The organism is Brevibacillus humidisoli (assembly GCF_020923435.1).
GTDB lineage: Bacteria > Bacillota > Bacilli > Brevibacillales > Brevibacillaceae > Brevibacillus_E > Brevibacillus_E humidisoli.
The window spans coordinates 4,260,105-4,317,775 of record NZ_CP087263.1 but is presented as its reverse complement, the minus strand read 5'-3'; the positions used below and the strand labels follow the sequence as shown (position 1 = coordinate 4,317,775).

The window sequence follows — 57,671 nt, the reverse complement described above, 5'->3', positions numbered from 1 at the left end:
CGTTCTTTTGCCTGCAGCGGTTGATCCCCCTCAGACTTGATTTTGTGCGGCAGTCTGTGCAGCCAGGGAATGATCCTGACAGCGACAATAGCTGCAGATGGGAGAAGAAAAGGAAACAAACCAACCACCCCTGTAACGGCAAACCACCATCCGAAGGAAGACCATAACTGCCAAATCATATAGACCTTGCTGAATACCGCCAATTCTGCTGCGTACAGCAGAACCAAACAGACAACAATCCGGATGAGAAGCTGTTTTCGCGATTTGCTGCGAGCTAATCGCCCAGTTGCAAAGGCCGCACTTGCCCATAAGATGAACAAAACCATAGTAAGTATCGTATCAATCCCAAATAACGCCTCAAACATCTAACCTCCCCTTTCCCTACGACGGGTTGGTATTCTCACCAATCCTTTTGTTATACTTTCATTAGATCGCTAAACTTTTAACTTCTTACGTTGTCATTTACTTACTAACTAAGATAACTGGAATCGAAATAGAGGTGTGTCGCCATGTCAAGCAAGGAAAAACTGTTGTCCTCCCTGCTCGTGCATTCCCGTAAGCTTAGCACGGGAACTGTGTTGTTTCATCAAGTGATCGCCGACTGCCTCGGCCTCAATCCGACTGACCACAAGTGTCTCGACATTATCCTTCGGACTGGTGCACTCACGGCAGGTGAACTGGCTGAACAAAGCAATCTCACGACCGGCGGGATTACGGGAGTGATTGACCGGTTGGAGAAGGCAGGGTACGTGGTTCGTACGAAAGATCCCGCTGACCGCAGGCGCGTCATCGTTCAACCTGTTGAGGACAAGATACGAGAAGTTTCCATGTTGTTCTCCTCCCTTACGGAAGCGTCCACCTCCCTATTTTCACAATACAAAGTGGAGGAACTCCGTCTGATCCTCGATTTTCTGCAGAAAAGCCAGCTCGTGCTTGAGCAGGAAACCCGCAAGTTAAAAGAAACTCACTTGTTGTGATTACTTGCCGTATCTTCAAATGTGAGGGCCTGCATGCAAGACCAGTTGCAAAAAACTAGGCTACAAGCCAGAATCGCCTCTTGCTCTGTTACCTAGCGTAAACAATCCGTCATTTCGCTACTACCGTCTTAAGCTTGATTCCAGCTCCATCCGAAGACGGAGCAGTCAGATATTGCTTTGACAGCCGAAGGATGAACCAAACCCCTGGCACGAAAAAACTCCCCTGACTACGATGCCAGGGGAGCTTACCTATTTGGTACCGATGATTGGTACGATGTCATTAGTATCCATATATAGGTGATCATTATAGATATAGGCGTTGCTGTTTCAGCAGAAAGAGCCTTCACATGGAATGCATCACACCTGCTGACAACTTGAAAATCACTTTTTGGCGCTTCGTCTGCCCTGCTATCTAGCCGAGATCCGCTCGATTCCTCCCATGTAAGGCCGCAACGCTTCGGGAATCAAGACACCCCCGTCAGCTTGCTGGTAGTTCTCCAAAATCGCAGCAACGGTCCGGCCAATGGCCAAAGCAGAGCCATTTAGCGTGTGAACAAACTCTGGCTTGGACTTGGTATCACGGCGGAAGCGGATATTGGCCCGGCGCGCCTGGAAATCCTCAAAGTTGGAGCAGGACGAGATTTCCCGATAGGTATCATAGCTTGGCAGCCATACTTCCAAATCGTACTTTTTGGCCGCTGTAAAACCGAGATCTCCCGTACACATGCTCATGACCCGATAGGGCAAGCCCAACAGCTGCAAAACCTTCTCCGCCTGAGCAACCAGCTTCTCTAATTCTTCGTACGAATCTTCCGGTTTGACGAACTTGACCAATTCCACCTTGTTGAACTGATGCTGTCGAATCAATCCGCGTGTGTCGCGACCTGCCGAACCGGCCTCCGAACGGAAACACGCGCTGTATGCGGCAAAGTTTCGCGGCAGCATCGCGCCATCCAGAATCTCATCGCGGAATAGATTGGTCACCGGCACCTCCGCAGTCGGGATCAAAAAGTAATCGGGTCCCTCCAGCTTGAACGCGTCTTCTTCAAACTTGGGCAGTTGGCCTGTACCCGTCATACTGGCTCGATTGACAATGTAGGGGGGCAGCAGTTCTTCATACCCATCCTGGTCAACGTGCAGATCAAGCATAAAGTTCATCAAGGCACGCTCCAGCCGCGCACCCAATCCGCGGTAAAAGACAAAGCGGCTTCCCGTCACCTTGGCTGCTGCCTCAAAATCGACTATACCTAACTGCTGTGCCAGCTCCCAGTGCGGCTTCGGCTCGAAATCGAACTTCTGCGCTTCACCCCATGTACGGGCCACGACGTTATCCTCTTCCGATTCGCCGACCGGTGTACTTTCATGTGGCAGGTTAGGCAGACTAAGCAGGATCTCATGCAGCTGCTCATCCAGCTCACGCAGTTGTTCATCCAGTGCCTTGATCCGCTCGTTTACTTCTTTCATCTCGGCAATCAGATGATCTGCATCCTGCTTGTTCCGCTTTAGTGCAGCCACCTGATCGGAGACCGTATTGCGCTTGTTTTTCAACACTTCTGCTTCCTGAATCACCTGACGGCGATTTGCATCCACTTCGGCAAACTGGTCCAGAGCGGAAATGTCTTCGTTTCTGTGGGCAAGACGTCGTCTCACCTCATCCAAATCATGTCGCAATACCTTTACGTCCAACATCGTATCATCCCTCCCATGCTACACATACACAAAATCTTCATGGACAAAAATAAAAACACCCATCCCCGGTAAGGGACGAGTGTGTAAACCCGCGTTGCCACCCTTTTTGACAAATGAATGCTTTTTTTAGAACATCATAAAAAGCATGCATCTGCCCTCTTGTCGTGTTAACGGCACGTTGCCGGGTGAAGTTGTCTCCCTCACCACTCCGAGATGGATTCCTCTGCCCGCAGGGACGGTTTCCACCAGCCACCGACTCTCTTGACCAACGAATGCAGAGTACTTGTTCTCGTCTTCGCTTTGACAATCTTCTTTTCTCTTATTATTTAACTATACTACTTATCTTATGCGGGTGTAAAGGTGAAGAAGATTACGCTTTCGGGGGGCAGGTTGCTAACATGGAGTCTACGAACATGGTGTCATCTCATCTCTGACCATCCTTGGGCAACATTTCCGTTCCCAGCAACAGAAACGTGTTGTTTGGACAAGCAGGGCACCCCTGTCGCTTCAGTTCCTCAATCGTCGCGTACATGCCCTGTGCTCCTACGAATATCGAGATACCGCATTGTTTGCATTGGTAGGTGCGCATGGTTCTTTTCAGTTCCCCGGTATACAGAGCATCATCGTAGTCAGCTATTACATGAGGAGACGTCTCTTCTGTCGTTTTCAAGATGATCATCTGCCCTCTATTGCCGATCATCTCTGCTCCTTCGTACTGGTTAAACTGCGGGATAATCTCACTGACCATCAACCCCATCTGCACCAACGAACGCTGCATGGTCAGACTGAAGCCAGGAGACTTGTGAGCAAAAGAGAAAAAGATGGGCAGACCTGTTTGGTGCTTGAGAGCGCTGATCCCGCGTGACAAAAACAGCATCATCCCTTGCAGCGTATAAGGAGGATCGGTAAAAAAGGCGTCAAACTGTCCCTGCATTCCACTGGGGAGAGGACGCCGCAAATCTGCGCGGATGCATCTGATCGGCAATTGTTCTACTTCTGCGATCTCTTCGATGTGCCGCAGAATCCGCTTATCCACATCGACAACTGTAATCGTCGTTTTCTGACGTTGGACACGGGGAAACAGTTGTTTCAGCAGAAAGCCAAGCGAGACGCAGACGAGATCATCATCTCCGAGACACAACACGTTTTTGCCGATTAGCGCGTCATGCTGCAAGCAGAGAAGAGCGCGGCGCAAACTGGTATCCACCGTGCATTTTGACTGATCGATCCGTACGTCAACGGAAGGCCGAGCGGAAAAATAGGGAGTCAAACGAGATTGCATCTCTTTTATTATGGGAGAGGTTCCAGTTTGATCGGCCATCAGCTCACGATACAAACGATGATTCATCCCCATAAAGCCCCATTCAGTATCCAGGTATGCTTTGCATGTGACCGTACAGTGGACACCACGCTTTTGTTCCAGCAGGCCTGCTTTGATAAGCTCTTTTTTCACGGCAGCTGTTACCGGAACCGGCAGCCGTAATGTCCGGGCCAGTTCTTTTGTAGAGATACCGGGTCGAATATAGCAGGCAATAATAAGCTGTTCGAGAGCTCCCGGCCCTTCCTGCAGCGAAACACGGGAACTGATTTCTTCTAAATATTGTTTCATGGTGATCAATCCTTTCATGATCGGACAATCTCAGCCAACGTTGGCAGGCTGGTCTTGCCCGGTTGATTGATCCCACCATCTTCCTAACGGATGCAAAACAAAAACAGGCAAAGAATGGCGTACAACGTCGCCATTCCCTGCCTGTTATCACATCGAAAAGCGCCTTGCCCATCCTTTCGTTGTCTATCGCAATCGCAAACAGATCCGTTCCGAAAGAATAAAAAAACGTGCTGAACCAGCACGGATGGCGCCAAAGAGGCAATCATATCGGGAGAAATGGTGAGATATCCGCTGTTCCTATAACGAACGAGATGAGGCATTTTTTCCATCACAAACAGACTGCTCTACAGCAGCATGCTTCCCTGCAATGGAACGGGTCGCCTCCTCTATGCAATTCCTGCTTCGTTAAGAACAATCGCCGACATCAACATCTCTCCAGTCTGGAAGGATAAGGATATTGTAAAAAAACAAGCGCCGTCTGTCAAGGCTCCTTTGCCATAACCAATGTAAAACGTGTTATATGCGAGCATAACTAGCTCGATTTCTGCAATTCCACTGGTTTCATTGTTAGTATTTCTGTATCTTTCAAAAAGATTTTGGAGAGGTAAGGCTTTTTGTAAGTCACCTCAATACTCTCTCCGACCTGATACTGCCTATAGGATACGTGAGAAGCTCGAGCTGTTAAGTTTTCGTAGTTCATTAACTCGTCATTATTGTCACGCTGCTCCTCCATTTTATCAACAATGACTGCTGTGCTGGCTAATATGGGATCAAAATACCCATCCCTAATTACATAACCTGCGGCAAGGAATAAAGCTATAAAAAGCCACCAAATAGCTCTCCGAATGCTTTGTTTATCAAAGGTCACAAAACAAACCTCCCTCATGCACTGGGGAAAACAGCTACTCTCCCCCGCGCCACTCACCTTGTCTATCTTCCGCCAATTCCCGTCCTGCAGAATGAGGAAGATGAGCTTGACGAAGGCAGAGCTGAAAAAGTATGGTAATCGTAAAGCTTGGGAAGCAAAAAGGAAGCCCGCGATTGTATGGTCACGGGCTTAAAGTCATCTAGAGTGAAAAACATCTTTGCTATGCGCGGTATTCTTTTACCATCTCAAGGAAATACCTGTGGAAACGGTAATCCTCCGTCAATTCCGGATGAAACGCACAGGCCAGACACAATCCCTGCCGGGCCGCAACAATTTTCTGATCGTACTTGGCCAGAACCTGTACCGATTCCCCAACTTCCATGATATACGGTGCCCGGATGAAAACGGCTGGAAAGTCTGGTCCCACATCAGCGATCGGCAGGATGGCTTCAAAACTATCCTTCTGCCGCCCAAAACCGTTCCTCTCCACTTTGATATCCATTACACCGAGGTGTGCTTCTGCCTGTCCACTGATCCGATTGGCCAAAAGGATCGCACCGGCACACGTGCCGAACAGCGGCTTCTGTTCCGCCGGAAACTGGCGCACGTCCTCCATGAACCCATATTTGTGCATCAGTTTGCTGATCGTGGTGCTCTCCCCGCCGGGGATGATCAGCCCGTCCACTTCTTGTAACTGCTCTCGTTTTTTGACGGCGACGGCTTCCGCTCCCGCTTGCTCCAGCATGCGCAGATGCTCGATCACCGCTCCTTGCAGGGCAAGTACGCCAATCTTCATCTTGTTCACCTTACCAGCCGCGCTCTTGCATGCGGTCCGCTTCGCGAAGCTGGGAAATCTCGATCCCCGTCATCGCGGCGCCAAGGCCTTTGGAGACGCTCGCAATCAATTCGTAATCGGTATAGTGAGTGGTTGCTTCTACAATCGCACGGGCGAACTTCTCCGGATTCTCCGATTTGAAAATGCCAGAGCCGACAAAGACTCCGTCTGCACCCAGCTGCATCATCAGAGCAGCGTCAGACGGTGTGGCCACACCACCGGCGGCGAAGTTGACCACAGGCAGCTTTCCGTTCTTGTGCACATACTCCAACAGGTCGTACGGTGCGCCAAGATTCTTTGCCTCCGCCATCAATTCATCGTAAGACATGCTCTGCACGCGGCGGATCTGAGCCTGTACCGTACGCATGTGACGTACCGCTTCCACGATGTTGCCCGTACCTGGCTCCCCTTTGGTACGGATCATCGAAGCCCCTTCCCCGATACGGCGCAGTGCTTCGCCCAGATCGCGCGCACCGCAGACAAACGGTACGGTGAAATCTTTTTTGTTGATATGATATAACTCGTCCGCTGGGGTCAGCACTTCACTCTCGTCAATATAGTCCACACCCATCGATTCCAATACACGAGCCTCGACGAAATGACCGATCCGCGCTTTGGCCATGACCGGAATCGATACGGCGTTCAATACTTCTTCCACAATACCCAGGTCTGCCATGCGGGCTACACCACCGGCAGCACGGATGTCAGACGGGACGCGCTCCAGTGCCATTACGGCTACCGCACCCGCTGCTTCTGCAATTTTTGCTTGTTCGGCGTTAACCACGTCCATGATGACGCCGCCTTTTTGCATTTCTGCCATACCCCGTTTGACACGTTGTGTACCTGTTTCAGCCATCTTGATATGCCTCCCACCGGAATGTTCTATACTCTCTTCCAGATCAATTGAGATGATCCCTCTGAATATGTCTATTGTAAACCATCTGCTGTCGTAATGACAACCAACGTACTAGGAATTGATACCATTCCAATCTTTAGTCTTAACCAATCACATCGTTAATAATATTGGCGAGAAACTGGATAATACTCCTGAACAGCAAGCGGATCCAGCTCGCTTCTTCTACATCCTGCGCTGCTACCAGATCGGTACCCAGGTTCGCAAAGTCATCTGCTTGCAGGTAATCTGCCTCGGTCACGCCTTGTTCCGCGTACACCACTTTGCCAATCGCTTGTCCTTTTTTGATCGGCGCCGTCAGATCGCTTCGGTATGTGACAGTGGGAGTCAGTTTGCCTTCCTCACCAATCTTGGCCAGAACAGTTACTTGGTCACCGGTCACGGCGGGTACGGTCAGCTCAACACCTTTCTTTACTTCGGCTGTCTCATGCCCTTTAATCGCCTGCTCTTTGTCATGCTTTTTGACCAGCTTGTAGTTGCTGAATCCGTAATCATACAGCTTTTTGGTCTCGGCAAAGCGCTTCATATCACTGCTCGTTCCCATCACGACGCTGATCAATCGTATCCCGTCTCGGCTAGCCGTACCGGTAAAACAGTATTTCGCTTCATCGGTGTAGCCCGTTTTAAGCCCGTCTGCACCCGGGTACTCGCTAGGAAGTCCCGGCAACATCCAGTTGTAGTTGGCTTTCTCAAAATTCTCGCGAAACTTTAGCCGTGGAATCTTGGAATATTCCAGCGCTTCCGGGAAATCGCGAATCAACGCTCGGGCAAGTATGGCTGCATCACGAGCCGACATCACGTTATCCTGGTCCGTATCCGGCGAATACGGCCCCAATTCATCAGCCGGCAGCCCGGTCGATGTTACAAAGCGGGAATTGGACATTCCCAGTTCTTTTGCCTTCTGATTCATCATGTCGACGAAGTTTCGCTCACTGCCGGCTACCTTTTCTGCCAGCAAAGCCGTCGCGTCATTTGCGGAGACGACCGCCATCGCTTTGTACAGTTCCTTGACCGAGTGCTCTTCTCCCATGTTCAGATACACACCGGCAGAGTCTGGTATCCGTGCGATAAAAAAGGCATACTCACTGACAGGGACCATTTCTTCCCAATCGATTTTCCCTTCCTTAATTGCTTCCAGCACCAAGTATTCCGTCATCATCTTGGTCATGCTGGCCGGCGGCAGCGGAAGGTTTTCATTATTCTTATACAAGATCTTGCCTGTAGAAGCCTCCACAAGAATTGCCGACTTTACCTCGAGCTGCAGGTTAGGCTGCGCCTCAGCAGCCTCAACATCAGGCATCCCCGACAACAGCGAAGAAGAAAACAGGGCGACGGCCAGAACAAATAGGGCGAGTCGCTTTGTGCATCTTTGCCACATCATGGTATCACTCTCCCGGTCGTTCGCTTTCTACTTTGATATCTTTTTGGACTTTCGCGTTAACACAACCATAAGTTTACCACAAATGATTGTCCGATCAGAGCCTTTCTCGGAAAGGGATTTTTTTACATAAAACAACTCCCTTTCCATGGTTGGAAAAGGAGCTGCTGATAAATTAAGAAATCGAGTAGTTGGGTGCTTCCTTGGTGATTTGCACATCGTGAGGATGGCTTTCCCGCAGTCCTGCACCCGTGATGCGGATAAACCGCGAGTTGTTTTTTAGTTCTTCAATCGTTTTGGTTCCGCAGTAACCCATGCCGGAGCGCAGCCCTCCTACCATCTGATAGACCACGTCCGCGAGCGGCCCTTTGTAGGGAACGCGTCCCTCGATCCCTTCTGGAACCAGTTTCTGTTCGTTTTCCTGGAAGTAGCGATCCTTGCTTCCCGCCTTCATCGCGCCAATCGATCCCATGCCGCGGTAAACTTTGAAACGACGGCCTTGGAAGATCTCAAACTCCCCAGGGCTTTCTTCCGTCCCGGCAAACAAGCTGCCGATCATCACAGCAGAAGCACCTGCTCCGATCGCTTTGGCCAGGTCACCGGAAAATTTTATCCCGCCATCGGCAATGATCGGTACGTTGTACTCACGTGCTACGGTCGCACAATCATAGATCGCAGTAATCTGCGGCACACCGATACCGGCCACCACCCGGGTCGTACAGATCGAACCTGGACCGATCCCCACTTTGATCACGGAGGCTCCTGCCTCAATCAGATCACGAGTTGCTTCACCGGTTGCCACGTTGCCGGCGACAATCGTTAGATCAGGGTATTGTTTGCGAAGTTCTTTCACCGTCTCAATCACACCACGGGAGTGACCGTGGGCTGTATCGACGACCAGCATGTCCACGCCCGCTTTCACCAGTGCTGCTGCACGGTCAAACGTATCGGCTGACACGCCAATGGCTGCTGCGCATAAGAGACGCCCCTGCTTGTCCTTCGCAGCATGAGGATACTGGATTGCTTTCTCAATGTCCTTGATCGTAATCAATCCCTTTAGGACATTGTTTTCGTCAACCAACGGCAGCTTCTCGATTTTATGCTGTTGCAAAATCAACTCAGCCTGCTGCAATGTGGTGCCAACAGGTGCTGTCACCAGATTTTCTTTCGTCATCACTTGAGAAATAGGTGTGCTGAAATCGTGGATAAAACGAAGATCGCGATTGGTGAGGATGCCGACAAGGTGATTCTGTTCATCGACAATCGGGACGCCGGAAATCCGATACTTGCCCATCAAAGCGTCAGCGTCGGATACGGTATGTTCAGGAGTCAGGGAAAATGGATTGGTAATGACGCCGCTTTCAGAGCGTTTTACCCGGTCAACTTCACTTGCCTGCTGTTCGATCGACATATTTTTATGAATGACACCGATTCCACCCTGTCTTGCCATGGCGATAGCCAGCTTCGATTCCGTAACGGTATCCATTCCTGCACTGATCAGCGGAATGTTTAACTTGACCGCATCACTTAACGTGGTCGTCACGTCAACGTCCCGCGGTAGTATTTCTGATCTGGCCGGGACTAGCAATACATCGTCAAACGTTAACCCTTCTTTGACGAATTTATTTTCCCACACAGTAATGATCTCCTTTCGCCCCAAAAATGTTTTATCGCAAGTTTAGCAAACGGCTTAATTTACTGTCAAGGAACGCTTATATTATTCGGATCTGAGGGGAAAATATGCATACCCAAACGCGAAATAAAGATGATTTCTCTCATAATCACGAATATTCTGTCATAATAGGGGTGATCTTCTTGTGCTCTGCTTGGGATCCGTTTCGCTATCTGGAGACAGAGCCGACTGCGCGTCATTTTTTGGCTGAGCGATACGCTGCGGCAGGACTGGACAATCCCGAGCGCCTGGCCTATCAGCAGAGTCATCGCTTTATGTACACCTGTATCCAGGCACGCACCTATTATTTGGCCTCGGCAGAGGGCGACCTGCTGATTCAACCGCTGCTGCTCTTTTATGGGTGTGTGAACCTGTTGAAGGCGCTCTTGATCACGAGGGAGCCCGATTATCCGCAGAACAGCCGCATGCTGCAGCACGGGGTGACGACTCGCAAACGGAAAAAAAGCACCTATCAACTGCTGCAAGATGAAGTGCGTCCACAAAAGGAGGGACTGTTTCCCCAGTTAGCCCACTCTCTGCGACTGACGATCGTGCAGGATCGCTATACGCTTGACTACTTGTTCGCCTCATTGCCTGAACTGGTGAGTGACTACAGTCAATCAGGTTTTACGAGTGCGTGGAAACCGATACAAGCCATCTTTTCATCACCTGGAATGCAGCTGTTGTTTCCACATGATAGCAGTGGGCCGCTTGCTTATTCGACGGACACGCTAGCTGCTTACTTGAACCGGGTATCGCCACCCAACGTGCATTTTTACCCGGCCCAAGAGGATCTGAAGTCCGACAAGACTGATTCGTTGACCCAGCCTGACCGCCAAGCGACCAGAGCGATCCACGCTCAAGGTCCGGAGGGGGTCCGCTTACAACAGCACCCCCTCCTTGCAGCCCATTCGGCAGATCGTTATCTTTTCTGGAACGGTTCGACAGATCAACTGCCCCTTCCCGGATGGGCAGCCCATTACTTGCTATTGTATGTCTTGAGCATGCTCTGTCGATATGAGACAGAGTGGTGGGGTGAATTGGTCTTATCACGGACGATGGCAGAAGTGTATCAGGTGCATCGTTTTCTCGCCATACACCGCCAATTGTTTCCCTTGTACGTGTACGAGAGATTGACCGGGGAGGAGCGTTATTTCCTCCAGGCGCCTTCGCTGTAGCTGTTTCCGGCGTCCCAGATCAGATACTGATCCACTCCCAACTCTTGACCGGCGCGAATCTGGGCCAAAACCTCGCGGGGACCATAAGGGATATGGCCGCGTACCCAGGTTGCCGTAAAATCCTGATACCAAGGGCGTATGATGGCTGTTGGCTGATTGTTGGCTCTCAGTTTTGCATCTTTCTCTTGAGCGTCAAGCAATCCCTCACGGATCGTTTCGTACGGCTTCGCATCGGGGACAGGCAGTCCGTATGTCCCGTTAGCGTAGTGAGATGGATACATCATCGGGCTGATATAATCGACGATCGGTGTCACCAGTTCCCATTTCTGCCCGATTGCCATGTCATCGGTTACAGATGGCACCAGTCCAAAAATGTCGGCGGAGACGTACACATTGTACGGCTCCAGTTCTTTTTTGGCATAGGCAAGAAAATCGGCAATTACCTGCTGTTTGGGTTTGCCGTTCTGATTGTAAAACGCCACTTCCCGGTCAACTTGTTTCCCACTTGTAGGAAACCGGACGTAATCGAACTGAATCTCTTTAAAGCCTTTTTTAGCTGCTTCTTTGGCAATCGCGATGTTGTAATCCCACACATCTTTACGGTACGGATCGATCCACATCACACCCTGCTTGTCACGCCAAATGCCACCGGTCTTTTTTTGCATCGCCCATTCCGTTTTTTTGCCTGCAAGGAAAGGGTCCTTAAAGCAGACGATGCGGGCAATGGAGTAGACATTATTCTGGTGGACCGTATGAATCAGTTTATCGACATCCTGGATAAACGTCGTCCCGTCAGCACCAGTCTCATTCACCATGGGAACCTCTGATTGGTACGTGATCCGCCCCTCATCTTCCTTCATATCGATCACCATGGCATTCAATTCGGTATCATTCACCAGATTCAGCAATTTTTGAAAATTGCTGTTGCCGGCCGACCACCCTGTTAAGTAGATTCCTTTTGCCTTAACCGGAATTTTCATCCTTTCCACCTGTTGAGGCGAGTACAGCAGACTGCTTTCATTCCAATCCGCGGCTGGCAGCGCTGTTTCCAGCTTGTTTGGCTGGGTAGTCTTTTCCGCTGCAGCACCACTCTCATTTGTTGGTCCGCTTTGTTCTGTGGCGGTCGGGATGAGGGAGCATCCCGCCAATCCTACCATAAGCAACAGGGAGATTGTGGTTGTTGTTAACTTGATGGTTCTGTTACTATACCCGGTCATCCCGTCCCAGTCCCCCTACAGATGATGATCAATCGTAATGGTTCGCCGAAATCTGACGTCCTCCGACATCTTTAGTATATCATGATATCCCGTGGTTGTTGTCCACCACTGAGTACCTCTTTTTGCAAACAGAAAAACCGCCAAGAATATGGCGGTTTCCCTCACATCACTTGTCTGATAAACAAGTCCTTCGCTTCCATCAAGTTGACGATGCCGCTACTCGTCTCGATCAGCGGTCGGGTGGGATGATTCTGATCTGTAAAGACAATCTTGCCGACTCTTCCATCGCTTAACTTTACGACGGTTCCAACAGAGAACCGGGTAATTCCGTTAACAAACGTATGCACGATCCTTGGATCCAGTTTGCCAAAACTGTCCCGCAGCAGTTGTTCCACCACCAGATAAGGGGAGGTTGCCTCCTGATGAATCCGATTGGAGCACATCGCATGGTATACGTCAGCCACCGCCACAACTTTGCTGTACAGGTGAAGTTTTTGCCCGGTCAAGCCAAGCGGATAGCCGCTGCCATCCTCTCGTTCGTGATGCTGCAGGGCGGCAAGGGCTACTCCTTCATTCAACCCTGTTGCTTCCCGAATCATCTGATAACCGTATACGGTGTGGCGTTTCATCTCTTCAAACTCTTCTGCGGTCAGTTTTCCCGGTTTCCACAAAATCTGAGGATCTATCTTGGTCTTGCCGATATCAACCAGGGTACCGGCCAGCGCCACCTGCATCCATTCTTTCTCTGGCATCTGCAGCCATTGGGCCAGGATAAAAGAAAGGAGCCCAACTGCGATGGAATGTTCATACAAATACTGTTCAGCATTGGTTACCTTACGCAGCGTAATAGTAATGTCCGGATGTTCCTTTCCACTTTCCAGCAACGGGGTGATGGCCTTTCGTACCTCGAGCACCGGAATGGGCGAGCCGCTCTCGATGTTGCGCATCAGATGGCGAAAAGTCTTCACCGTTTGGTCGTAGATGGTTTCCAGGTCTTGTTTCTTTGTCGGTTTGTCGGCACTCGGCTGTGACGTCTTCTCTTGGCCGTCTGCGCTTTTTTTCCCCTCAACAGCCCCTGTCTCATTTGTCTCTTCAATCACGATCTCATAAATCTGAAAAGCTTCCAAAAACTGACGTTCGTGCTCCTCGATCACAGTTCCTTTCGCAAAAAGCAGTCCGCCAAGTGGAGTGTGCACATCTTCCGCCAACCTTGCCCTTGGGGAAATCTTCTTAACAGAGACAATGGGCATCGGACAAACCTCCCGAGACATTCTTGTTTTAATAGTACTCTTTTACCAATCATGTGACAATCGTTCAATTTATCTGCTAAAAAATAGGAGCGGGGTCCTAGTAAGGATCACCCGCTCCCTGTTCACCTACGCCTCATCTTCCGGATCAACTTCGTCGGGCTGCTGTTCATCCTTGGCTGCTACCTCTTCCTCCGGCTCAAGATCGTCATCCTCACTGGCGGCAACCTTGGCCACGGAGCCTACTTCTTCGTTTTCCGCAAGACGGATCAACTTGACGCCCTGTGTATAGCGTCCCATCGTTGATATTCCTTTTACTTCCAGACGGATAATAATCCCGGTTGTGGTGACGATCATCAGGTCCTCGTCTGACTCGACCACTTTGAGTCCAACCACCTGACCGCTCCGTTCGGTCACATTGTGCGTCTTAATTCCTTTTCCACCCCGGCTCTGCAGGCGATACTCGGCAATCGGCGTTCGCTTGCCGTATCCTTTAGCCGTAACAATCAGAACGTCGGCATTCTCCTTGACCACATCCATGTCGATGACGTCATCATCTGGATCAAGCGTAATCCCTTTGACCCCGGTTGCGCCGCGTCCCATGGTGCGGACATCTTCCTCCCGGAACCGGACTGACATGCCCTTCTTCGTACCCATGATAATCTCTTGATCTCCGTCGGTAAACCGAACGCCGATCAATTCGTCATCCTCGCGCAAATTGATCGCAAACAAGCCCACTTTGCGGACGTTCTCATATGCGGAGAGTTCGGTCTTCTTCACCACACCTTTCTTGGTAGCGAAGAACAGGTACCGATCTTTGCGGAATTCCTTGACCGGGATCACCGTGCTGACGTGTTCGCCCTTCTCGATCTGAATCAAGTTGATGATCGGGGTACCTTTGGCAGTTCGGCTGAGATCCGGGATCTCATATCCTTTCAGACGGTATACTTTCCCTTTGTTGGTGAAGAACATGATGTAATCATGGGAATTGGTGATGTGCAGGTGTTCGACAAAGTCGTCTTCTCGCGTACCGATTCCCTGTACGCCTCGCCCGCCTCGCTTCTGGCTGCGGTAGGTGGAGACCGGCAGACGCTTGATATAACCGCTGTGCGTCAGCGTGATGACGACGTCTTCTTCTGGGATCAGATCAGCGTCTTCGATGCTGTCTTCATTGATCGTGATCCTGGTCCGGCGCTCGTCTGCGAACTTCGCTTTGATTTCGTTCATTTCTTCGCGCACGATCGCATAGATTTTGCCTTCATCGGCAAGAATAGCACGGTATTCGTTGATTTTAGCCAGCAGCTCCTGGTACTCGTTTTCGATCTTTTCCCGCTCCAGTCCGGTCAGGCGCTGCAGACGCATGTCGAGAATAGCCTGTGCTTGATCGTAGCTGAGACCGAATTGGCTCATCAATCCTTCGCGTGCTTCCTCAGTGGTCTGGGAAGCGCGGATCAGGCTGATGATCTCATCGATGTGGTCCAGCGCAATCCGCAGTCCCTCCAAGATGTGGGCGCGAGCTTCTGCTTGCCGCAGATCGTATTCGGTACGACGGCGGATGATGACGCGTTGGTGTTCCAGATAGTGGTACACCAGGTCGCGTAGGTTGAGCACCCGTGGCCGGCCTTCTACCAAGGCAAGCATATTGACGCCAAATGTACTCTGCATTTGGGTATGTTTAAACAGATTGTTCAACACGACTTTAGGGATCACATCGCGGCGCAGTTCGATCACGATCCGCATCCCTTTGCGATCTGATTCGTCTCGCAGATCGGTAATCCCGTCGATTTTCTTTTCGCGCACCAGTTCGGCGATTTTTTCCACTAACCGCGCTTTGTTGACCTGATAGGGGATCTCGGTCACGATGATGCGTGCTTTCCCGTTCTCTTCTTCGATCAACGTCTTGGCTCGCATCACAATCGAGCCCCGACCGGTTTCATACGCTTTGCGGATTCCGCTGCGACCAAGAATTTCGCCGGCAGTCGGGAAGTCCGGTCCTTTGATGATCTGCATCAATTCCTGAATGGTAATGTTCGGATTGTCGATCATCGCCGTAACGCCGTCGATCACTTCACCCAGGTTGTGTGGCGGAATGTTGGTAGCCATACCGACAGCGATACCAGACGCACCGTTCACCAGCAGATTGGGGAAACGTGAAGGGAGAACGACCGGTTCTTCCTTGTGGCCGTCGTAGTTTGGCGTGAAATCAACTGTTTCTTTTTCAATATCCCGCAGCAGTTCCAGAGCCAGCTTTGAGAGGCGCGACTCCGTATACCGCATCGCCGCTGCCGGGTCGCCGTCGACGGAACCGAAGTTGCCCTGGCCTTCCACCAGGGTATACCGAATATTAAAATTCTGTGCCAAACGAACCATGGTCTCGTATATGGCAGAGTCACCGTGCGGGTGATAGTTGGCCATCACTTCACCGACGACGTGAGCCGACTTACGAAACGCTTTGTCCGGTGTAAGGCCCATATCGTGCATAGCGTACAGGATACGGCGATGGACCGGTTTTAATCCATCACGCACATCCGGCAGTGCACGGCTGACAATGACACTCATCGCATAGTCGATGAACGAACTGCGCATCTCCTGGCTGATATCTATTTTTGGAAACTGAGGTGTAGCTTCTGCCATAGACGATAACCCTCCAACTGGTTTTCAACAATACGTAATTATACCATATTTCAAGTAAACTAGTCCAAAAGCGGACATGGTACAACCCGTATCAACGATGGTTTGGCAATCCCTACTCAAAAAAGAAAAAAGCTCAGCCGGGATACAGGTCTATTGATGCGTGCATACCCTCACCGGCTGAGTTTTTCTACTGGAAAACCCCTAGATATCCAGATTGCGTACGTTGAGCGCATGCTCCTCGATAAACTCCCGCCGCGGTTCCACATCGTCACCCATCAGCGTCTCGAATACCATATCCGCGTCCATCGCATCTTCCAGACTGACCTGCAGCAGTGTGCGGCCATCCGGGTTCATCGTCGTCTCCCACAGTTGTTCCGCATTCATTTCACCCAATCCCTTGTAGCGCTGAACAGACGGTTTTGGCGTCGGTTTCAGCGTACGCAGGATCTCGTCCCGCTGCCGATCGTTAAACGCATAGTGCAAGGCCTTCCCCTGCTTGATGCTGTAGAGCGGCGGCTGTGCAATATAGACATAACCGGCTTCGATCAAGGGACGCATGTAGCGATAAAAGAAGGTTAGCAAGAGCGTCCGGATGTGCGACCCGTCGACATCTGCGTCCGTCATAATCACGATCTTGTGATAGCGTGCTTTGGAAATGTCAAAATCCTCGCCAATTCCCGTTCCCAGTGCAGTGATGATCGCCCGGATTTCGTTATTGGCCAAAATCTTGTCGAGACGCGATTTTTCTACGTTGAGCACCTTTCCGCGCAGCGGAAGAATGGCCTGGAAGTGGCGGTCGCGTCCTGACTTGGCGGAACCTCCCGCCGAATCCCCCTCGACCACAAACAGTTCGCTCTCCGAAGCATCCTTGGACGAACAGTCGGCCAGTTTTCCAGGCAGCGCACTCACTTCCAATGCGCTTTTCCGTCGGGTAAATTCCCGTGCTTTCCGGGCCGCTTCCCGGGCCCGTGCCGCCATCAGCGCTTTCTCCACAATCTTTTTGGCGACGGACGGGTTCTCCTCCATAAACTCCGTAAATCGGGCGCTAAAAACCGACTCCGTCACACTGCGCGCCTCCGAGTTGCCCAGTTTTGTTTTGGTCTGACCCTCGAATTGCGGCTCCGGTATTTTGACCGAGATGATCGCCGTAATGCCTTCCCGGACATCTTCCCCTGACAAGTTGGGGTCTTTCTCCTTGAGAAAGTTAAACTTGCGGCTGTAGTCGTTGATCACACGCGTCAGCGCCGTTTTAAACCCGGCTTCATGAGTACCGCCTTCGTGCGTATTGATGTTGTTGGCAAAGGAGTAAATGTTGCTCACATAGCTGTCGTTGTACTGCAGCGCCACTTCGACCAGCAGTCCGTCTTTTTCTCCTTCGCAGTAGATCACATCTTCATGCAGACTCTCGCGGTTTTTGTTGAGATACTCCACGAACTGGATAATCCCGCCTTCAAAGTGGAATTCTTCCGTCCGTTCCTGTTCCGCCCGCTCATCATGCAGTACGATGCGCAGTCCTTTGTTTAGGAAAGCAAGTTCCCGCAGCCGCTTTTGCAGCACCTCGTATTCAAACTCGGTTGTCTCCGTAAAAATCCCAGGGTCAGGCTTAAAGGAAACGATCGTTCCCGTTTCCTCTGTCTCCCCTACCACTTTCAGATCCGCTTCCGGAACACCGTGGTTGAAGCGCATAAAATAGACATTGCCGTTCTGCTTCACTTCCACTTCCAACCACTCGGACAAAGCGTTCACCACGGAACTGCCTACGCCGTGCAAGCCGCCGGACACTTTATAGCCTCCGCCGCCAAACTTTCCTCCGGCGTGAAGCACGGTCAATACGGTTTCAACCGTTGATTTACCCGTCTTGTCATGAATACCTGTGGGAATCCCGCGACCATTGTCTGTCACGGTGACCGTATTGTCGGGACGAATGTAGACATGAATCTCGTCACAGTAGCCAGCCAATGCCTCGTCGATGGCGTTATCGACGATTTCCCACACCAGGTGGTGCAGCCCACGGCTGCTGGTAGAGCCGATGTACATTCCGGGTCGTTTCCGGACAGCCTCCAACCCTTCCAGTACCTGTATTTGACTCGCGTCGTAGTTCTGATCTTTTGCCGTAAGCTGTTCCACTACTCTGTCAACTCCTCGAAATCAGTCTGCTCAGCTGGGAATGGATCCAAACTGTTTACGTACTGTGCGCGTCGTTTTAAGGTAAGGGAAGAAATCGGGGAACAATAAATGGCGTCCTTGGTAATCACGTACGATTTGGTCTCTTCTTGATTAGTATCGACAAGTCTTTTAGTTTTTCGGTCATCCTCAAGGAACTTTTTTGTGATTTTTGAGGTTTTCACCGATTGATGATCGACAATCGAGATCACATCCTTGATGCTGACCACTGTATCTCCACCGATGTGCAAAAACATACTCTATCACCTTACCTTTCCGTGAGGATCGTGCCTGCCTGAACGTAATAGCGATCCGCCTGCTGCAGCACCTGATGCTTTAAGCCTTCCACTCCCGTGCTGGTGACAAACGTCTGCACTTTCTCCTGAATCGTTTCCAGAAGCAGCGTTTGTCGATGTTCATCCAATTCAGACAATACGTCATCGAGCAGGAGAATCGGATACTCTCCCACCTCTTCTTTGATCAACTCGATCTCAGCCAGTTTTAGCGACAGGGCGGTGGTCCGCTGCTGTCCCTGAGAGCCAAACGCCTGCACATCTACACCGTTAATGCGCAAGGAGAAATCGTCACGGTGCGGACCGATCAAGGTGCTTCCACGCATTTTTTCCCGCTCGAAGATTTCTTCCAGAGAGGCAAGAATCGCCTCACATCCCTCCGTGTGGTCCATCCCTTCCACTACTGGTGACGTGTTCTCGTAGTGCAGGGTGAGATTCTCTCTCCCATCGGTAATCCCTGTGTGGATGCTGTTGGCCCACGTCTCCAGCTTGCGCAAAAACTCAAACCGCTTTTGTAATAATTTTACCGCTAAATCGGCCAATTGGGTATTCCAAATCTCAATCATCTCTCTGGAATCGCTTTTTTTCATGGCCAGGTCTTTGAGCAACTGGTTTCGTTGGGCGAGGACTTTGTTGAAGTTAGTCAGGTAGTACAGATACGTGGGTGAGACCTGCCCGATTTCCATATCGAGAAATCGGCGGCGCTGCGCCGGTGCCCCTTTTACAATCGCCAGATCCTCAGGGGCAAACATGACAGCATTGATTGCACCAATATACTCACTCAATTTCCGCTGTTCCAGGCCATTGATCTTTGCCTTTTTCCCTTTCGTCGTCAACTGGATCTCTAAACGAACAGATCCGTAGCGTCGTTTTACTTCGCTACGGATTGTCGCATATTCCGCCTCCCAGGCGATCAATTCCTTATCTTTGGAGGTCCGGTGTGACTTCGCCAATGCCAAGACGTAGATCGACTCCAGAACATTTGTCTTTCCTTGCGCATTATTGCCGACAAACAAGTTGATCGGTTGATCAAATGACAGCGACAGTGACTCGTAGTTGCGATAGTTGGTCAACGACAAATCCCGTAAAAACAAGGCAGCTCCCCTCTCACTCGCGGGTGACTTGATACGTGCCGAAACCTTCGATCTCCACACGATCTTCCGGGTAAAGCTTTCGTCCCCGCCGATTGTCCGCTACACCGTTTACTTGAATCGGCACTTCCTCCAGGAACGCCTTGGCCATACCCCCGGTATCGATCACACCGGCCAACTTCAGAAACTGGCCCAGTGTAATGTAGTCGGTTCGGATCGAAACGATGTTCATCAGTACTCCCTTCCGCGCATCAATACGTGCGCACTGGCAGGATTAAGTGCAAGATCCAGTCATGCTCGGTCGGCTTCAACACGAAAGGACTCATCGACCCGGTAAAGCTAACTTTGATCTCCGCGTTCTCCATGGAGCGAAGAGCATCGATCATGTACTTCGCATTGAACGAAATCTTCAGTTCTTCCCCGCTAAGTGACTGGGGCCGAACCAGTTCGACCACTTTTCCGATCTCCGGAGCGTTTGAGGAGATTTCAATCGATTCTCCATCCATAGTGGAAAGGCGGACTACATTTGATTTGCCTTCCCGGCTTAACAGGGAAGCCCGTTCGATCGAATGCAGGAAATCCTTGGAATTGACCACCAACTCGGTTTTGCTGCCTTGAGGAATAATCCTCGAGGTATCGGGATAAGCTCCCTCCAACAGCCGAGAGTAGAACAGAATGTGGTTGGCTCTGACCATGATCTGGTTGTCGCCGACTACGATATCGACCGGATCTTGGTTGTCATCTAAAATTTTAACCAATTCGTTGCAGCTTTTACCCGGTACCACAACATTATGAAAGTGAAGATCAGGAGAACATTCGACCGCTGCCTTTCTGCTGGCTAAGCGGTGGCTGTCTGTCGAAACAAACGTAAGCTGTCCTTGCTCCAGCGACCACATGATCCCGGTAAGAATCGGTCTCATCTCCGAAGTGGAAACAGCAAACACGGTTTGTTTGATCAGCGTCTTCAGCAAATCACTAGGGATGCTGAGCACCTTTTCTTCCTCAAGCTGCATTAACTGGGGAAACTCATCGGCATTCATCCCATTGATCGTGAACTCCGATTGCCCGGAACGGATCGTTACCATCAATCGCTCATCCGCTTCCAGTTGAATCTCTTCATGCGGAAGTTTCCGGACAATCTCACCGAAGATACGTGCTGTCAGGACAACACTTCCCGGTTGATGAACGGTAACTCCCCACTCGTCTGCCTCTTCTACAGGAATATGGACTTCGATCGAGATATCGGAATCACTGGCTGTTAAGGTAAGGCCTTCCTCGTCCGCCTTTACCTTGATCCCTGTCAGGATCGGCATCGTCGTCCTGGTCGATACAGCTTTCATTACATGAGATACGGCAGTCGAGAGCTTTTCTCGTTGAACGGTAATATGCATGTTGTTTACCCCCAGTACAAGAAGGATGTCTACATTGGTCAAGTGGCATAACGGGTATGTAATCGGCATTACATGTAAATTAGGTAATCTTATATATAATTTATTTTTTAAAAAAGACAGAAGTAGTAATAGTTGCTGTGAATATGTGGATATCCATGGTCAAGCTGGACAAAGAGAGCCTATACACATGTGAGTAAGTTGTGTACAGGCTTTCTCCGGTTGTTCACAGGTTAGTTGCTTTTCAATTTTTCAATCAGCGACTGAACGGTTACTTGCAGCTGCGGATCTGTCAGCAGAGCCTTGGAGATTTTTTCGTGGGCGTGGATGACGGTTGTGTGGTCTCTGCCGCCGAATTCGTCACCGATCTTGGGCAGAGAAGCATCCGTTAGCTCGCGGGAGAGATACATCGCGATCTGCCGCGGGTAGGCGACAGATTTGGTCCGCTTCTTCGCTTTAAAATCTTCCAGTTTGAGACTAAATTCTTCTCCCACTGCACGTTGAATGTCCATAATCGTGATGACGCGGGGACGAGAGGAAGGAATGATATCCTTCAATGCCTCCGCCGCCAGGTTCGCATCGATATCGCGGTTTATCAGGGAAGAATAAGCGACTACGCGAATGAGCGCACCTTCCAGTTCACGGATGTTCGTATCGATTTGATTGGCGATGTAAATCATCACTTCGTTGGGAATATCCAGATTTTCTGCTTTTGCCTTCTTGCGCAAAATGGCGATTCGGGTCTCCAGATCCGGCGGCTGAATGTCGGTGATCAATCCCCACTCAAACCGCGAACGCAGGCGATCTTCCAAAGTCGGGATCTCTTTGGGAGGCCGATCGGAAGAAATCACAATCTGCTTGCTCTCTTCGTGCAAGGCATTAAAAGTATGAAAAAATTCCTCTTGGGTCTGTTCCTTACCCGCCAAAAACTGGATGTCGTCAATTAATAAAACGTCAACACTGCGGTATTTGTTGCGAAAATCGACCGTTTTATTGTCGCGAATCGAGTTGATAAACTCATTCGTGAATTTTTCGGAGGAAAGGTAAACCACCTTGGCCGATGGATTGTGTTCCAACACATAATGACCGATTGCGTGCATCAAGTGGGTTTTGCCAAGTCCTACACCACCGTAAATGAACAGTGGGTTATACGCTTTGGCCGGTGCCTCCGCGACAGCCAGCGATGCTGCATGGGCGAAGCGGTTGCCGGAGCCGATGACAAACGTATCGAATGTGTACTTCGGGTTTAGGATGCTTGGTGGCTGGTCGTCTCCAACCGATGGCTGAACAGGCGTCTTCGGGTTGGGAGCCGGAATCTCGTCCGTCAGTCCTAAGTCGGGATCTTGGGGAACGACAAACTTTACTTTCATATTGATGCCGGTCGTCTCATAAAGTGTATCAGTGATCAGAGGCGAGTACCGGGATTCAAGCCAGTCGCGTGCGAATTCATTGGGCGCAGACACGATCAGTGCATCTTCCTCCAGTGTGGTCGCCTTAGTCGCCTTTAGCCAAGTATCAAAGCTGGGTTTGCTAAGTGTTTTTTCGATCTTTGCCAGCACTTTTCGCCAAAGTTCGCTAACGGCGGAGTCCACCAAGGATCCCTCCTCTCAAGTGTCGTATAGTCCCATCAACGTGATCCGTAGATCAACAGGAGCTGTGGATAAGCTAAGGCATACAAGTATGATATCGGCGCAAAAAGTGAAAAAAATAAGACATTTATTCGCAACCATGTGAATAATCCATACACAAGATGCAATATCTGTCCACAAAATTATCCACAGACTGTGGAAAAATAGATGTGTCGTATCACTTGTTCACGCTTCAAAACACAAACATCATATCAAATAAAATGAGTGATATCAATGGTTTTTTCCTACTTATCCACAAACACAACCACTTGTGTAAACCACTCATACACACCCCTAGATTTTGTGTACAAATTGTCGATAAGCTTGTCGAAATGTGGATTGTGAATAATTTCCCTTATCCACAGGCGCGGGAAATAATTGGTTGGGGATAATTTGTTCGGTTGGTTGGAAAGCGGTTCTCTTGACTTTTTGGCCAATCCTTTTTATAATGCGAAAGAATGCCTATCGTGTGAAGCAGAATCATTTTATCGATGCTTCCTAATTAGTAGAAAGGCTCCATGATTGTCTGTAGGACGGAGGTGTACAGGAAATGAAACCAACGTTTAATCCAAATACTCGTAAGCGGAAAAAAGACCACGGGTTCCGTAAGCGTATGAGCACAAAGAACGGTCGTAAGGTCTTAGCGGCCCGTCGTCGTAAAGGAAGAAAGGTATTATCCGCCTAGGCCACAGAATCGGTGGCCTTTTTTTTCTATAAGTAGGATTGTTCGCCCCCGGTACATAGGAAAAAAGAGGCGTAAACTGGGCATACTGGGTGGATGCCGTTCCCTTTTTTTACTATAATGTTTTTGTTAGGGGTTGTTCGTCTTGCATCGCTCCCATCGGCTCAAGAAAAACGAGGAGTTCCAGGTTGTGTTTCAGAAGGGAACCTCTTCGGCAAATCGGCAATTCGTCGTGTACACGCTGCCGAAAGAGGGACAAGCCGATTTCCGCGTCGGCATATCGGTCAGTAAAAAAATAGGCAACGCCGTTACGCGAAACCGAGTCAAGCGCTACATTCGTGAGGCGATCGCCAGCCTGGAACAGCAGATTGTTGATGAGTACGATCTGGTCATCATTGCTCGTCAGGGGACGGAGAGTTTAGCGTATGACGAACTGCGCAGATCACTCGTTCATGCACTGAAGCGGGCGAAAGTGATCATGCGTTCTTTACATAAGGAAAAAAGGTAGAGAGAGATGCGTAGACTGGTGATGTGGCTTATTCGGGGTTATCAGTTGTTTATCTCCCCATTAAAACCGCCATCGTGTCGATTTGCGCCAACCTGTTCTCATTATGCCTTGGAAGCGATTCAAAAACATGGCGTATGGCGGGGTGGCAGATTAGCTGTCGTGCGCATTGTCAAATGTCATCCTTTTCATCCGGGCGGTGTTGATCCGGTTCCCGAAAAATACAAGAAGTAACACGAGAATATTGATATCGCACAAAAGGAGGCATATTCCTTTGAATAAACGGATTCTCAGCCTTGTCATATTGGGGGGGCTGATGCTGCTCCTGTCCGGGTGTAATGTGACAAATCCACCCCCGATCAGTGAGGAATCGGAAGGTTTTTGGGATCAATTCTTCGTCTGGCCGCTGTATTGGCTGATCCGGGAGTCCTCTCTATTGCTCGGTGACAACTACGGCTTGGGGATTTTGGTTGCTACCATCATCATCCGGCTGATCGTTCTTCCGCTGATGATCAAACAAATTAAGAGCTCCAAGAAAATGCAGGAGTTGCAGCCAGAGATGCAGAAGATCCGCGAGAAATACAAGAACGATCCTCAAAAGGCACAGCAGGAGACGATGATGTTGTTCCAAAAACACAACATCAACCCGCTGGCTGGTTGTCTGCCGCTGCTGGTCCAGATGCCGATTTTGATTGCCTTTTATCACGCGATTATCCGGGCGCCGGAGATCAAAGACCACAACTTCCTCTGGATGGCACTCGGTCAGCCTGATCCTTACTACATACTGCCGATATTGGCGGCGATCACTACGTATCTGCAGTCAAAAGTGATGGGTGCGGTCATGCAGAACAACCCGCAGATGCAGATGATGTACGTGTTGATGCCGATTATGATTCTGGCGATTGCTGTCACCCTGCCGTCTGCACTTTCGCTGTACTGGGTGTACGGCAACCTGTTCACGATTGTTCAAACGTATTTCCTTTACCGGGACAAAAATACGCAGTCAAGTCCTAAAGGGGGAACCGCTAAGTGAAAAAGGTGGTGGCCACGGCAAAAACGATCGATGATGCCGTCGAGAAGGCGCTGCAAGAGTTAGCTGTGCCGCGCAGCAAGGTATCGATTCGCGTACTGGAGGAGCCAAGCAAGGGATTGTTTGGGTTGATCGGTACGCGGGAAGCGAAGGTGGAAGTGGAGTATCGGCATGATCCCGTTGAGGCAGGGAAGGAGTTCCTGACAGAGGTCTTGCAGAAGATGAACGTGAATGCTCGGATTGACGTTCATCAACAGACTGAAGTTGTCTTGTTCGACATTGTCGGCGACAACTTGGGAATGATCATCGGCCGCCGCGGACAGACGCTCGACGCCCTTCAGTACTTGGTGAACATCGTCGGAAACCGACAGAAAGAGCAGCACGTCCGGATCGTTTTGGATGCTGAAAACTACCGCAGCAGGCGAAAAGAAGCGCTGGAAAATCTAGCTGAGCGGATTGCTAGAAAAGTGGTGCAGACGAGACGAAATGTACGACTGGAACCAATGTCGGCGGCAGAGCGGAAAGTGATTCACTCGTTTTTGCAAAATCGCAATGATGTTGTGACATTTAGCGAAGGGGCCGAACCCCACCGATATATCGTGGTTGCACCAAAAGAAGCCTGAAATGGCTTCTTTTTCTATGTTAACTTTACACGAGGGTTCGTTAAAGAGAGCGGGCAGCGGGAATAGCCTTGTATGGACAGGCTATTTTCTTTTTGTATTATGGGATAGGTCGATCTCTTTTGCGTATTACTATTCGTATTCCCTGCTAAGTAAGGAAATCGATCAGAAAATGACGGTCCAATTAGGTCAGACGATTCAGGGAATTCAGACGAAGTTGACCGCTCACACCAGGGTGGTGGAATCGGTCGCTCGAGCCGTGGAGGCCACATGCTGCAGAATTCAGCCTGTCCGATTATCAAGCGATCCTGAAAAACAGTTTAACCGTGAATGATGACACGTTTGGCATGGGCGTATTTTTCGAACCGTACGCCTATCAACCAGAGATCAAATACTTTTCCACCTATGCTTACAGAGATAAAGATGCCATCAGTGCAACAGAGGATTACAGCGATCCGGCATACAATTACCCCAGTTGGGAATGGTACCAGATCGGAAAGAATGCTTCCAATGGCATTGGCTATACGGATCCTTATTACGATGAAAGACTTGACGTCACCATGACGACAGCCGCTGTGCCCATATTTGATCCGAACAAGCAATTCCTCGGCGTGGCGACAGGCGATATTGATCTCAGCACCATTCAGCAGATGATTGCAGAGATTCGGGTAGGTGACAAGGGGTGGGCAGTGCTGCTCGATTCCAAAGGAAACTACCTGGCTACCCCTAATGCCGAAAAAATCATGAAGCGAAAACTGGCAGACGAAGAGAATCAATCGTTGGCTGCGATGAGTGAGATTGTCTTTCAGCAGGATAGTGGACAGACTGCTTTTGAAGACGAACTAGGGCAGCATAGAGTCTACTTTCAAAAGATTGACGACCTTGACTGGGTATTACTGCTCACGATTCCTGAAACGGAATTGTTCGCGCCGGTTCAGTCTCTTTTATACAAACTGTTGGTTATCTGTGTGATCGGTGTCGCGGTGGTTGTCGTGGTGATTCATCTATACAGTCGTTATCTGACCCGGCAGATCGGCAAGATCAACGAACACTCTGCGGCTTTGGCCCAAGGCGACTTTACCAAGACGATTGATGACCAGTCGGCGGACGAGTTTGGGCAAATGGCCAGAAACTTTACTACGATGACCGAACAACTGCGCTCCATACTGGGGAAAGTGATGCTGAATTCACACCTGGTCGCCTCTACAGCGGAGCAATTGGCTGCTGGTGCCGATGAGACAGGCAAAGCGACGGAGCAAATCACGCGTTCTATCCAGGAAGTGGCAGTAGGTTCTGAAAAACAGGTGTCCAGCGTACGTGCTGCCCAGCATGCTACTGCGGAGATTTCCAACGGGATGGATCAGGTTTCTCATCATGTGCAGTCTGTTTCCGAATCGTCTGCTGTCGTTATGGACAAGGCAACGAGAGGACATCAGGTGGTAAAACAGGCAGTGGAACAGATGAGTTTGATACAGGAAAAGATCGGCACATCCGCAGGTGTGGTTCATGTTTTAGGAACAAAGTCAAAAGAAATTGAACAGATTATCACGCTGATAACCACCATCTCCAGTCAGACCAACCTGCTCGCATTAAACGCAGCCATTGAAGCAGCCAGAGCGGGAGAACAGGGACGCGGATTTGCCGTCGTGGCTGACGAGGTGAGAAAACTGGCAGAACAGTCCAATGAAGCCGCCAGCCAGATTGGCGACCTGATTCGGGAGATCCAATTGGATACGGCGAGGGCGGTGGAAGCGATGACGGACGGTACGACAGTCCTTGATGACGGCATCGAGAAGGTGAACAGTTCGGGGAGAGTGTTTGCGGAGATCGTCAGCGCAACGGAAACACTGTCTACCCAAGCGGAGGGAGTTTCGTCCATCGTCCGCAACGTACACGCGCAAACAGAGATTATGGTTCAATCGATGGAAGAAGTGTCCGGGGTATCTGAACAGTCAGCAGCCAACTCGCAAGTGGTGGCAGCGGCAGCGGAAGAACAGAATGCTTCCATGGAAGAGTTCCTTGCAGCGACCAGTACGCTGTCCAAAATGGCTGAGGAGCTGCAGGAATCGGTGTCGATGTTTACGCTGGAAAAGCGGGGTTAAGGGACAGGGTTCATAGTGGATTGGCAATGGAGACTCAAATAAATAAGCGGCAGGCTTGTCGGTTATTCGGGGTGCGCGACAAGCTGCCGCTTCTGTTTTACCTAACGGGCAACCATTTACATAATTAGGTCACCAACTCATCGGTTGCTGTTTTTTAGCGCCTTTACGTGTTCCAGGATCCGTTCCTGTTGTGCCAATCCTTGTTCTTGTCGTTCCTTTATTTCTTTCAGCAGTTCAACCTGCTCGGACCGCAGTTCATTTGCTCTCTGCATTGCATCTAGGTTACGCTGCTGGGTTTCTTTCGTTTTCGATGCCAGGAATAAGAGGAACAGTACGATAGCAGTTAGAGATACCAGTTCAAACAGTGTGTCCATGGTATAGACCTCCCTTTTTGTTACCGTGGCCATTGTTTACATGATCTTCGGGATCACAATTCGTTATCAATACCGTATACGGTCTTCACTGGACCGACGATTGGGACAAATGATACGGGCATCTTCAACAGGTATAAGCGAAGCTGTCCATCTTCTTTGATCCATTCGATTTCCGCATCTGTTTTCTCTGTTGTGCCATTGACCTGTACTTCCAGCCTCAGTTTTGTTCCATACCGGATCAACTCGGGGGAATCTCCGGACAAGCTTTTGGCTTTGTAGATTTCCTCTTGTTGTTCGTAGGGGAGGATGCGGACCAATTGAACGTTGCGGATCTCTTTGACCGTATGGTTCCAGTGGTATCGATTCTTGTCTTGTTCTTGAACAGGCGAAGAGATGTACATTTCATAAGTATCTCTGCTATCCTTGTCAAAAATATCGCGGATCAACTGATTGGATTGCAGATAGACAGCCCGTGCCGTTTCTTCATCAATCGATTCGCCAAGCTGACTGTTTAAGAACATCCACAAGCCGAGAAAGACAAGCAGGAGAAGCAGCGAAATCATAACAATCAGCAGCAGTGGTTTTTTTAGCTGTTTGCTGCTCGGTAAATCCATCTAGTTCGCCTCTCTTTATTGAAAATGACTAACGTCCACTAGGTTGAGGGTAGAAAAGGAACAAGAACGACCAAGATGAACGACAATACCAACAGAGTATCAAATTCCGACAGAACGGTACAATCCCGTATAGGGGAGAATCTTTTCTCCTAAGGCGCTTGCACATGTGGATTAGTGGATAAGTCGGTTTTTTTGGCGATCTCAGGAACATACTGTGAATAAGTGCATGGCGGCAACCTGCTTTGAGAGGTTGCTTTTCTATTTACCTGTTATTTCAAATGGCAGTGTGTTATGCTAGATAGTTAGAGGATTACTCCAAATGGAGTATTTGAGGTGACATTCAATTGGAAATGGACACGATTGCCGCAGTCGCGACGCCAATGGGAGAAGGCGGAATCGCCATCATCCGGGTGAGCGGTCCTGATTCGATCGCGATTGTGGATAAGGTATACCAAGGAAAAGAATTGTTATCCACTGTGGATACACACACCATACACTACGGCAGGCTGGTTGATCCGAAGAGCGGAGAGCTGGTAGAGGAAGTGCTGGTCTCTGTGATGAGGGCACCGCGTACGTTTACTCGAGAGGATGTGGTGGAGGTAAACTGCCACGGTGGGTTTGTCTCTGTTCAACGGGTACTGGATCTGCTGCTGGAAGCCGGTGCCCGCTTGGCTGAACCAGGAGAGTTTACAAAACGCGCCTTTTTAAATGGACGGATCGACTTGGCGCAGGCTGAAGCCGTCATTGATTTGATCCGGTCTAAAACAGATCGGGCGATGAAGGTGGCACTCTCGCAGGTAGAGGGGAAACTCTCCACACTGATTCAGTCCTTGCGGCAGAATCTGCTGTCGGCGATGGCGCATATCGAGGTAACGCTGGATTACCCGGAACATGATGTGGAAGAGTTTACGCAAAATCTGCTGCTTACCAAGTGTGAAGAGGTGAAGACGGATATCGATCGTCTGTTGGGCACTGCACAGCAGGGCAAGATTTTGCGGGAGGGGCTATCGACGGCAATCGTCGGACGTCCCAATGTAGGAAAGTCGTCCCTGCTCAATAGCCTCGTCCAAGAGGAAAAAGCAATTGTTACTGAAATCGCCGGGACGACGCGAGATGTGATCGAGGAATACGTCAATGTCCGCGGTGTGCCGCTGCGATTGGTCGATACGGCCGGCATCCGGGAAACAGAAGATATCGTGGAGCGCATCGGCGTAGACAAGTCGAGGAAGATTCTGCAGCAGGCTGATCTGGTCCTGTTGGTGCTGAACTATAATGAACCGTTGCAGAAAGACGACTACCAGCTGTTTGAGGCGGTTCAAGGGTTACCGGTCATCGTGATCGTCAACAAAACCGATCTGCCGCAGCGTTTGGAGATGGAGGAAGTAAAACAGCGCTTTGCAGAGCAGCCGATCATCTTGACCTCTGTGAAGGATCAAACGGGTATCGAACAGTTGGAGGAAGCGATTGCCCGCTTGTTCTTTAGCGGTGTCGTGCAGCAAGACGACTATACTTACGTGAGCAATGCCCGTCATATTCACCTTTTGCGGGAAGCACGCCGGGCGATCGACGATGCGATCGCCGGAATTGAAGATCGGATGCCGATCGATATGATTCAGATCGACATCAAACGTGCGTGGGAGCTGTTAGGCGAAGTGATCGGTGAAAGTGTAGGGGAGGATTTGATAGACCAGATCTTTTCCCAGTTCTGTCTGGGAAAATAGGAGGGAAAACAATGAAATCAACATATGATGCTGGTTCGTTCGACGTGATTGTGATTGGCGCCGGACACGCCGGCTGCGAATCGGCACTGGCAGCGGCGCGGATGGGCTGCAGTACGCTCCTGTTAACCATTAACCTGGATGCGGTTGCGTACATGCCCTGCAACCCCTCGGTTGGTGGACCGGCCAAGGGTCACGTCGTTCGTGAGATTGACGCGCTGGGCGGGGAAATGGGTCGGAATACGGACAAGACCCATATTCAGATGCGCATGCTCAATACCGGCAAGGGGCCGGCCGTTCACGCGCTGCGGGCCCAGGCTGACAAGCACGCATATTCCCAGACGATGAAGCAGACGATTGAGCATACCCCCAATCTCATCATGCGCCAGGCGATGGTAGAGGAATTGATTGTGAATAACGGGATTTGCGAAGGAGTCATTACGCAGACCGGTGCTCGTTATCAGGCAAAAGCGGTGGTCTTGACCACCGGTACCTATCTGCGCGGAAAAATTATTCTTGGTGATTTGCAGTATGAGAGTGGCCCAAACAATATGCGGCCTTCGGTACGATTGGCTCATCACCTGATGGAACTTGGGTTTGAGATGGTTCGCTTCAAGACGGGAACACCGCCACGCGTTCACAAAAGCACCGTTGATTTTTCCCAGATGGAGATCCAGCCGGGCGATCCCGTCCCTCGCGCCTTTTCCTACGAGACGACGCAGTTTATCATGGATCAGCTACCCTGTTGGCTGACCTACACCAATGAGCAGACTCATGAAATGATTAACAGCAATCTGCATCGTGCCCCGATGTATTCCGGTATTATCGAGGGGACGGGGCCGCGCTATTGTCCTTCGATTGAAGACAAAGTGGTTCGATTTAGCGACAAGCCACGTCACCAGGTATTTTTGGAGCCGGAAGGGCGGGAGACAGAAGAAATGTACGTGCAAGGGCTCTCCACTAGCCTTCCGGAAGACGTCCAGCTATCGATGCTGCGCACGATGAGTGGGATGGGACAGGTAGAGATGATGCGGCCGGGTTACGCGATCGAGTACGATGCGATCGTTCCGACACAGCTATGGCCATCACTGGAAACAAAGCGGATCGAAGGGCTGTTTACGGCTGGCCAGATCAACGGAACATCTGGATATGAAGAAGCCGCTGGTCAGGGCTTGATGGCCGGAATCAATGCTGCACGCAAGGTGCAGGGGAAACCAGCGGTTATTTTGGGACGCGAGCAGGCATACATCGGAGTATTAATCGATGATTTGGTTACCAAGGGAACCAATGAACCGTATCGACTGCTCACCTCACGGGCGGAGTACCGTCTGCTGTTGCGTCACGATAATGCTGATCTTCGGTTAACCGATATCGGATATGAGATCGGTTTGATTAGTGAAGAACGGTATGCTCGTTTTGCTCGCAAGCGGGAGATGATCCAGCAGGAAAAAGAACGGATCTTAAACATTCGCGTTCGACCTGACAACCCGCTGGTACAGGAAGTGTTGCGGGAGGCGGGAACACCGGAATTGACCGAAGTGATCGAACTTGCCCAACTGCTTCGTCGTCCAGAGATGACCTATCAGCATATCCAGCGCATCTCTCCACCACCGACAGAGATACCGGAAGAGGTAGCAGAACAAGTGGAAATCCAGATCAAATACGATGGATATATTCGCAAATCCCTGCAGCAAGTGGAGAAAATGAGGAAAGTGGAAGAGAAACAAATCCCGGAGGACATCGACTACAATGAGATCAGCGGCATGTCCAAGGAAGCACGCGAAAAGATGAATCAGATCAGACCGCTGAACATCGGTCAGGCATCGCGGATCTCAGGCGTCAATCCGGCTGATATCTCGGTGTTGATGATCTACCTTGAACACTATAACCGCGTTGTTGCCAGCAAAGCTGAGTAATCAGGCAAGAGGCACAAGGAGAGGCATGATGGGAAAAGAACAATTTGCGCCACGACTAGCTGAACAAGGAATCTCGCTTGCACCGTCTCAATTGGAACAGTTCAACACGTACTACCGTCTACTTGTCGAGTGGAACGAGAGGATGAACTTGACAGCGATCACGGCTGAGGATGAGGTGTACCTGAAACACTTTTACGATTCCATCACAGCTGCTTTTTATTTCTCATTTGCGAACGTTACGACAGTGGCAGACATCGGGGCTGGAGCAGGGTTTCCCAGTCTGCCGCTGAAAATCTGTTTTCCGCATTTGCGTGTCACGATCGTCGATTCCCTGCAAAAGCGAATCGGATTTTTGGAACATTTGGCAAAAGAACTAGGTTTGGACGGAGTGACAATGGTTCACGCCCGTGCTGAGGATGCCGGTCAAAACCCGCAACTGCGTGAGTCGTTTGATCTAGTGACAGGACGTGCGGTGGCCCGGTTGAACATCCTCGCAGAATACTGTTTGCCCTTTGTACGGGTAGACGGACATTTTTTGGCGATGAAAGGGGCCAATGTGTCGCTTGAAATGAATGAGGCAAAAAAGGCAATCAAGACACTTGGCGGCAAAACGGTCAAGGTAGAATCGTTTGAGCTTCCAGACGATGCAGGAGAGCGGAATATCATCATCATAGAAAAAGTGGCGTCTACTGCCAAAACATATCCGCGAAAGGCGGGAATTCCTGCAAAAAAGCCCCTCTGCTGAACCAGATGAGACAGGGTATGCCTAAGGAAATTGTATCTCCCGAAAACAATATTCATAGAAGAGTTTCTTCCCATTTTTAAGCAGGAAGCAGGTTTTAACGGCATATAGATACTGATACAGTGTGTAGACAAAACCAGGTTATGGCAGGAGAGTGTCCCCTTGCAGCGGAATGGTTTTTTTTCGAGCCAGTCAAGCAAAGTCTGTACAAAGTAGTGGCTTTCAGGCGCAGCCAATTGTAGAAAGATGCCTTAGCACTCGTTGCTTTGTGCAGGCGGAGTGGGCCACCATTACGCTTATCGGAAGTTGGCAACGAAGTGAGCAGAAGCAAATGGGATGCTCTGATCCATGCTTTTCCCTTGTCTACGGTCTAACTGATACACTCTTTTGGAGTTACTTGAGAGGGGTAGAGACCACATGAACTCATTATTTGAGACCTTTTTTCCGCCGGAATTGCCGACGATCTTGCTGCGACTAACCCTCGCTTTTATCGCTGGGGCTATTATGGGACTGGAACGAGAATGGTTTTATCGGGATGTACACCGTCAAAAGGCTGCCGGATTTCGGACTTATAGTTTGGTTTGCTTTGGATCCTGTTTATTTGGGCTTGCTTCGATCTATGGCTTTTCTTCAACTGGTGTAAACAATGATCCGGGGCGGGTGGCAGCTCAAGTAGTCACCGGAATGGGTTTTCTGGGAGCGGGCGCTATCTTGAAGTATAATGGAGAAGTGAAAGGGTTGACCACAGCTGCAGGGATGTGGGTGGCATCGGCGATCGGTTTGTTGTTTAGTGCAGGGATGTATGTAACAGCGATCATCGCAGCCTTCTTCGCATACTTGACACTTGACTTTCACCGTCTGTTCCCTCGGTTTTTTTCCTTTTACATAGATGATGAGGATGAGGAAGGGGATGTGGCCAAAGAAGAAGGTCAGAAAAAGAAACAGCAGCCAGGTGGATCGTGAAGCAAACGAAGACGGATGTTTCACGTGAAACAATTGTTCAGCTGTACGCCAACCGGGCTTGTTTTCTCGTTGACGGGTAATGGAGAGCAGTAGGGGTTTTCAGATGAGATGAGGCGTAGGCAGAACGAGCTTTCTTTCGATTGCTGGAGGCGGATAGATCGAGTTCTTCACTTTCCATTGAAAGCACATAAGAAAAAGTCGTAAAAGAATACAAGTTTCTCAAGTTCATACTTCATATATCGATTGCACTTTATCAACGGTGATTGTTTACCGACACATTTTAAGAGAAGGAATTAATCGTCAAATGCAGAATAATTTCTTTCAGATGGAACGTTTAGAAGTGGGGGATTTGGTATGGCCGTGAAAGATCAGTTTTCTCGCTTGTTCGGTTTTTCGGATAAGGCGGAGAACGAAGAAATACGACAAATACCTGTTGATGAGATAGTGCCTAATCCCTATCAACCTCGAACGATCTTTGACGATGAAAAGTTGGAAGAGTTGTGTCAGACGATTCGGACACACGGCTTGATCCAGCCTATCGTGGTACGCATTCGCGACAATCGATTCGAACTGATCGCCGGGGAACGCAGGTGGCGGGCAACGAAAAAGTTGGGCATGGAGCGTATCCCTGCGATTATAAAAGAATTTAACGATACGCAAACAGCTTCGATTGCACTCATTGAGAACCTGCAGCGGGAAGGCTTGACGGCAATCGAAGAGGCATTGGCTTACCAGAAATTGATCGAACTGCACAATCTGACACAGGAGAGTCTGGCACAGCGACTGGGCAAGGGGCAATCTACGGTCGCCAACAAATTGCGCCTGCTGAATCTGCCACAGCCGATTCAAGACGCGTTGGCAAGCCGCGCTATTACGGAGCGCCACGCACGAGCTCTGATCCCGTTGAAAGATGGAGAACTGCAGTTGCGCACACTGCAAGATATACTGGAACGAGACTGGAACGTAAAGCAGACGGAACAACGGGTCAAGCAGCTGTTGGAGTCCAAAGATCAACCGGAACAGAAAGAGCGGAAGCCGCGCCTCAAAGCATTTTCCCGTGATGCGCGCATTGCGATCAATACGTTTCGGCAATCGATTGATATGGTCCTGAAGACAGGTTTGGCTGTGGAAACCGATGAAGAGGATCATGAGGAGTACTATCAGTTTACCATCCGGATACCGAAGCGGAAAGAAACCTGATCCTGAGACGGACATTCGGTTCCATTTACCCATTGATCGGCTGCAAAAGAGATATGGTATGTATATAGGGAGCTGCTCATTTGTGCCTGTATGAGGGTACTCCCTGCTGCGGCGAACTCCGCCGCATTTCTTTTTCTTCCGGGGTAATCTGTACGGTGCGCTGATGGCAGAGTATCATGCTACTTTTTCGGATATGATTGATGTAAAATAGAGCCGGGTGTTGATACGCATCCTGATAGGTGGGGCAGATTTTGTAAACGAGGTGGAGAAGTTGGGGAAAGTTATTGCGGTTGCAAATCAGAAAGGTGGCGTAGGCAAGACGACAACAGCAGTTAATCTAAGTGCGTGCCTTGCTTCTCTGGGAAAAAAAGTACTGCTTGTCGATATTGATCCGCAGGGAAACGCAACGAGCGGAATTGGCGTAAATAAAGCAGATGTCCGCTACTGTATTTACGATGTTTTGATCAATGATATCAATCCCTTGGAAACTACTTTGCCTACCGGGGTAGAAGGGTTGAACATTATTCCTGCAACCATCCAACTGGCCGGAGCAGAAATTGAGCTAGTGCCTACACTGTCTCGAGAGGTCAGGCTGAAGAAAGCGTTGGAAGTGATCAAGGATAAATTTGACTACGTGATTATTGATTGTCCTCCATCACTGGGCATTTTAACCGTCAACTCCCTCACCGCATCAGATTCCGTACTCATCCCGATTCAGTGTGAATTCTATGCTTTGGAAGGGTTAAGTCAATTATTAAATACGATTCGGCTGGTACAAAAACACCTCAACTCTTCGCTGGCTATTGAGGGTGTCCTGCTAACCATGTTGGATGCGCGAACAAATCTGGGAATACAAGTAATTGAGGAGGTAAAGAAATACTTCCAGGAAAAAGTGTACCGCACCATTATCCCGCGTAATGTGAGATTAAGTGAGGCACCTTCCCATGGACAAGCGATCATCAGTTATGATCCCCGTTCCAGAGGAGCAGAAGTGTATACCGATTTGGCAAAGGAAGTGGTCGGGATATGAGCAAACGATTGGGCAAAGGATTAAGTGCATTAATTCCACCCAATATTCTGGAAGAGGGGGACCAGGTTACGGAAGTAGCAGTGGCGGAAATTCGCCCCAACCCCTACCAACCCCGTAAGGAATTCGATCCGGAAGCACTTCAGGAACTAGCCGAGTCGATTAAAGAGCATGGGATTATTCAACCCTTGATCGTTCGCAAAAGCATAAAGGGTTATGAACTGGTGGCAGGGGAACGCAGACTGCGTGCTGCCAAAGAGGCCGGCCTGGCAACTGTGCCTGTCGTGATTAAAACGTATAGCGATCAGCAGTTAATGGAAATCGCCTTGATCGAGAATCTGCAGCGAGAGAATCTCAATCCGATCGAAGAGGCGGAGGCCTATCAAAAGCTAATTGATCACTGCTCCTATACGCAGGATGAATTGGCACAAAAAGTGGGCAAGAGCCGCCCACATGTAGCCAATATGCTCCGTTTGCTCCATTTGCCGGAACGAATCCGCAAACTGGTATCCACTTCTGCACTCTCGATGGGGCATGCCAGAGCGATTCTCCCTGTCGAAAATCATGATCTGCAATGGCAGTTAGCCAATGATGTGATCAAGCAGGAGTTAAGTGTACGTCAACTGGAAGAGATCGTTAAAGAGTTGAGTGTTTCACGTGAAACAAAAGGAAAAGGGAAAAAGCCAGTCAAAAAAGAACCTATGATACATCAGATGGAAGAACGGCTCCGCTCTCGTTTTGGCACATTGGTGCAGATTAGAACCGGGGCGAGAAAAGGGAAGATTGAGATAGAATTTTACTCCAACGATGACTTGGAGCGCATATTGGAACTTCTTGAAAGTTGAGAGAGAAAAGGAGGGAAAAACATGCAGGTGATTTATCTGGATAATGCCGCCACAACCTGGCCGAAGCCTCCCCGAGTCAAAGAAATGATGGCCGAAGTGATTGATCAGTATGCTGCAAACCCCGGCAGAGGCGGCCATGCCCTAGCGATGAAAGCGAGCAAAACACTGTTTCGGACACGCATGCAGGTTTCACGGTTGTTTGGGATCAAGAACCCGAATGACCTCTTTTTTTACTTGAATGCTACGCAAGCCTTAAATCAAGCCATCAAAGGATTTCTTAAAGCGGGTGATCATGTGATCACTTCCTCTATCGAACACAACTCAGTACGCAGACCGTTGGAGTATCTGCGCCGGGAAAAGCAGGTTGAGATCAGCTACGTACAGCCGCGTGAGGATCAGCTTTTTTACGCGGAGGATTTCGCCAAAGCGATTCGCCCTGATACGAAGCTGATTGTAACAAGCCACGCATCCAATCTAACAGGATTGATCCTGCCGATCGCTGAGATAGGAGCCGTAGCGCGTGCAAATGGAATTGCTTTCCTCGTTGATGTTTCCCAAACTGCTGGAATATTGCCGATCAATGTGGAAACGATGGGAATTGATATGCTGGCCTTCCCTGGACACAAAGGTTTGTACGGTCCACAGGGAACAGGGGGATTGTACGTAAGAGCTGAGATCGAACTTGATCCGTTGATTCATGGTGGGACGGGCAGTCAATCTGAAGCTGTTGATCAACCTACGACCAGACCTGACCGCTTTGAATCAGGAACAGTAAATACGGTTGGATTGGCCGGCTTGCTGGCAGGTGTCGAGTTTGTCATGGAAAAAGGAGTAGAGAATATCCAACGCCATGATTGGGGGCTTGCCAAAAAGACACTTCAACTGCTGCAAGAGATTCCGGGTGTTGAAGTGTATGGGCCTGATTTGTCTGTTGAGAGAGTCGGTGTGGTTGCCTGTAATGTAAGCGGTGCTGACGCCTCGGAAGTTTCATTTATCTTGGATCAGCAGTACGGCATTGCTACCAGAGCAGGGTATCACTGTACACCACTGGGTCATGAAACAGCCGGAACGATCAACCAGGGGGCGGTACGCGTTAGTTTTGGGGTGTTTAATACGGAACAGGACGTAGAGCAGTTTGTCAAGGCGATGAGAGAGATTGCTGCAGCGTTTCATTCCTAGAGGCACGTTTCGTCACAATAGAGAAGCAAAGAAGCAAGAGATGAAGAGAAAGCAGATGTTATCTTAAATGTTTTCGTACAAGTTTACACAGTTGATTCGTACTTCTATACGACTTCGTTGTGATCACAAAAGGGAAGATCCTTCGTCCGCCAGAGCTAGAAAGGTACGGGTGCAAGGGCCTGTCCAGTTGCGGTTGCAGTTGCCGAAAGAGCTGCGGCTCTGGCCATCACTCGTCAGCCTTTGCCAATGTATGGCGTCCGCAGCGGCAGGTTGAGCGATAAAACGAAATAGGAATTTCGCTCAGGATGATCCAGCAATTTTGGGGGAATGGAACGATGTTGACGGGTACCGTCGTGAATGCAGCAGCAATCCTGATTGGTTCGTTAATCGGGCGGTTTTTGTCAGGCATACCGGAAGGGACTCGCCAAACGGTGATGCAGGGCATTGGACTGGCCGTCATTTTGTTAGGGCTGCAAATGAGTTTTCAGACAGAAAACATTCTGCTGGTGATTGCCAGCCTGGTGATCGGTGCGGTAGTGGGGGAAGCGATGCGAATCGAGTATCGTCTGCAACAGGCGGGACGATGGCTGGAACAAATCATCGGGAAAGGGAACAAGGAAGGCAGAATTGCCACCGGTTTTGTTACAGCTACGCTAGTTTATTGCATCGGAGCGATGGCGGTTCTGGGATCGCTGGACAGCGGACTGCGAGGAAACCACGACATTTTGTACACAAAAGCGATGCTTGACGGATTTTCCGCTATTATTTTCACCTCCACACTGGGGATCGGAGTAGCTTTCTCGGCGATTCCTGTCTTTCTCTACCAAGGAGCGATAGCCTTGCTGTCGACGCAAATCTATGCCTTGTTGGGGCAAGAGATGCTTGACTCCATGTTGGTAGAAGTGACAGCCACCGGTGGCCTTCTGATCGTCGCGATCGGGTTGAATATCCTGGAGTTGCGCAAAATCAATGTGGCCAATATGCTGCCCGCTATTTTCATTGCTGCTGCCGGCGTACCTTTCGTGAGGTTATTGACAGACTGGGTTTCGTTCTAAGAGGCTTAATGGTCAATTGCGATGGTTCCTGACGAGGCAGCAGCACACAGATAGGCAGCTTCTTCTAATAGCTTTGTTTCTGATTTGCGGGCAGTTCCGGGGCGATGGCATCGGGATTGCCCGAATGGTCCTTCCCACAGATGATTGAAGTGAGAAATAATGCCTTAGCGATCACTTCAGACATCTGCATCACAACAAAAAGCCGGGTGTTTTGCAGCACAAAGTACTCCATAAACCCACCTACATTGACGATGCCCGTGATATGAAACGAGCCGACTGCGGGAAGTTCCTTTTTTACGCCTGCTCCTGGCTTGAGTGGGCCGTCTGCTACGTTAATCGAGCCGACATTGGTGTACTGACCGAGGCAGGCATCAATCGCGATCGTTACTCGATCAGGATGCCGTTGTTCGATCATCTCCAACTTTTCCTGCAGGTTTACAGCATGCACGGGTTCTTCCAAAGTGCCATAAACGTGAAAATGTTTTGGATAATAAGCTTGCAATTTACTGCCGACGAGCGGACCGAGTGAATCTCCGGTTGAACGATCTGTACCGATGCAGATGATGACGACATCTTGCTGATCAGCTTTTAGCCGCAGCCGACGTGTCAATTGACGAGATAGCTGTTGGACAGCTGAATCATCCCGATACTCAACCTTAAAGGGAGGAGACGAAAAGCCAGGGTGGTCGTCTAATTGATTCATAGATACCTCCGAAAAAGGAATAAAGTATTCACAGTATATGTCCGTACGAGATTTCTTATACCTGTGCACGTCAGCAACGGAGGAAAGGAAGGACGGCAGATAGAGAAAATGGAAGGATAGCCGATGAACTGGCAATAAAAAGGGGAAAGCGGTACAATATGATAAACTTTCATCTGCCAACAGCTTAGAAAGAAGCCTGTATCTGTAGAGGTTTCGAAACACCGCTGGGCATCGCTGGACGGTCACGTAACACTTTCATGTCACGTGGAACCAGTCAGCGTGGGTGGAGAGATCTTTTGCGGATGATGGATTGTGTTTGCAGTGGAAAGGGGGAGTGGATCCGTGGAAGCAGGCGATACGGTGTTGATTGCATTTGACTCTACGCAGCAGGCGCTGCGGGCCGAGATGCTGCTGGAGTACGCAGATATTGAGATTGACACCAGGCCAACTCCAAAAGAGATTACTGCAGGATGTGCTCTTTCCATCGAATTTCCTTTTGCACAATATGGGCAAGCCAGAGAGATTATTCGTAGTGAGCAGGTAGAAATTAGAGGATACTTTCGCCTGTTTAGCGGGTTGTACATACAAATTGACGAGAGTGGACAGAGGAGTGAACCCTAGTGGAGGGAAGTAATATCTTCATATCCATGTTTGATAAGGCAATGGACTACTTGACCGATCCAGACCTATGGTTGACCATCGGTACGGCTCTGCTCAGGATCGTGATCATCATCATCGCTGCATGGATAGCAGTTGCGATCGTGAAGGCGGCGGTCAACCGGATATTTCAGCAGCGTGAGGGGAGCAAGCTGAAGTTACAACAGCGGCGTGTCGATACCCTCCGCGTTCTGGCCAACAATGCTGCGCAGTATACCATCTACTTCGTAGCCATCTTATTGGTACTAAAGGAGCTGCACTTCGATTTGCAGCCGATCCTGGTTAGCGCCGGTGTACTAGGACTTGCCGTCGGGTTTGGGGCGCAGAGTCTGGTTCGAGATGTGATTACCGGATTTTTCATCATTTTTGAAGACCAGTTCGCAGTAGGTGATCTGGTCACGATTAACCAGCTGACCGGTACTGTGCAGGAGATTGGCCTCAGAATTACCAAGATCAAGAGTTGGACCGGCGAAATACACATCTTCCCCAACGGCAGTATTAATCAAGTCACCAACTTTTCCGTGCAAAACTCGATTGCCGTCGTCGATGTATCAGTCGCTTATGAAGAAGACCTTGAGCGTGTGCAGCAAGTCTTAGCTGAAGTGGCCAAGCGGGCAGAAGAAGAGAACGAGGACATCGTGAATCAACCGGAAGTGCTGGGTGTCCAAGCATTTGGTGCTTCCGATGTGATTATTCGTGTAACCGCTGAGTGTAAACCAACAACACATTTTGCGATTGCTCGGAAACTGCGCGCCATGATTAAGGAAGAGTTCGAAGCACGAGGAATCGAAATCCCCTATCCAAAAATGGTTTACATGCAGCCGGGAAGTCAAAGTTCACAAGGGTGAGGGAAGGGAAATGGAAAGGAAACAATTTGGATTAGGTGACATTGTGCAAATGAAAAAGCAGCATCCCTGTGGAACAAATGCTTGGAAAGTGATTCGTATGGGGATGGACATCCGGATCAAATGTACGGGATGTCAGCACAGCGTCATGCTGCCCCGACTGGAGTTCGAGAAAAAGATGAAAAAAGTACTTCAGTCTGCCCAACAGAGTGACCAACCGGAGCAATAGTCTTCCAGAGAGGAAGCACGGATGTCAGAGTCAAGGAAACAACCCGTTGAAGAAAAAATGAATGCGTTAAGACAAAAGAAAAGATGAAACAACAGCAAAGACGAAAGAAAAAAAGAAGAGGATGCGCCATTTGTGGGTCGCATCCTTTTTTTGTGGGGGGAACGCAACAAGCGCAGAGGGGTTTGCGCGGTTACGTTCTGCTTTCCCGTGGGGGAGAGTCGGCTTCTTCCCGGTTGAAGAAACCTGACGATCTGTAGTGAGGATTAGTCTTCAGAAGCACCAACGATCACGAGGAGAATGAACAGCACCAGCACAATCGCAAAATCGTCAAAATCGCCGTTAAACAGACCCACGAATGAACACCTCCTCTCCTAGGTTCACTAACTATGCTATGTATCATGGGTCAGAGCGGTATGGGCAAACGTCCAAAATCGGGAGAAATATCATTGTCCACAGCAAACGAGGGACGATTGAGGAGGAAATATAGAGTTATGCACACGTTATCCACAAAAAATGTGGATAAAAATAAAGGTTTGCGGCTATGTTGTGGATATTGGATTCGGGATGTGAACAGACCGGAACAAGTTCTCCACAATATTGTCCACAGAACTATGGGAGACACCTGTGTCATGACGAGGGAGGGAGCGATTTGCGAACAAGGTTTACCATTGGGATGGCGATTGTGATAGCGATCTCGTTAATCGTGTCGTCTGGCTTGAGCGATATGTTCATACCCGGTCTGTCAGTTGCCGAGACCGGAAAACAGGAAATGCCTCAATACAACAGCAGGGAGGAGATCCCTGAGAAGTACAAGTGGAATCTTCAGCATATCTACCCTGACCAAAAGGCGTGGGTGGCTGACAAGCGAAAGCTGGAAAAACAGATCAATTCGTTTGACCGGCATCAGGGAACGCTTGCCGATTCTCCTGCTGCGTTAGCCTCTGCATTAGAGGATACTACGGCGATCAGCCGGCTGTTCCAAAAACTGTACGTCTACGCCAAACTGGGGTTGGACGTGGATACGACCAATCCGGAGCGGCAGGCATTGTTTGATCAGGCAGACAAGCTAAATGCGCTTGTTTTGGCAAAAACAGCATGGCTCGGTCCGGAGATCCTCTCCATTCCCACAGAGCAGATAACGCGCCTGATGGCAGCACAAGAGGTGGCTCCCTATCGACGCTTCCTACAGCAGATCCTGCAAACGGAGCAGCACAGCCTGCCGACAGAAAAGGAACAACTGCTAGCCAAAACGGTACAGATGGCCCTCATTCCCGAAAAGGTATACTCGGCGTTCATGACGGAAATCCCCATGCCCAAGGTTGTCGATGAAGAGGGGCGGCAGCGGCCCCTTACCAATGTCAGCTTCCCTGTATATCTGCAGAGTCCTGACCGCCAGCTACGAAAATCTGCTTTCACTGCTTACTATCAGACGCTAGCTACGTATCAGAATACGTTTGCCGAGACTCTCTCCGGAGAAGTGGAAGCGAACAATCTGTATGCCACTGTCCACAACTACCGTACAGCATTGGAGGCTAGTCTAAAGAGCAACGAGATACCAATCGAGGTATATGAGCAACTGCTTGAAACGGTAAACGAACATCTGCCTCTGCTTCATCGCTACATGGAACTGAAAAAACGAAGCCTTGGGGTAAAGGAAATGCATATGTACGATGTGTATGCCCCTCTCAGCATGACAGATGAACCGTACATTCCCTACGAGCAGGCTAAAGAGATGGTGCTGCAGGGGGTAGCGCCGCTGGGGAGAAAATACGTCGACGCGTTGAACAAAGGGTTTGTCAGCCGCTGGATTGATGTTTATCCCTCTGCCGGCAAGCGATCCGGCGCGTACCACTTGGGCTCTTATGACACCCATCCCTACGTGTTTCTCAACTATATGGGAACCAGTGACGATGTGTCCACACTGGCACATGAGCTAGGACACGCGATGCAATCGTATTACACGAACCAAAACCAGCCGTACCTCTACGCTGACTATCCGATCTTTACGGCAGAGGTAGCATCTACTCTCAACGAAATACTGCTCTTTGAAAGCAGGTACAAGCGAGCTGCAACCAAACAGGAAAAAATTCGATTGCTGGATCAGTTTTTGGAGAGCTTTCGCACCACATTGTTCCGGCAGACGCAGTTTGCAGAGTTTGAAAAGATGATCCATGAAAAGGATCAGGCAGGAGAATCCTTAACGGCAGATGCAATGAAGAGGATGTACCACGATCTGAATAAAAAATACTACGGCCCGCACGTCGTCTCCGACAGCGAGATTGCCATGGAGTGGGCGAGAATTCCCCATTTTTACCGGAACTTCTACGTGTACCAGTACGCCACTAGTTTTGCCGCTTCGGTTGCCCTGGCTGAAACGATCACCAGGGAAGGAAAGCCAGCCGTTAATCGGGTGCTTGATCATCTGCTCTCCGCAGGCAGTTCAGTCCCTCCACTGCAGATCCTTCGTGCCTCCGGTGTCGATATGTCGACGGCAGCCCCGATCAAACAGGCGATGGTCGTATTTGAGCAGAAGTTGGCTGAACTGGAACGACTGCTGAACGAGAAGTGATTGGTCGCTTTTTCGTAGCATCTCTCTTTTTCTTGCAATCCCCTTTAACTATCGGTATTATCCAAAATAGCGACAAGGATAAGGAGTGTACCGATTTATGCGATCTTGTGGGATTGTAGGCCTGCCTAATGTCGGCAAGTCGACGCTGTTTAACGCGATTACGCAGGCTGGGGCGGAATCCGCCAACTATCCGTTTTGTACGATTGATCCTAACGTAGGGATTGTGGAAGTGCCCGATCCGCGCCTGAACAAACTGGCAGAGATTGTGGTTCCCAATAAAATCGTGCCAACCGCATTCGAGTTTGTCGATATTGCCGGTCTGGTTAAGGGGGCAAGCAAAGGAGAGGGGCTGGGCAACCAGTTTTTGTCCCACATCCGGGAGGTAGACGCGATTGCTCACGTGGTGCGCTGTTTTGAGGATGAAAACATCACCCACGTGGCGGGCAAGGTAGATCCCTTGAGCGACATCGAAACGATCATGCTGGAGTTGATTTTTGCCGATCTGGAGTCTGTAGAGCGGCGCATAGAACGGCTTGGCCGCAGAGTAAAAGCGGGGGAAAAGGAAGCCAAGCAGGAGTTGGATGTGCTGCAGCGGTTGAAGGATGCATTTGAGCAGGGACAACCGGCGCGCAGCGTTTCGCTTGATGAAGAAGAGGCGAAGCTGGTGCGCGACCTGCATCTGCTGACGATCAAGCCGATGCTCTACGTCTGCAACGTAGCAGAAGACGGCGTGCTGACGGCCGACGACAATCCGTATGTACAGACGGTTCGCAGCCATGCGGCCGAAGAAGGGGCGGAAGTCGTCGTGATCAGTGCCAAGGTGGAGGCGGAAATCGCTGAGCTGGAGGGCGAGGACAAGCAGATGTTCCTGGCAGAGCTGGGGCTGCAGGAGTCAGGGCTGGACCGGCTGATTCGCGCCGCCTACCAACTGCTTGGTTTGATCACCTACTTTACGGCCGGGGTGCAGGAAGTTCGCGCCTGGACGATTCGCGAAGGGACGAAGGCACCACAGGCAGCAGCCGTCATCCACACTGATTTTGAGCGGGGATTTATCCGTGCGGAGGTGGTGGCGTACGACGACCTCATCGAAGCCGGATCGGTCAGCGCAGCCCGTGAGCGGGGCAGATACCGGCTGGAAGGAAAAGACTACGTGGTGCGGGATGGCGATGTCATGCATTTCCGGTTCAATGTGTAAAAAGGTTATCTTGCCTCATGTTTTTCAATTTGATATAATGCAAAAATGCGAGTATTTATTGGGTGCATGCTAGATATGCGTTACCATGAGGCACTCGCTCCTTGCCCGAACAGGGCCGTATAGTCCAAAAGGAGGTGAACAAGGATGCGCCAATACGAAGTGATGTACGTATTGCGTCCAGACCTTGAAGAAGAGAAAGTGAAAGCGAACGTAGCTCGCTACAGCGAGATCGTGACGAACTACGGCGGAGAAATCACCAATCTTCAAGAGTTGGGAAAACGTCGTCTTGCGTATGAAATCAAGAAGTTCCGTGATGGTTATTACGTGTTGATGAACTTTAAAGCAAATCCGGACGCTGTGGCGGAAGCTGAGCGTCTGATGAAAATCAGTGACGACGTCATTCGCTTCCTCTTCGTAAAAGAAGACGAGTAGAGTCGTCACGGGGAGGGGTAAACCTTGTTGAATCGAGTCATTCTGATTGGTAATCTAACCAGAGATCCAGAATTGCGGTACACTCCGAGCGGCGTAGCCGTCACCACATTTACACTTGCCATCAATCGTCCGTTTACCAATCAAACGGGGGAGAGAGAGGCGGACTTCATCAATGTCGTCGCTTGGCGTCAGTTGGCTGATCTTTGTGCCAATTATTTGCGAAAGGGCAGACAAGCTGCTGTTGAAGGCAGATTGCAGACGAGATCATATGACAACAAGGAAGGCCGCAAAGTGTATGTGACGGAAGTAGTTGCGGAGAACGTCCAATTCCTGGGGGGCCGGTCCGGTGGAGAAGGAAGCGGATACGATCCGGCTTTCGGCGAATCCAAATCGACTGGCAAACGGAATGATCAAGGTTCCTTCGACGACCCCTTCGCTGATGCAGGCAAACCGATCAACATATCGGATGACGACCTGCCGTTCTGATGAAGCTGACCATTCGTCTCACGTTATGAACCTTTCACATTCCTGAATAAAGGAGGGACTGAGATGGCACGCAAAGGACGCCCTAACAAGCGTCGTAAAGTTTGCTACTTCACCGTGAACAAAATCACGAAGATCGACTATAAAGATACCGATCTCTTGAAGAAGTTCATTAGCGAACGTGGTAAGATCCTGCCACGCCGCGTTACCGGCACATCGGCCAGATATCAGCGTATGCTGACAGTCGCGATCAAACGTGCTCGTCAAATGGCTCTGTTGCCTTATACGACTGAATAATGAATACGAGAGAAGAGGGGGGCACAGTACGCTGCCCTCTTTTTTCCTACGTTTTGAAATCCTGCAAGGGAGGAGTATCGCTCCTATGCCCAACCGAACGAGGCAGCTTGCTGAGAACGCTTTAATGCTGGGGATTTCTGCTGTTTTGCTTTTTTTGGGTACATATACATTTATCAGTGGGATTGCCCTAACGGTGGTTCCTGTCCCCTTTATCTTGCTGGCTGTGCGGCGGTCTATCCGTGATATGCTGCTGATTGTCGGGACTTTTGCCATCCTTGGGTTGATCTTGGCAGGACTTGGCGGCATCCTGTCAGCCTTTTTCATGGGATTGGCTGGTACGACGATGGGTATCCTGTACAAGAAGCGGGGTACGGCATTTGCGGCCGTCGTCGGTGGAGCAGGCGCTTTTTTGGTTTCAACAGTCGTATCCCTAGCCATCTCTACATTTGTTATGGGGATCGACATCACCACGGAGCTGCGGCAAGCAAGTGAACGTTTGATCAATGGAGAGCTGCCGTTTCCTCTGCCACCTGGCATGACGGAAGAACAGTGGAAACAGGAGATTCAACTGCAGGTTGCTTTGATCCTGTCTTTACTTCCTTTTCTTTTTGTCATGGCAAGCTTTATGATGAGCATCATCAATCACTGGCTGGCACGAGTTGTTTCCAAACGGTTGGCCAGGCCGCTGCCGGCGTTAAAGCCGTTTCGGGAATGGAGTTTTCCGCGTTCTCTTTTGTACTATTACTTTCTGTCCCTACTCCTGCTGCTGTTTTTCCGCGGAGCGATGGAAGATACGTATTGGGGAGACGCGATTCTCAATGTAAAAGTGATGCTTGATGTGGTTTTCGCCATACAGGGTTTAAGCTTTTGCCTGCTGTTTCTTTCCTTAAAGAACTGGAAATGGGTTACTCCGGTGCTTATCGTATCTCTATTTATTTTTCCGCTTCTAACTAATATACTTAGCTTAATAGGGATTTTTGACCTGGGTGTAGGTTTACGCAAAAGACTGGAAACAAGAAAGTAATGAGGAGCTGAGGATATGCCCAAGTTCCTTTTAAAGCGTTGGTACGGGCTGCATATGGTTTTAGCGCTCAGCTTCTGTCTGTTGCTGTTGACGATCCTGACAATGTACCACTGGATATACGGGGCTATCGGCATTGTCTGCGTGATTGGTCTGGTCCTTTTTTCGCTCTATCTGGAAAAGGGATTTCAGCGTGACCTGCGGATGTATTTGGCGACCATCTCTCACCGTGTAAAAAAGGCAGGGGAAGGCGTCATTCAGGAACTGCCGATCGGGATTGTCCTCTACAACGAAGAGAAAGCAATTGAGTGGACAAATCCGTACATGCAAACCATGACAGGGGAAGAAGTTCTAATCGGCAAGACACTTTCTGAAGTATTTCCGGAACTCAAGTGGGAGCCGGAACAGGAACAGGTAGAGCTGATTCACGATGGAAAAGTGTTTGAGGTTCTTGTCCGTCCGGAAGAACGCTTGCTTTACTTTACAGAGATAACCGAATACAAAGAGCTGCAAAGCCGTTACAATCGCGAGAAACCTGCGGTGGCCATCATCCATATCGACAACTTGGATGAAGTAGGTCAGGTGATGGACGACCAAAGCCGTACACAGCTGTCGACCAGCGTTGCTGGTGTCATCAACGAGTGGGCACAAAAGCATGAGATCTACTTGCGTCGTACGGGAGCCGACAAGTTTCTCGCCGTGATGGATCGTGAAACGCTCAGCAAAATAGAGGAAGGGCGTTTTGATATCCTCGACGTCGTACGGGAAATGACCGCAGACAACAAGATTCCGATAACCCTAAGTATCGGGGTAGCAGCCGGGGGCTCTTCCTTTGTCCAGCTCGGCCAGATTGCCCAGTCCAGCCTCGATATCGCACTGGGGCGCGGCGGCGATCAGGCGGCGATGAAAGTAGGCAATAAGCTGACGTTCTACGGCGGAAAGTCAAACGCCGTAGAAAAGCGAACACGTGTGCGTGCCAGGGTGATTGCCCACGCACTGCGCGATTTGATTCACGAAGCGGATCACGTGATCGTGATGGGCCACAAAAATCCGGATATGGATTCGATTGGCGCATCGCTGGGCGTTTGGAAGGCTGTCCGGTTGCATGATAAACCGGCTTATATCGTATTGGATGAAGTGACACCGGCTATTGAGCGGCTCATGCAGGAAGTGTATGCCAATGAGGAAGTGGCCCAAGCGTTTGTGACACCAGAGGAATCGCTTGACCTTGTCACCAACCGCACACTATTGGTCGTCGTTGACACACATCGTCCGGCACTGGTGATTGAGCCGCGTCTCCTGCAGGAAACCAGCCGCATCATGGTGATCGATCACCACCGACGTGCCGAGGATTTTGTCAACGATCCGGTACTGATTTACCTGGAACCGTATGCCTCGTCGACGGCCGAATTGGTCACAGAGCTTCTGCAGTACCAAAGTGACCGGATTCAGATCGAAAATCTGATTGCTACCGCTCTTCTGGCGGGCATTGTGGTTGATACGAAAAGCTTTGCCTTTCGGACCGGCTCCCGCACCTTTGAAGCGGCCTCCTTCCTCCGCCGGAACGGAGCGGATACCTCTTCTGTGCAGCGGTTCTTAAAAGAAGATCTGGATCAATTCGTACGCCGTGCAAGGATCGTGATGAACACCGAAATTTTTCGGGAGAAGATGGCGATCGCCATTGGCAATCCGGACGAAGCGTACACCCAGGTGGAAGTGGCTCAAGCCGCGGAACTGCTTCTCACCCTATCAGGGATTCACGCCGCGTTTGTCGTAGCAAAACGGGGTGATGGAGCTGTGATGATCAGTGCCCGTTCGCTTGGCGATATCAATGTACAGTCGATTATGGAACAAATGGGCGGTGGCGGCCACTTGACGGGTGCTGCCACGCAGATTGCCGACATCACCATTGACGATGCTGTATCGCAGCTAAAAGATGTACTGGAAGAAGCGGCATCATAAAACAACTGAAACAGCTAAAACAACTGAAACACGTAAAACAACCCAAATACGCAATACACCTGAAGCACCCAAAACACAAAACAATCAACCAAAACACATAAGACCCCTAGTGCACCACATCTGCCGCCCACGATCGGCACCAATAAAGTGGGCCTGGTGGATGTAGGATAAGCCATAAATTTCAGAAGGAGGAATGACGGATGAAAGTGATATTCCTCAAAGACGTGAAAGGACAAGGCAAAAAGGGAGAAGTAAAGGACTTGTCAGAAGGATATGTACGCAACTTTTTGCTGCCGAAAGGACTCGTGAAGGAAGCGACCGAAGGCAACTTGAAAACGCTGGAGAAGCAGCAGAAAAGCGAGGAGCGGCGCAAGGAGCAGGAGAAGCAGGATGCGCAGGAGCTCGCCAAAAAGCTGGAACAACTCACGGTTAAGCTGACGGGCAAGGCTGGAGAAGGCGGGCGCCTGTTTGGCGCTGTGTCCAGCAAGCAAGTGGCACAGGCGCTGGAGCAGCAGCACGGTGTGCAGATCGACAAGCGCAAGCTGGAGATGGAACCGATCCGGGCACTTGGCGTGACTCAGATCAAAGCAAAGCTGCACAATGAAGTGACGGCCACGCTCAAAGTACACGTAGTGGAAGAATAGACCGAATATTTATGAGGCAGTGAGTGAGGGGTGTGACGTGAGCGACCTGTTCTTGGACCGAGTACCGCCGCAAAATACTGAGGCCGAACAATCTGTGTTAGGTGCCGTGTTCTTGTCAAAGGAAGCTCTGCACACGGCGTTGGAAATTCTCGGGCCACAGGATTTTTATAAATCGGCTCATCAGCGAATCTTTCAGACCATGCTGGATCTCTACGAAAAAGGGGAACCGGTCGACCTGGTCACCGTAACCGCCGAACTGCAGGATCAGAAGGTCCTGGATGAGGTAGGCGGAGTCACCTATCTGACCAATCTGGCCAGTGCAGTGCCGACGGCAGCCAATGTCGAATACTATGCGCGAATCGTCGAAGAAAAAGCGTTGCTGCGCCGTCTGATTCGCACCGCGACGCAGATTGCCAACGACGGCTATACACGCGAAGACGACGTTGGAGAAATCATCGCTGACGCAGAACGTTATATTCTCGAGTTATCGCAAAATCGCAACAGCGGAGGCTTTATCCCGATCCGTGATGTTTTGATGGAAACCTATGAGCGGATCGAGTTTCTCAGTCAGCGGCGGGGAGAGGTAACCGGTATTCCCTCCGGTTATCCCGATCTAGACAAGATGACTTCCGGATTCCAGCGATCCGACCTGATCATTCTCGCGGCTCGTCCATCCGTCGGTAAGACGGCTTTTGCGCTCAATGTGGCTCAAAATGTTGCCGCTCGTGCAGGGGAATCTGTGGCGATCTTTTCACTGGAGATGGCAGCTTCCCAGTTGGTGCAGCGGATGCTCTGCGCGGAAGGCAATATTGATGCGCAAAAGATGCGGACAGGCTGGCTGGAAGAAGACGATTGGCAGAAGCTGACGATGGCGATCGGGACATTGGGGAAAGCCCCCATCTACATCGACGATACACCGGGTATCACGGTGCAGGACATTCGTGCCAAATGTCGACGCCTGCAGGCGGAGCGAGGGTTAGGCATGATTCTGATCGATTATCTGCAGTTGATCCATGGTCGCGGGCGTGGCGAAAACCGGCAGCAAGAAGTATCGGAGATCTCTCGAACGCTGAAAGGGATCGCCCGTGAGCTCAACGTCCCGGTGATCGCACTGTCCCAGCTCAGCCGTTCCGTCGAACAGCGGCAGGACAAACGACCTATGATGTCCGACATTCGTGAGTCGGGGTCGATTGAGCAGGATGCGGACATTGTCGCCTTTTTATATCGCGATGATTATTACAACCGTGAGTCGGAGAGCAATAATACGGTTGAGGTCATCATTGCCAAACAGCGGAATGGCCCTACCGGAACAGTTGAGTTGGCTTTCTTGAAAGAATACAACAAATTTGTCAGCCTGGATCGACAGCATCGTGAGTTGGCGGGATAGAGAAGCCTGTAATAGCATCGGTACTTCAGCGTGCAGACAAGGCGCCGAAAGGCTAAGGGTCTGCACGCTTTTTTCATGATGAAGCGAGATGAACCCATCCCAAAACATTCGGGATTTGCGGGGTTCCGGGCAGCTTCATGCCGCGTGCCTACGCTCTCTCAACGGAATTCTTTCGCACGGATAGCAGTGATACGCAGTTCCATACCTAGCGTTCGCTTAACACATGCTGCGTAGGGATAGAGACAGAGAGGGTGGTAGGTGATTGCACTGATAACCTGCTGCAGCATGATGATGAGTTGCAGTATGATGAGCAGCTGTAGCGTGATGATCAGCACAATGATCAAGAGCAGCGGCACATCGTGTCAGAGTGGACGATTGTTTCTGTCATAACCGAACGAATTACATTTATATTATATTATTGTTCGGTTTTTGTTTGACACTGTATGTATGGTTTAGTACACTTAGATTGGTCGTTTTGACTAAAATAGGAGGTGCGTTGCGATGTCTACCGTCGTTGTCGTCGGAACCCAGTGGGGCGATGAAGGGAAAGGAAAGCTGACCGACTATTTGGCGGAAACTGCAGAAGTGGTAGCTCGTTATCAAGGTGGAAACAATGCGGGACATACCATTATCTTTAACGGAAACAAATACAAGCTTCATCTGATTCCATCCGGAATTTTTTATAAAGACAAGGTTTGTGTCATTGGAAATGGTATGGTGATTGACCCCAAGGCGCTGGTGGCAGAGTTGGAATACCTGCACAATGCCGGTTTTTCTACGAACAATCTGAAGATCAGCAATCGCGCCCATGTGATTATGCCGTATCATATCAAACTGGACAGTGTAGAGGAAGAGAGCAAGGGAGCCAACAAGATCGGTACGACCCGCAAAGGGATCGGACCGGCGTACATGGACAAGGCGGCACGGATTGGCATCCGCATTGCTGATCTGCTCGACCAAGAAGAGTTTGAGCGCAAGCTGGCGCGCAATCTCGCCGAAAAGAACCGTGTGCTTGAAAAGCTGTACGAGACGACCGGCTTCGAGTTGTCTGAGGTTCTGGAGGAATACCTGCAGTACGCGGAAATCATCCGACCTTATGTATGTGATACATCGGTTGTCTTGAACGATGCGATTGACCGCGGAAACCGTGTCCTGTTTGAAGGGGCGCAAGGTGTGATGCTGGACATTGACCAGGGAACTTATCCGTATGTTACCTCTTCTAATCCGATAGCCGGTGGGGTGACGATCGGATCTGGTGTGGGACCGACCAAAATCCATCAGATTATCGGGGTGGCCAAGGCGTACACCACTCGTGTCGGCGACGGACCATTCCCTACCGAACTGCACGATGAGACGGGTGACCACATTCGCGAGGTTGGCTTTGAATTCGGTACGACCACCGGTCGTCCTCGCCGCATCGGTTGGTTTGACAGCGTCGTGGTTCGTCATGCCCGCCGCGTCAGCGGGATTACCGGTTTAGCGATTACCAAACTGGACACTCTTACAGGCATTGACACCCTTCGCATCTGCACCGCCTACACATACAACGGACAGGTGATCGAAGAGTTTCCGGCGAACCTGAACATCCTGGCGAAGTGCCAACCCGTCTACGAGGAGCTTCCAGGATGGACAGAGGACATTACCGGGATCCGCAATATCAACGACCTGCCGGACAACGCCCGTCATTACATTGAGCGTATTACGCAGCTTACGGGCATTCCGCTTTCCATCTTTTCCGTCGGTCCTGATCGGGAGCAGACGGTCGTCGTACGCGGGATTTACGGCGGCTAAATGCACAAAAAGAACGATCACAAAAAAGCAGGCTGCAGACCATAGCATAGCCTGCTTTTTTCTTAGAGTAGCTCTTTTCCGGAAGGAGCAACTTTAGTCGGGTTTCAAAAAAAATCAGAACGGACACGCACCACCTGTGATCTTCTGGGCATATGGTATCCCATACTTAACGAAATCGAGGTGTTTGCGATGGGATTTGATCAAAAAGCGTTGAAACTGGTGGGCAAGAGAGTGGAAGTAAAAATGTTCAATGGCCTGGTTATCAACGGCACCATGTCCCACGTCAGCAAGGGCTATGTTTGTTTTATTACTCGTTTTAAACAAGCAGATGAGGAAAAAACCACGTTTCGCCGACTGTCCCTGCGAGATGTTACGTCAATGGTTGAAGTGCAAAACGGCTAAGGCAAGGGAGCAGCGGTAGAAGTGGTGGGTAAGAGAGCAGAGGAAAAGAGGAAGGCCCCCTCATAATCGAGGGGGCCTCACACCTCACCGCCAAGCGATCGGATGAGCTGAACGGCTTCATCTCCGCGCTGCTCCGGTACGACGGCAGTGAGCAGAATATTGGCTCCGCCGCTGTCCTGATCGCCGTCAGACATACCGCTCGCACTGGGGTCGGCGGCAGCCATCACGCTGGCATCTCTTCCGCTGGGAAAGTCGGCTCCCAATGTCAGGGCTCCCAGACTGGGGATTTGTCCGCTGATCGGATTGATCACTTGCTGCACGTCTTCGCCTGGATATCGATCAATCGTTTCCACCTGAACCGTCTGAAAGCCCGCTTTGCGAAGCTGTTCCGCTGCCCGTTCCGCTTCGTCTACGCTGCGGAAACCGGCCAGGATGTTACGTTCACTCATGTAAAGACCCCTCCTAAGCTAACAAAAAAATCCATAAAAGTAGTATGATTCGAGCCGGGCGATTCTATTCGACGGCATTTTACACTTGATGAACTAGTCTTTTTTATGGTAAAGTCGATATAGTTGGTTTTTATAGGCAATTCGTTGCGATCACAGCACCAGTAATCAGGAAAAAAGGACGAGTAATGAATAGTTAGAATATTCGAATAGTCCTAGTTTTGTAGAGTCACAGGCTTTCAGGAGGGACGATCGATGGATTTTGCCAAGTGGAAGGCCTGGCTGCAGCGGCGAGTAAGCCCTTTTTTTCGCCATATAGGGCACCAGGTGAAGAACATTGTCATTCAAATACGTACATACATACAAGCACACAAGAAACAGACGGCTACCGTTGCAATTGCTGCCACAGTAGGGATGTCAGGTGCAGCATACGCTGATTATTACTACGAGTCCAATATCATCTCCATCTACCATGTTTACGTAAATGGGAAAGAAATCGGTGTAGTCAACAGCCCTGAGGTCATCGAGAAGTGGACGGAGGACAAGCTGCGAGAGGAATCAAGCAAGCATCACGGCCTCACGCTAAAGATGTCGGATTATATCACCTATAAAGAAGAGCGCATCTATAAAGGCGAGTATGACAACGAAGCGGCCCTGACAGCCTTGTCGCAGATCGCCGACATCAAGGTGGAAGCGGTCAAGATCGTTGTTGACGGCAAACTGGTTGGGTACGCTGCCAGCCCTGAAGACGCGAAAACGGTGTTTAACCATCTAAAGGAAAAGTATGTGAAACCACCTGCTGCAGAAGAGAAAAAGCAGACTGTGCAAGCAGCCTCCATTGAGGCAACGCCCGCTTCAGCAGGGGTGACAGGAGCGGACGCTTCGATCAAGGAAGTCCGTTTCAAAGAGCAGGTAACCACTGAGACAGATTCGGTTCCCGCCGCACAAATCTTGTCAGTGGACAAGCTGGAAGAACTGCTCTCCAAAGGAACGTTTAAGGATGTTATACATACGGTACAAGAAGGCGACTGCATCACCTGCATCGCCGAGAAGTACGGCATCACCTCCAAAGACATATACGCAAACAACCCGGGTATCACCGAGGATACCGTTCTCCAGTTGGGACAAAAGATCAATGTGACAGCGATCAAGCCGCTGGTTACCGTACAAGTTGTCGAAGAGCTGGAGCGCGAAGAAGTGATTGACTATACGGTGCAGACGCGCAATAATGACCAAATGCCCCAGGGTGACACGAAAGTGATCCAGGAAGGGCAGGAAGGCAAGAAGCGGGTACGCTACCAAGTGATCAAGGAAAACGGGCAGGAAGTGGCACGTGAGGTGCTAGAGCAGGAAATTCTATCCGAACCGGTTCCCAAAATCGTGGAACGCGGCACCAAGGTTATTCCTTCACGTGGGACAGGCCGTTTCTCGTGGCCGGCCAAAGGCTACATCAGCAGCGGTTTTGGAATGCGCTGGGGGCGCATGCATCAAGGGATTGACATCGCCGGATCCGGTTCGATTCGGGCTGCGGACAACGGTCGTGTCGTCAGCGCCGGATGGAACGGCGGCTACGGCAATGCCGTCATCATTGACCATGGCAACGGCTATCAGACGTTGTACGGCCATATGAGATCGATCAGCGTCAAAGTGGGCCAGGTCGTGTCCAAAGGAAAAGTGATCGGTGTCATGGGTTCGACAGGAAACTCCACAGGTGTTCACCTCCATTTTGAGGTACGCAAGAACGGCAGCGCGCAAAATCCGCTGCGCTACCTCGGACGCTGATTCGTGGACCGACCGCCACATTGAACCAGCAATCGAACCAGCATTACGAACCAGCATTACGAAATGTTAGAACGAAACGTTAGAAGCAAAGACCGTCCTGAACCGTCAGGCACGGTCTTTTCCTATTTGTGGTCTGCTCTCTCGGAGGCAGGAAAACGCCCACCGTGAGTGGAATCCAATAGAGAGGATAGAAGGGGTGAGTGCGATGGCCAAACTCCTGGTCGTAGATGATGAAAAACCGATTGCAGATATCCTGAAGTTTACGCTGGAAAAGGAAGGCTACCAAGTGGTTTGCGCCTACGACGGAGAGGAAGCACTCCTGCTGGTGGACCACGAGAAGCCGGATCTGATTCTGTTAGATGTGATGCTGCCGAGACGTGATGGCATGGATGTGTGCCGTACCGTTCGGCAGACCCATGATATGCCGATCATTATGCTGACGGCCAAAGATTCTGAGCTGGATAAAGTTGTCGGCCTGGAACTAGGGGCCGATGATTATGTTACAAAGCCGTTTAGTGCTCGTGAACTGGTGGCCCGCATCAAGGCCCAACTGCGTCGACAGCAGCCAAAGGCAAACGAGACGGATACTCGTTTTCTCCGCATCCACGAATTGGAGATTGACCTTACCTCCTATACGGTCGTGAAAGCGGATGAAACACTCGATTTAACCCATCGTGAGTTTGAACTGCTGGTCTACATGGTGCGCCACCAGGGACAGGTACTGACCCGTGAAGGACTGCTGCAGGCCGTCTGGGGGTTTGACTATTTTGGCGACGTGCGGACGGTTGACGTAACCATACGCCGACTGCGGGAAAAAGTAGAAGACGACCCGAGCCAGCCCAAGTATATTATCACACGCCGCGGATTGGGGTACGTCTTTCGCAATCCTGCAGCGGGAGGGCAACCGTAATGTGGCGGTTTCGCCTGTTCAAGACGATTCAGTGGAAGATCGTCGTCATGTACATCCTGCTGATTCTGCTCGCTATGCAGTTTATCGGTGCCTATTTTGCCAGGGAAGTAGAGACGTATTACATCAATAACTTTTCCGAGACGCTGAACGCACAGGCCACGATGCTGGCTGTCGCGTTGGAAAAACACCTAGACCCATCGCAAGAAAAAAAAGAAACAACACCGCAGATGATCAAAAGTGACATTGACAACCTCATTTACAACATGGTGGCACTTAACGGAGCCCAGGTGCAAGTGATCGACCAAAACGGGACGATCGTCAGTACGACGGAATCGGAGCAGGCTATTGTCGGTCAGCGCACCTCACAAAACGAAGTGACGATCGCCTTGATGGGGACCCGCAACGAAGGACTGCGAATCGACCCTTTTACCGGAGACCGGGTAAAGGTGTTGGCGGTTCCCGTCAAGCGGGGCAACATTGTTTTTGGGGCTGTGTACATGGTCGTGTCGATGGAACCAACATATGAGACGATTCGCAAGATTACGAGCATCTTGGCTACCGGAA

At 50.2% G+C, this 57,671-nt stretch carries 56 protein-coding genes and 1 other annotated feature (2 of these 57 cut by a window edge); of the genes, 34 read left to right on the top strand and 22 right to left on the bottom strand.

What is annotated here, in order from left to right; genetic code table 11:
- A protein-coding gene (locus LOK74_RS20945; RefSeq protein WP_230043924.1) for a multicopper oxidase family protein crosses the window boundary here: on the bottom strand, positions 1-365 show its 5' end (the start). 1,747 nt of this gene lie to the left of the window's left edge; the window shows 365 of its 2,112 coding nt (coding positions 1-365); its start codon is at positions 363-365; its stop codon lies beyond the left edge, outside the window.
- A gap of 144 nt (positions 366-509) precedes the next feature.
- On the opposite strand from LOK74_RS20945, the gene LOK74_RS20940 reads away from it, so the two are divergent.
- Entirely contained in the window at positions 510-977 is a 468-nt protein-coding gene (locus LOK74_RS20940) for a MarR family winged helix-turn-helix transcriptional regulator (protein ID WP_230043923.1), read from the top strand.
- A gap of 408 nt (positions 978-1,385) precedes the next feature.
- On the opposite strand, the gene serS is transcribed toward LOK74_RS20940, so the two are convergent.
- The 7 genes from serS to guaB form a co-directional block, all read right to left on the bottom strand.
- Positions 1,386-2,666 (bottom strand): serine--tRNA ligase, encoded by a 1,281-nt coding sequence (serS, locus tag LOK74_RS20935; RefSeq protein WP_230043922.1) that lies wholly within the window; start codon positions 2,664-2,666, stop codon positions 1,386-1,388.
- Between the two features lie 68 nt (positions 2,667-2,734).
- Positions 2,735-2,971: a binding site (T-box leader), on the bottom strand.
- Positions 2,972-3,090: 119 nt separating this feature from the next.
- Positions 3,091-4,275 carry a bis-aminopropyl spermidine synthase family protein gene (locus LOK74_RS20930; RefSeq protein WP_230043921.1) on the bottom strand — a complete coding sequence of 395 codons (1,185 nt, stop codon included), beginning with the start codon at positions 4,273-4,275 and terminating at the stop codon, positions 3,091-3,093.
- 532 nt (positions 4,276-4,807) lie between these two features.
- Positions 4,808-5,143 carry a hypothetical protein gene (locus LOK74_RS20925; protein ID WP_230043920.1) on the bottom strand — a complete coding sequence of 112 codons (336 nt, stop codon included), beginning with the start codon at positions 5,141-5,143 and terminating at the stop codon, positions 4,808-4,810.
- Positions 5,144-5,363: 220 nt separating this feature from the next.
- Positions 5,364-5,939, bottom strand: a complete 576-nt coding sequence (pdxT, locus tag LOK74_RS20920) for a pyridoxal 5'-phosphate synthase glutaminase subunit PdxT (RefSeq protein WP_230043919.1) — start codon at positions 5,937-5,939, stop codon at positions 5,364-5,366.
- A gap of 10 nt (positions 5,940-5,949) precedes the next feature.
- Positions 5,950-6,834, bottom strand: coding sequence for a pyridoxal 5'-phosphate synthase lyase subunit PdxS (gene pdxS, locus LOK74_RS20915; protein WP_230043918.1), 885 nt, complete (start codon positions 6,832-6,834; stop codon positions 5,950-5,952).
- Between the two features lie 142 nt (positions 6,835-6,976).
- A complete protein-coding gene (locus LOK74_RS20910) occupies positions 6,977-8,272 on the bottom strand; it encodes a D-alanyl-D-alanine carboxypeptidase family protein (protein WP_230043917.1) in 1,296 nt (431 codons plus the stop codon).
- A 172-nt stretch (positions 8,273-8,444) separates the two neighbouring features.
- Positions 8,445-9,905, bottom strand: coding sequence for an IMP dehydrogenase (gene guaB / locus LOK74_RS20905; protein WP_230043916.1), 1,461 nt, complete (start codon positions 9,903-9,905; stop codon positions 8,445-8,447).
- A 179-nt stretch (positions 9,906-10,084) separates the two neighbouring features.
- On the opposite strand from guaB, the gene LOK74_RS20900 reads away from it, so the two are divergent.
- Positions 10,085-11,119, top strand: a complete 1,035-nt coding sequence (locus tag LOK74_RS20900; protein ID WP_230043915.1) for a YaaC family protein — start codon at positions 10,085-10,087, stop codon at positions 11,117-11,119.
- On the opposite strand, the gene LOK74_RS20895 is transcribed toward LOK74_RS20900, so the two are convergent.
- The 9 genes from LOK74_RS20895 to dnaA form a co-directional block, all read right to left on the bottom strand.
- Positions 11,092-12,336, bottom strand: a complete 1,245-nt coding sequence (locus LOK74_RS20895) for a putative glycoside hydrolase (protein ID WP_230043914.1) — start codon at positions 12,334-12,336, stop codon at positions 11,092-11,094. The two genes, LOK74_RS20900 and LOK74_RS20895, sit on opposite strands and share 28 nt — an antisense overlap.
- Positions 12,337-12,497: 161 nt before the next feature.
- On the bottom strand, positions 12,498-13,586 hold the full coding sequence (locus tag LOK74_RS20890) for an HD-GYP domain-containing protein (RefSeq protein WP_230043913.1): 1,089 nt from the start codon (positions 13,584-13,586) through the stop codon (positions 12,498-12,500).
- A 126-nt stretch (positions 13,587-13,712) separates the two neighbouring features.
- The gene (gyrA, locus tag LOK74_RS20885; RefSeq protein ID WP_230043912.1) at positions 13,713-16,217 is read right to left on the bottom strand and encodes a DNA gyrase subunit A; all 2,505 of its coding nucleotides are present in this window, start codon (positions 16,215-16,217) and stop codon (positions 13,713-13,715) included.
- 201 nt (positions 16,218-16,418) lie between these two features.
- The gene (gene gyrB, locus LOK74_RS20880; protein WP_230043911.1) at positions 16,419-18,344 is read right to left on the bottom strand and encodes a DNA topoisomerase (ATP-hydrolyzing) subunit B; all 1,926 of its coding nucleotides are present in this window, start codon (positions 18,342-18,344) and stop codon (positions 16,419-16,421) included.
- Positions 18,344-18,637 carry an extracellular matrix regulator RemB gene (remB, locus tag LOK74_RS20875; protein ID WP_230043910.1) on the bottom strand — a complete coding sequence of 98 codons (294 nt, stop codon included), beginning with the start codon at positions 18,635-18,637 and terminating at the stop codon, positions 18,344-18,346. Before remB ends, gyrB begins: the two co-directional genes overlap by 1 nt.
- 11 nt (positions 18,638-18,648) lie before the next feature.
- Positions 18,649-19,767, bottom strand: coding sequence for a DNA replication/repair protein RecF (gene recF, locus LOK74_RS20870; RefSeq protein ID WP_230043909.1), 1,119 nt, complete (start codon positions 19,765-19,767; stop codon positions 18,649-18,651).
- Positions 19,768-19,780: 13 nt separating this feature from the next.
- Positions 19,781-19,996: a S4 domain-containing protein YaaA gene (gene yaaA / locus LOK74_RS20865; RefSeq protein ID WP_277613402.1), complete on the bottom strand. Its 216-nt coding sequence runs from the start codon at positions 19,994-19,996 to the stop codon at positions 19,781-19,783.
- 19 nt (positions 19,997-20,015) lie between these two features.
- A complete protein-coding gene (dnaN, locus tag LOK74_RS20860) occupies positions 20,016-21,155 on the bottom strand; it encodes a DNA polymerase III subunit beta (RefSeq protein ID WP_230043908.1) in 1,140 nt (379 codons plus the stop codon).
- Positions 21,156-21,385: 230 nt separating this feature from the next.
- The gene (gene dnaA / locus LOK74_RS20855) at positions 21,386-22,744 is read right to left on the bottom strand and encodes a chromosomal replication initiator protein DnaA (RefSeq protein WP_230043907.1); all 1,359 of its coding nucleotides are present in this window, start codon (positions 22,742-22,744) and stop codon (positions 21,386-21,388) included.
- Between the two features lie 586 nt (positions 22,745-23,330).
- Between dnaA and rpmH the strand changes: the two genes are divergently transcribed.
- The 6 genes from rpmH (at position 23,331) to LOK74_RS20825 (ending at position 27,719) form a co-directional block, all read left to right on the top strand.
- Entirely contained in the window at positions 23,331-23,465 is a 135-nt protein-coding gene (gene rpmH / locus LOK74_RS20850) for a 50S ribosomal protein L34 (protein WP_230043906.1), read from the top strand.
- 142 nt (positions 23,466-23,607) lie between these two features.
- Positions 23,608-23,970 (top strand): ribonuclease P protein component, encoded by a 363-nt coding sequence (rnpA, locus tag LOK74_RS20845; RefSeq protein WP_230043905.1) that lies wholly within the window; start codon positions 23,608-23,610, stop codon positions 23,968-23,970.
- 6 nt (positions 23,971-23,976) lie between these two features.
- A complete protein-coding gene (gene yidD / locus LOK74_RS20840; protein WP_230043904.1) occupies positions 23,977-24,201 on the top strand; it encodes a membrane protein insertion efficiency factor YidD in 225 nt (74 codons plus the stop codon).
- A 40-nt stretch (positions 24,202-24,241) separates the two neighbouring features.
- The gene (yidC, locus tag LOK74_RS20835) at positions 24,242-25,000 is read left to right on the top strand and encodes a membrane protein insertase YidC (RefSeq protein WP_230043903.1); all 759 of its coding nucleotides are present in this window, start codon (positions 24,242-24,244) and stop codon (positions 24,998-25,000) included.
- On the top strand, positions 24,997-25,620 hold the full coding sequence (jag, locus tag LOK74_RS20830; RefSeq protein WP_230043902.1) for an RNA-binding cell elongation regulator Jag/EloR: 624 nt from the start codon (positions 24,997-24,999) through the stop codon (positions 25,618-25,620). Before yidC ends, jag begins: the two co-directional genes overlap by 4 nt.
- 323 nt (positions 25,621-25,943) lie before the next feature.
- Positions 25,944-27,719, top strand: a complete 1,776-nt coding sequence (locus LOK74_RS20825; protein WP_230043901.1) for a methyl-accepting chemotaxis protein — start codon at positions 25,944-25,946, stop codon at positions 27,717-27,719.
- Between the two features lie 137 nt (positions 27,720-27,856).
- On the opposite strand, the gene LOK74_RS20820 is transcribed toward LOK74_RS20825, so the two are convergent.
- Positions 27,857-28,093 (bottom strand): hypothetical protein, encoded by a 237-nt coding sequence (locus LOK74_RS20820; protein WP_230043900.1) that lies wholly within the window; start codon positions 28,091-28,093, stop codon positions 27,857-27,859.
- A 53-nt stretch (positions 28,094-28,146) separates the two neighbouring features.
- Complete coding sequence (locus LOK74_RS20815) at positions 28,147-28,707, bottom strand: hypothetical protein (protein ID WP_230043899.1); 561 nt, start codon at positions 28,705-28,707, stop codon at positions 28,147-28,149.
- A 344-nt stretch (positions 28,708-29,051) separates the two neighbouring features.
- Here LOK74_RS20815 and mnmE point away from each other — a divergent pair, with 344 nt between their 5' ends.
- From mnmE to LOK74_RS20770, 9 genes are all read left to right on the top strand, one after another.
- On the top strand, positions 29,052-30,428 hold the full coding sequence (mnmE, locus tag LOK74_RS20810; protein ID WP_230043898.1) for a tRNA uridine-5-carboxymethylaminomethyl(34) synthesis GTPase MnmE: 1,377 nt from the start codon (positions 29,052-29,054) through the stop codon (positions 30,426-30,428).
- An 11-nt stretch (positions 30,429-30,439) separates the two neighbouring features.
- Positions 30,440-32,341: a tRNA uridine-5-carboxymethylaminomethyl(34) synthesis enzyme MnmG gene (mnmG, locus tag LOK74_RS20805; RefSeq protein ID WP_230043897.1), complete on the top strand. Its 1,902-nt coding sequence runs from the start codon at positions 30,440-30,442 to the stop codon at positions 32,339-32,341.
- A 28-nt stretch (positions 32,342-32,369) separates the two neighbouring features.
- On the top strand, positions 32,370-33,086 hold the full coding sequence (rsmG, locus tag LOK74_RS20800) for a 16S rRNA (guanine(527)-N(7))-methyltransferase RsmG (protein WP_230043896.1): 717 nt from the start codon (positions 32,370-32,372) through the stop codon (positions 33,084-33,086).
- Positions 33,087-33,500: 414 nt separating this feature from the next.
- Positions 33,501-34,046 carry an MgtC/SapB family protein gene (locus tag LOK74_RS20795; protein WP_230043895.1) on the top strand — a complete coding sequence of 182 codons (546 nt, stop codon included), beginning with the start codon at positions 33,501-33,503 and terminating at the stop codon, positions 34,044-34,046.
- Between the two features lie 354 nt (positions 34,047-34,400).
- Positions 34,401-35,246, top strand: coding sequence for a nucleoid occlusion protein (gene noc, locus LOK74_RS20790; protein ID WP_230043894.1), 846 nt, complete (start codon positions 34,401-34,403; stop codon positions 35,244-35,246).
- 271 nt (positions 35,247-35,517) lie between these two features.
- Positions 35,518-36,276 (top strand): ParA family protein, encoded by a 759-nt coding sequence (locus LOK74_RS20785; protein WP_230043893.1) that lies wholly within the window; start codon positions 35,518-35,520, stop codon positions 36,274-36,276.
- Positions 36,273-37,118 (top strand): ParB/RepB/Spo0J family partition protein, encoded by an 846-nt coding sequence (locus LOK74_RS20780; protein WP_230043892.1) that lies wholly within the window; start codon positions 36,273-36,275, stop codon positions 37,116-37,118. Before LOK74_RS20785 ends, LOK74_RS20780 begins: the two co-directional genes overlap by 4 nt.
- A 21-nt stretch (positions 37,119-37,139) precedes the next feature.
- A complete protein-coding gene (locus tag LOK74_RS20775; RefSeq protein ID WP_230043891.1) occupies positions 37,140-38,297 on the top strand; it encodes an aminotransferase class V-fold PLP-dependent enzyme in 1,158 nt (385 codons plus the stop codon).
- Between the two features lie 305 nt (positions 38,298-38,602).
- Positions 38,603-39,352 (top strand): DUF554 domain-containing protein, encoded by a 750-nt coding sequence (locus LOK74_RS20770; RefSeq protein WP_230043890.1) that lies wholly within the window; start codon positions 38,603-38,605, stop codon positions 39,350-39,352.
- 64 nt (positions 39,353-39,416) lie between these two features.
- Here the strand turns inward: LOK74_RS20770 and yyaC are convergent, their stop codons facing one another.
- A complete protein-coding gene (gene yyaC, locus LOK74_RS20765) occupies positions 39,417-40,055 on the bottom strand; it encodes a spore protease YyaC (protein ID WP_230043889.1) in 639 nt (212 codons plus the stop codon).
- A gap of 405 nt (positions 40,056-40,460) precedes the next feature.
- Between yyaC and LOK74_RS20760 the strand changes: the two genes are divergently transcribed.
- From LOK74_RS20760 to LOK74_RS20750, 3 genes are read left to right on the top strand one after another with little or no spacing between them, the layout of a single operon-like run.
- Positions 40,461-40,676, top strand: a complete 216-nt coding sequence (locus tag LOK74_RS20760) for a putative Se/S carrier protein (RefSeq protein ID WP_230047077.1) — start codon at positions 40,461-40,463, stop codon at positions 40,674-40,676.
- Entirely contained in the window at positions 40,676-41,560 is an 885-nt protein-coding gene (locus LOK74_RS20755) for a mechanosensitive ion channel family protein (protein ID WP_420908700.1), read from the top strand. Before LOK74_RS20760 ends, LOK74_RS20755 begins: the two co-directional genes overlap by 1 nt.
- 10 nt (positions 41,561-41,570) lie before the next feature.
- Positions 41,571-41,786, top strand: a complete 216-nt coding sequence (locus LOK74_RS20750) for a DUF951 domain-containing protein (protein WP_230043888.1) — start codon at positions 41,571-41,573, stop codon at positions 41,784-41,786.
- A gap of 263 nt (positions 41,787-42,049) precedes the next feature.
- Here the strand turns inward: LOK74_RS20750 and LOK74_RS20745 are convergent, their stop codons facing one another.
- The gene (locus tag LOK74_RS20745) at positions 42,050-42,139 is read right to left on the bottom strand and encodes a YjcZ family sporulation protein (RefSeq protein ID WP_126429207.1); all 90 of its coding nucleotides are present in this window, start codon (positions 42,137-42,139) and stop codon (positions 42,050-42,052) included.
- A 296-nt stretch (positions 42,140-42,435) separates the two neighbouring features.
- Between LOK74_RS20745 and pepF the strand changes: the two genes are divergently transcribed.
- The 11 genes from pepF (at position 42,436) to LOK74_RS20690 (ending at position 53,969) form a co-directional block, all read left to right on the top strand.
- Entirely contained in the window at positions 42,436-44,355 is a 1,920-nt protein-coding gene (gene pepF, locus LOK74_RS20740; RefSeq protein ID WP_230043887.1) for an oligoendopeptidase F, read from the top strand.
- Positions 44,356-44,452: 97 nt separating this feature from the next.
- Positions 44,453-45,550 (top strand): redox-regulated ATPase YchF, encoded by a 1,098-nt coding sequence (gene ychF / locus LOK74_RS20735; RefSeq protein ID WP_230043886.1) that lies wholly within the window; start codon positions 44,453-44,455, stop codon positions 45,548-45,550.
- 144 nt (positions 45,551-45,694) lie between these two features.
- Complete coding sequence (gene rpsF / locus LOK74_RS20730; RefSeq protein WP_230043885.1) at positions 45,695-45,982, top strand: 30S ribosomal protein S6; 288 nt, start codon at positions 45,695-45,697, stop codon at positions 45,980-45,982.
- A gap of 27 nt (positions 45,983-46,009) precedes the next feature.
- Positions 46,010-46,468: a single-stranded DNA-binding protein gene (ssb, locus tag LOK74_RS20725; RefSeq protein WP_277613400.1), complete on the top strand. Its 459-nt coding sequence runs from the start codon at positions 46,010-46,012 to the stop codon at positions 46,466-46,468.
- 63 nt (positions 46,469-46,531) lie between these two features.
- Positions 46,532-46,762 (top strand): 30S ribosomal protein S18, encoded by a 231-nt coding sequence (rpsR, locus tag LOK74_RS20720; protein WP_230043883.1) that lies wholly within the window; start codon positions 46,532-46,534, stop codon positions 46,760-46,762.
- 85 nt (positions 46,763-46,847) lie between these two features.
- On the top strand, positions 46,848-47,786 hold the full coding sequence (locus tag LOK74_RS20715) for a DUF2232 domain-containing protein (RefSeq protein WP_230043882.1): 939 nt from the start codon (positions 46,848-46,850) through the stop codon (positions 47,784-47,786).
- A 15-nt stretch (positions 47,787-47,801) separates the two neighbouring features.
- A complete protein-coding gene (locus LOK74_RS20710; protein WP_230043881.1) occupies positions 47,802-49,745 on the top strand; it encodes a DHH family phosphoesterase in 1,944 nt (647 codons plus the stop codon).
- Between the two features lie 200 nt (positions 49,746-49,945).
- On the top strand, positions 49,946-50,389 hold the full coding sequence (gene rplI / locus LOK74_RS20705) for a 50S ribosomal protein L9 (protein WP_230043880.1): 444 nt from the start codon (positions 49,946-49,948) through the stop codon (positions 50,387-50,389).
- Positions 50,390-50,426: 37 nt separating this feature from the next.
- Positions 50,427-51,776, top strand: coding sequence for a replicative DNA helicase (gene dnaB, locus LOK74_RS20700; protein ID WP_230043879.1), 1,350 nt, complete (start codon positions 50,427-50,429; stop codon positions 51,774-51,776).
- Positions 51,777-52,277: 501 nt separating this feature from the next.
- The gene (locus LOK74_RS20695) at positions 52,278-53,567 is read left to right on the top strand and encodes an adenylosuccinate synthase (RefSeq protein WP_230043878.1); all 1,290 of its coding nucleotides are present in this window, start codon (positions 52,278-52,280) and stop codon (positions 53,565-53,567) included.
- 189 nt (positions 53,568-53,756) lie between these two features.
- Positions 53,757-53,969, top strand: a complete 213-nt coding sequence (locus tag LOK74_RS20690) for a hypothetical protein (protein WP_230043877.1) — start codon at positions 53,757-53,759, stop codon at positions 53,967-53,969.
- Positions 53,970-54,046: 77 nt separating this feature from the next.
- Here the strand turns inward: LOK74_RS20690 and LOK74_RS20685 are convergent, their stop codons facing one another.
- Positions 54,047-54,418, bottom strand: coding sequence for a hypothetical protein (locus LOK74_RS20685; RefSeq protein WP_230043876.1), 372 nt, complete (start codon positions 54,416-54,418; stop codon positions 54,047-54,049).
- Between the two features lie 252 nt (positions 54,419-54,670).
- Between LOK74_RS20685 and LOK74_RS20680 the strand changes: the two genes are divergently transcribed.
- The 3 genes from LOK74_RS20680 to walK all read left to right on the top strand — a co-directional run.
- A complete protein-coding gene (locus tag LOK74_RS20680) occupies positions 54,671-56,197 on the top strand; it encodes a LysM peptidoglycan-binding domain-containing M23 family metallopeptidase (RefSeq protein ID WP_230043875.1) in 1,527 nt (508 codons plus the stop codon).
- Between the two features lie 205 nt (positions 56,198-56,402).
- Entirely contained in the window at positions 56,403-57,107 is a 705-nt protein-coding gene (gene yycF, locus LOK74_RS20675; RefSeq protein WP_230043874.1) for a response regulator YycF, read from the top strand.
- On the top strand, positions 57,107-57,671 hold the start of the coding sequence (gene walK, locus LOK74_RS20670; RefSeq protein ID WP_230043873.1) for a cell wall metabolism sensor histidine kinase WalK. Its footprint extends 1,274 nt past the window's final position; the window shows 565 of its 1,839 coding nt (coding positions 1-565); it begins with the start codon at positions 57,107-57,109; the stop codon falls past the right edge of the window. The genes yycF and walK overlap by 1 nt, the downstream gene beginning before the upstream one ends.

What these genes read in the sequence shown, in the direction of transcription:
- LOK74_RS20940 (WP_230043923.1), top strand. Translation starts at nt 510, where the DNA reads ATGTCAAGCAAGGAAAAACTGTTGTCCTCCCTGCTCGTGCATTCCCGT.
- serS (WP_230043922.1), bottom strand. Translation starts at nt 2,666, where the DNA reads ATGTTGGACGTAAAGGTATTGCGACATGATTTGGATGAGGTGAGACGA.
- LOK74_RS20930 (WP_230043921.1), bottom strand. Translation starts at nt 4,275, where the DNA reads ATGAAACAATATTTAGAAGAAATCAGTTCCCGTGTTTCGCTGCAGGAA.
- pdxT (WP_230043919.1), bottom strand. Translation starts at nt 5,939, where the DNA reads ATGAAGATTGGCGTACTTGCCCTGCAAGGAGCGGTGATCGAGCATCTG.
- pdxS (WP_230043918.1), bottom strand. Translation starts at nt 6,834, where the DNA reads ATGGCTGAAACAGGTACACAACGTGTCAAACGGGGTATGGCAGAAATG.
- LOK74_RS20910 (WP_230043917.1), bottom strand. Translation starts at nt 8,272, where the DNA reads ATGATGTGGCAAAGATGCACAAAGCGACTCGCCCTATTTGTTCTGGCC.
- LOK74_RS20895 (WP_230043914.1), bottom strand. Translation starts at nt 12,336, where the DNA reads ATGACCGGGTATAGTAACAGAACCATCAAGTTAACAACAACCACAATC.
- LOK74_RS20890 (WP_230043913.1), bottom strand. Translation starts at nt 13,586, where the DNA reads ATGCCCATTGTCTCTGTTAAGAAGATTTCCCCAAGGGCAAGGTTGGCG.
- gyrA (WP_230043912.1), bottom strand. Translation starts at nt 16,217, where the DNA reads ATGGCAGAAGCTACACCTCAGTTTCCAAAAATAGATATCAGCCAGGAG.
- remB (WP_230043910.1), bottom strand. Translation starts at nt 18,637, where the DNA reads ATGTTTTTGCACATCGGTGGAGATACAGTGGTCAGCATCAAGGATGTG.
- yaaA (WP_277613402.1), bottom strand. Translation starts at nt 19,996, where the DNA reads ATGAACATCGTTTCGATCCGAACCGACTACATTACACTGGGCCAGTTT.
- dnaN (WP_230043908.1), bottom strand. Translation starts at nt 21,155, where the DNA reads ATGCATATTACCGTTCAACGAGAAAAGCTCTCGACTGCCGTATCTCAT.
- rpmH (WP_230043906.1), top strand. Translation starts at nt 23,331, where the DNA reads ATGAAACCAACGTTTAATCCAAATACTCGTAAGCGGAAAAAAGACCAC.
- yidD (WP_230043904.1), top strand. Translation starts at nt 23,977, where the DNA reads ATGCGTAGACTGGTGATGTGGCTTATTCGGGGTTATCAGTTGTTTATC.
- LOK74_RS20820 (WP_230043900.1), bottom strand. Translation starts at nt 28,093, where the DNA reads ATGGACACACTGTTTGAACTGGTATCTCTAACTGCTATCGTACTGTTC.
- LOK74_RS20815 (WP_230043899.1), bottom strand. Translation starts at nt 28,707, where the DNA reads ATGGATTTACCGAGCAGCAAACAGCTAAAAAAACCACTGCTGCTGATT.
- mnmG (WP_230043897.1), top strand. Translation starts at nt 30,440, where the DNA reads ATGAAATCAACATATGATGCTGGTTCGTTCGACGTGATTGTGATTGGC.
- rsmG (WP_230043896.1), top strand. Translation starts at nt 32,370, where the DNA reads ATGGGAAAAGAACAATTTGCGCCACGACTAGCTGAACAAGGAATCTCG.
- LOK74_RS20795 (WP_230043895.1), top strand. Translation starts at nt 33,501, where the DNA reads ATGAACTCATTATTTGAGACCTTTTTTCCGCCGGAATTGCCGACGATC.
- noc (WP_230043894.1), top strand. Translation starts at nt 34,401, where the DNA reads ATGGCCGTGAAAGATCAGTTTTCTCGCTTGTTCGGTTTTTCGGATAAG.
- LOK74_RS20780 (WP_230043892.1), top strand. Translation starts at nt 36,273, where the DNA reads ATGAGCAAACGATTGGGCAAAGGATTAAGTGCATTAATTCCACCCAAT.
- LOK74_RS20775 (WP_230043891.1), top strand. Translation starts at nt 37,140, where the DNA reads ATGCAGGTGATTTATCTGGATAATGCCGCCACAACCTGGCCGAAGCCT.
- LOK74_RS20770 (WP_230043890.1), top strand. Translation starts at nt 38,603, where the DNA reads ATGATCCAGCAATTTTGGGGGAATGGAACGATGTTGACGGGTACCGTC.
- yyaC (WP_230043889.1), bottom strand. Translation starts at nt 40,055, where the DNA reads ATGAATCAATTAGACGACCACCCTGGCTTTTCGTCTCCTCCCTTTAAG.
- LOK74_RS20760 (WP_230047077.1), top strand. Translation starts at nt 40,461, where the DNA reads ATGCTGCTGGAGTACGCAGATATTGAGATTGACACCAGGCCAACTCCA.
- LOK74_RS20750 (WP_230043888.1), top strand. Translation starts at nt 41,571, where the DNA reads ATGGAAAGGAAACAATTTGGATTAGGTGACATTGTGCAAATGAAAAAG.
- ychF (WP_230043886.1), top strand. Translation starts at nt 44,453, where the DNA reads ATGCGATCTTGTGGGATTGTAGGCCTGCCTAATGTCGGCAAGTCGACG.
- rpsF (WP_230043885.1), top strand. Translation starts at nt 45,695, where the DNA reads ATGCGCCAATACGAAGTGATGTACGTATTGCGTCCAGACCTTGAAGAA.
- rpsR (WP_230043883.1), top strand. Translation starts at nt 46,532, where the DNA reads ATGGCACGCAAAGGACGCCCTAACAAGCGTCGTAAAGTTTGCTACTTC.
- LOK74_RS20715 (WP_230043882.1), top strand. Translation starts at nt 46,848, where the DNA reads ATGCCCAACCGAACGAGGCAGCTTGCTGAGAACGCTTTAATGCTGGGG.
- LOK74_RS20710 (WP_230043881.1), top strand. Translation starts at nt 47,802, where the DNA reads ATGCCCAAGTTCCTTTTAAAGCGTTGGTACGGGCTGCATATGGTTTTA.
- rplI (WP_230043880.1), top strand. Translation starts at nt 49,946, where the DNA reads ATGAAAGTGATATTCCTCAAAGACGTGAAAGGACAAGGCAAAAAGGGA.
- LOK74_RS20695 (WP_230043878.1), top strand. Translation starts at nt 52,278, where the DNA reads ATGTCTACCGTCGTTGTCGTCGGAACCCAGTGGGGCGATGAAGGGAAA.
- LOK74_RS20690 (WP_230043877.1), top strand. Translation starts at nt 53,757, where the DNA reads ATGGGATTTGATCAAAAAGCGTTGAAACTGGTGGGCAAGAGAGTGGAA.
- LOK74_RS20685 (WP_230043876.1), bottom strand. Translation starts at nt 54,418, where the DNA reads ATGAGTGAACGTAACATCCTGGCCGGTTTCCGCAGCGTAGACGAAGCG.
- LOK74_RS20680 (WP_230043875.1), top strand. Translation starts at nt 54,671, where the DNA reads ATGGATTTTGCCAAGTGGAAGGCCTGGCTGCAGCGGCGAGTAAGCCCT.
- yycF (WP_230043874.1), top strand. Translation starts at nt 56,403, where the DNA reads ATGGCCAAACTCCTGGTCGTAGATGATGAAAAACCGATTGCAGATATC.